Below are 57671 nucleotides of genomic sequence, written 5' to 3'. Positions count from 1 at the left end.
AGCGCTTCCAGGAGTCGGGCTGGGCTCCTCCGGAGTTTGCGGCTTTCGTGTCCTCGATCATCGAGGCTGGTGTCGATCCCAGTCAAATGGATGCGATCCGGGCACGCCTGCGGGAGCTTGGGCTGGAGCCCTATGACTGCCTCTCGCCAGCGTTGATGGACTACGTTGCTAGCTGGGTGGCGAAGAAGTCCGGAGCTCTGGCGGCCTGATTACAGAAGCACACTGGCTGTCGGACAAGCATCTGACCGGCAGCCAGTGATCACGGCTGTTACCATTATGCCTTCGATCCACGCAGGAACGGCGGAGTGCTGAGGCGCGAACCGGTGCCTTGGGGGAGTTGCGCGGCGTTCGTCTCGCCGACGCCTGAGCCGCTTAGCCCGAGCCGGGCGGCTTCCCGAGACTGCCGCGCGCGATTGGGCTGCAAAGGCGCTACCGGAATGGCGGTGAACGTGATATTTTAGAACATGTCGATCGAAAGGTGTGATCCCGTCGACTGTGCCGGACAGTCAGCTACCGGCGGGCGCTTCACACGCCGTGAAGCCTTGGCCCTGGGTCTCTGTCTGTGCTGTTTTCCCCGAGCCGGGTTCGGCATTCAATTTGGGAGATTGAAGGAACTCGGTAACGGTGTCTTCATCCGCGAGGCGCCCCATGAGGAAGTGTCGCCGGCCAACAAAGGCGGTATTGCCAATGTCGGGTTCATCGTTGGACGCGACAGCGTACTTGTCACCGATCCCGGCGGCAGTCTGGCGGATGGGGAGTGGCTCAAGGCGCGGGTCAGGGAGCGAACCAGCAAGCCGATCCAGCATGTGGTCCTGACACACGTCCATCCTGACCATTGCTTCGGCGCTGCTGCCTTTGCCGAGGAGCAGCCTCAGTTTGTCGGTCATCATGCCCTGAAGGCTGCCCTGGATGCGCGCGGAAGCTACTACCGGGAGCGCCTTGCGGATGTCCTCGGAGCGGAGAATGTCGGCGATATCATCTACCCGACGCTGGAGGTCGAGGATGTGGCGGAGATCGACCTCGGCGACCGCCGCCTGCAGATCAGGGCGCATCGGACGGCACATACCAATTGCGACCTGTCGATGCTCGACCTGTCGTCTGGTCTGCTCTTTCCGGCAGACCTGCTTTTCGTTGATCGTGTGCCTTCACTCGATGGCAGCCTGTCGGGATGGTTGGCGGAAGCGGAACGGTTGAAGGGGCTCGGCGCGGTTCGAGCCGTACCGGGCCACGGTCCGGCGATTGTGGAATTCGAGGCGGCCATGGACAGGCAGATCGGCTACCTGAGCACCCTCCACGGTGAAACACGAAAGGCCATCGAGGAGGGGCTATCGATAGACGAGGCCAGCCGAAGGGTCGCTGCGGGGGAAGGAGCCGGTTGGGCGCTGTTCAGCGACTATCATGCCCGCAACGTGATCCAGGCCTACAAGGAACTTGAATGGGAATAGTCTCACCTAACGCAGGGAGGAGAATATGATGCCGATGATGCGACGAACCTTTGCGACGGCTCTGCTGACGATGTTCTGTGTCGGTTCTGCGCCCGGCGTACATGCGTCCGAAGCCGACGCCGGGCGCGAAGAACGCTGGCAGCAGATCGCCGACTACATTTTTGAGGACCGCGAGGTGGTCCCGACGGACTCGCTGATCAAGATCGATGCCCCGAAGCGTGCGCAGGATGCGGCACTCGTGCCGATCACCCTCACGATGCCGGAGAAGGACAAGATCAAGTCGGTCTATCTGGTTATTGACGAGAACCCGATTCCCTTGGCCGCCCATGTCACCTTTGGCCCGGGCGCCGATGCCGGCGCGCTGCACCTGCGCGTGCGCGTCGACACCTATACCAACATTCACGCGGTTGCCGAGACGACGGAGGGAAAGCTGTTTTCCAACGCTGTCTTCGTGAAAGCGTCCGGTGGGTGCTCAGCCCCGTCCGGGCCGAGTGACGCCGAAGCGATGAAGGGCATGGGCGAGATGCGGATGAAGTTCGCGGAAAAAGTCCAGCAGGGGAAGTCCGCGGAAGCGACCCTGATGATCCGCCACCCGAACTTCAGCGGCATGCAGATGAACCAGCTGACCCGCCTCTACACGCCGCCGCGCTATGTGGAGAGGGTGACTGTTTCTCAGGGCGACCGGACCGTGATGGAAGTGACCGGGGACATTTCCCTCTCCACGAATCCAGCCATAGGTTTCAGCTTTGTGCCGGCAGACCAGGCGCCGATCCGGGTGGTTGCGTCCGACAACAAGGGTGGACAGTGGGAAGAGAGCTTCGACGTGCCGCTGGCAACCAACTAGGATCCGAAGACATGCGGGGAAGCTCACGGTTTTTCCTCTTACTTGCCGTCGCCGTGGCTCTGGCTGCCTCCGGTGGAGGCCGCATGTCCGCAGAGGTGATGGAGCCGGAAGGTTTGTGGTCGGGGCCAATGCGGAGCGAGACCCCCAGCACCCTGCAGGGCGCCGTGGTGATTGATATGGCCGGTCTCGAGGCCCTACTGCCAAGGGATCCGCTCCTGGTGGATGTTGGCCCGGCCGACAAGAAGCCTGAAGGGTTCTCGGAGGATCGGCTCTGGTTGCCCACTCATCGTTCCATTCCGAAGGCCGTCTGGCTTCCCGGCGCGGGAGCGGCAACCCTGGAGGCGGCACAGGAAGAGGCTTTCTTCCGGCGCGTGGAAGAACTGACCCAAGGCGACCACACCAGGCCGATCGTGGTCTTCTGCCAGCCGAGATGCTGGGGGAGCTGGAATGCCGGCAAGCGTTTGGTGACGAACGGCTATACCGGCGTCCACTGGTTCCCCGGCGGCGTCGACAGCTGGCAGGAGAAGCACGAGACGGTGGTCGTCGATGCCGATGAGGAGTGGCCGGTGGCGTCGGCGAAATGATTGGGGGGTTCTGACAAAAGGTGTTGTGGGTGGCCTCGCGCCATGCGTCGTTCCTGCCCGGAGGGGCCGGCTCCATCGGCATGCACTTCTCGATGAAGATCAGAGTGATGGGATCTCTGCCGATTTAGCAGCAACAATCTTCGTACATACTGTACTCGGTCGAAGCGCCACTGTCCGTCCCGATCGTCGCGCGCTCTTAAAGCCGCGTGTAACAGAGGGTCTGCGTGTAACGCGACTGCAAGTTCCGGTGCGGTCAGATTCCGCAACGGAGGGCAGCCGGAACGAATCTCCTGCTTCCAACGTCTTCCTTAACAACTTAAGGCATTCACTCTACTTCATAGGCCGCCATGGAGGATGTATGACAGACAGTTCAAGTGCGAAAGCAAAGACCGGGGTGGAGGGGTTGGACGACATTCTCTCTGGTGGGCTCTCCCGCGGTCACGTTTTTCTTCTCGAAGGGGCGCCAGGTTCGGGGAAGACGACGATCGCATTGCAGTTCCTGCTGGAAGGCGCCAGCATCGGCGAGCGCTGTCTCTACATCACCCTTTCGGAGACCGAGGAAGAACTGCGCGACAGTGCCCTCTCGCATGGTAAGGACATTGGCGATCAGGTCGAGATCTTCGAACTCGTCCCGCCGGAAAGCCTGCTCGATGCCGACCAGCAGCAGAGCCTCCTGTATTCTTCCGACCTGGAACTGGGCGAAACCACAAAACTGATCTTTGAAGCCTTCGAGCGCGTGAGGCCCCATCGGGTGGTGATTGACAGCCTCTCCGAAATCCGGCTGCTGGCGCAGAGCTCACTACGCTATCGCCGCCAGATCCTTGCAATGAAGCACTTCTTCTCGCGCTCCGATGCAACGGTGCTGTTGTTGGACGACATGACTTCCGAAGCGATGGACAAGACCGTCCACAGCGTCGTGCATGGGGTCATCCACCTGGAGCAGCTTGCCCCGGACTATGGCTCCGAGCGACGTCGGCTCCGGGTTCTCAAGTACCGCGGCCAAGCCTTTCGGGGTGGTTGCCATGACTTCATCATCAAGACCGGCGGCGTCGCCGTTTTCCCGCGGCTGCGCGCTGTCGAACACAGGTCGGGGTTCGAGCGCTCCTCGCTGGCGAGCGGCATTAGCGCATTCGACGCGCTTCTCGGCGGCGGCATCGCCCGCGGCTCCAGTACACTGCTCATCGGCCCGGCCGGTACCGGCAAAAGCCTTTTCGCATTACAGTTCGTCGAAGCCGCCATCCGGCGTGGTGAGCGGGCCGCGATCTTCATTTTCGACGAGGAACTGGGCCTGCTGTTTTCCCGCACGAAGGAGATGGGACTTGACCTTGAGGATTTGCGCGACAAGGGCCTGATCCACATCGAGCAGCTCGACGCTGCTGAACTTTCGCCCGGTGAGTTTGCCCAGCGCGTAAGGGACAGGGTAACGAGCTTCGACGCCAAGACGGTCGTGATCGACAGCATCAACGGCTATCAGGCTGCGATGCCCGAAGAGAACGCACTGATCCTGCATATGCACGAGCTGCTGCAATATTTGAACAGGCAGGGTGCGAACACCTTCATCACCGTCGCGCAGCACGGCCTCGTCGGCGACATGAAGTCTCCGGTGGACGTGACATACCTTGCAGACACGGTCATCCTGCTGCGCTACTTTGAGGCGGAGGGGCGCGTCCGCCGAGCCATCTCGGTGATCAAAAAGCGCACCGGGCAGCACGAAGATACGATCCGCGAGTACATGATCGGCAGTAACGGACTGACGCTGGGCGAGCCGCTTTCAGGCTTCCAGGGAATTCTGCGAGGCGTGCCCGTTCTGGTGGGAGACAGGCAGTCCTTGCTGCAAACACTTGATGAGGATGGCGCCAATTCCTGAGCGTGATGCCATTGGTCTGATCCACGCGCCCATGGGCCGCGATGCACAGATCGCGGTCGCTTTGCTAGAGGAAGCGGGGCTGCCCGGAAAGACTGCCCCGACTCTGGACGCGCTGGTGGCGGGGCTGAACGAGAACGTCGCCTTCGCCGTGATGACCGAAGAGGCGTTGCGGTCGGTCGACCTTCGTCCATTTGTCTCGTGGATCGAGACCCAGCCGAGCTGGTCCGATCTTCCGTTCATCATTCTGACGGCCCGCGGCGGTGGTCCTGAGCGCAACCCCGCCGCCGCCCGACTGTCGGAAGTCCTGGGCAATGTCAGTTTCGTCGAGCGGCCCTTCCACCCGACGACATTCATCAGTGTCGCCCGTTCCGCAATGCGGGCGCGACGGCGGCAATACGAGGCCAGTGCCCGCATGGAGGCGCTGGACGAAGGAGAGCGTCGTCTGCAGACGGCCTTGGACGCCGGCCGCCTCGGGGCGTGGGAACTCGATATTGCCACCAATGTCCTGACCACGTCGGCAACCTGCCGGGGCATCTTCGGCCGCGGCCCGGACGACAGCTTCACCTACGAGGATTTGCTGCAGTCGATCCACCCCGAGGACGTGGAGCGCATGCAGGAGGCGGTGCGCAAAACGCTTGAAACAGGCGTCGACTATGCCATCGCCTACCGGACCGTCTGGCCGGACGGCTCCATCCATGGCGCCGAAATCCGCGCCCAGCTTCACCGCGATCGCACCGGCCATCCGATCAAGCTCGTCGGCGTCTCGGCCGACATCACCGAACGCCTGCAGGCTGAAGAGCAGCAGCGTCGTCTCCACGAGATGCTCGAGGAACGCGTGGCGGAGCGGACTCGTGAGTTGCAGGAGGCGCACAGGCTTGTGCTGGCCGAGGTCAGCCAGCGGGAACGGGCGGAGGAACAGCTTCGCCAGGCCCAGAAGATGGAAGCGATCGGCCAGCTCACCGGCGGGGTGGCGCACGACTTCAACAACCTTCTCATGGCCGTGCTCGGCAACCTCGAGCTCCTGCGCAAGCATGTTGTCGGCGATGCGAAGGCAACGCGGCTGATCGACGGAGCCCTGCAGGGCGCCCAGCGCGGCGCGTCGCTTACCCAGCGGCTGCTGGCATTCGCCCGCAGGCAGGACCTGCAGGTGGGGCCGGTCAACCTTGCCGGGCTGGTGACGGAAATGGAGGATCTCCTTAAGCGGTCGGTTGGCTCCAGGATCGCCATAGAGGTGGCCGTCCCGGAACGCCTCCCGCCCGTCTCGGCGGATGCCAACCAGGTCGAGCTCGCGCTCCTCAACCTCGCGGTAAACGCCCGCGACGCGATGCCGGATGGCGGTACGATCCGGATCGAATTGAAGGAGGCTGAGCAGCCCGCTGTAGAGGATACGCTTGCACCTGGCCGCTATGTCGTCCTCTCCGTGATCGACGAGGGCCAGGGGATGGATGCTGAAACGCTGCAGAAGGCGGTCGAGCCGTTCTTTTCCACCAAGGCGCTCGGCAAGGGCACCGGTCTTGGCCTTTCCATGGTTCATGGGCTGGCGCTGCAGTTGGACGGTCGATTGAAGCTGCAAAGCGCCCCGGGTCAGGGAACCACGGCGGAACTCTGGATCCCTGTGTCGACCGCGGACGTTCAGGACCAGGCGCAGGATGTCGCGCCGGCGGGACCTCGCGATGATGCCGGGCCGAAGCGGATCCTTCTCGTCGACGATGATGTCCTGATCGCAATGAGTTCGGCTGACATGCTGAGCGATCTCGGCCACCAGGTCGTCGAAGCCCATTCCGGAAAGGAGGCGCTCGCCCTGATCGACGGCGGAGCCACCTTCGACCTGTTGATCACCGATTATTCCATGCCCGGCATGACGGGTGCGGAACTGGTCAAGGCTGCCCGCGACCGCGTGCCGGGACTCCCGATCCTGCTGGCCTCCGGCTATGCCGACCTGCCCTCGGGCGTGGAGTTGGACGTCGCCAGGCTGGCCAAGCCCTATTCCCAGGACCAGTTGGCGTCGGCGATCGACAAGATGTTGTAGCTTCTGACGGGGCGAGACCGCCAAGAGCTAAGAAGCCGAAACGAACGGTGTGCGCATCTTTTCCGAGTATCCGCATGGAGACGATTGGTCGGCATGCCCTGTCAGAGCTGTGCCAGTGTCCGCAGGTCCTCGATGGCCCCGGGACCGGCGGCCAGTACCGGCGCGCCCTTGGTCAGGCGTTCGCCTTCGACCGGGAAGGGCAGGAACCAGCCTCCGGCCTCGCGGACAAGGCAATATCCGGCGAGGCAATCCCAGGCATGCATGTAGGGTTCATAGTAGCCGACCAAGCGTCCGGCAGCGACGTATGCGAGCATGAGTGCGCCGGACCCGTTGCGGATGAAGGTGCCGCCTTGCGTCAACAATGCCTCCACGAAATCCGCGACGGTGCGAGGAGGAACGTGATGATTTGCGCCGACCCCGGTGACGGCATTGCGTATCGTTCGGGAGCCATCGATGCGGAGGGGGGTGCCGTTCAGTCGAGCGCCCAGTCCGTGAGCGGCCGAATACAATTCGTCCTGACAGGGAGCGGCAATCACGCCGACGACCGGCTCCCCTTGGTGCAGCAGTGCGATCGACACGCACCAGGTCGGCATCCCGTTGACGAAGGGGCTCGTGCCATCGATGGGATCGATTACCCAGGTGAAGCCGGAACTGCTCTCGATCAGCCCATACTCTTCTCCAAGCACGCCATCCATGGGATAGGCCTCGGCGATCTGCTCACGAATGAGCGTCTCCACGGCCCGATCGGCGATCGAGACGACGTCCTGCGGGTCCTTCTTGGCCTCGATGACAAGCGTCTCTCTGCGCAAGAAGTAGTCGAGCGCGAGGGCGCCCGCCTTGCGGGCCACGTCCTCGGCAAATCTCTGCCGGGCTTCATAGCCGGTTGTGGCATGGGAGGTCATGAGTTCCTCGTTTCGGGTTGTGCCGCTGGCGGTCAGCGGGTGATGATGGCAATGCCGCGGGACCTGAAGGCGACGGAGACGGGCGTGGACGCCGGCAGCATCCGGTCCACGGCCGGATCCACCACGAACAGACTGCCGCCTGAAGTCTCCACCTCATACTCGACATGGCCTCCCAGGTATGCCGCGTGGGTGATGACGCCGCCGAAGGGGGCATCATCGGCGGGTTCCAGAATGATGGCATTGGGTCTCACCGCGAGTCTCGCCTCGCCCGGTTGAGCAACGTCGCGTCTCGGCACCCGCTGCGTCAACGCTCCCAGGCGGATCAGCGCGTCGTCGCCTTCAATGCCGATGACATCGCATGACATGACGTTAGCCTCGCCCATGAAGTCGGCAATGAAGGAGGAAGCAGGCGCCTCATACAGGGTGCGCGGGGCACCTTCCTGTTCGACGCGACCGTCCTTCATGACGATGATGCGGTCGGAGACTGCAAGGGCCTCATCCTGATCGTGTGTGACATAGACTGCGGTGAAGCCCAGCCTTTGCTGCAGATCGCGGATTTCGGTCCTCACGCGACGGCGCAGGCGCGCGTCCAGGTTGGAGAGAGGTTCGTCGAGGAGCAGAACCTGTGGCTCAAGTACGAGCGCGCGGGCGACGGCAACCCGTTGCTGCTGGCCACCCGAGAGCTCGGCCGGTATACGATCGCCCATTCCGGCGAGACCGACGAGCGCCAGCCCCTCTTCGGCCCGCTCTCGCGCCTCGTTTGGCTTAACGCCCGATGATCCGAGGCCGTAGGCGACATTCTGGAGAGCCGTCATATGCGGGAAGAGCGCGTAGGACTGAAACACCATGGAGACGTCACGCTCGTTCGCCGGCAGCATCGTCACGTCTTTTCCGCCAATCAGGATGCGGCCGGCGCTGGGATGCTCCAGGCCCGCCAGCATGCGAAGCGTCGTGGTTTTGCCGCAGCCCGAGGGACCAAGCAGTGTCACCAGGGTGCCTGGCTCAATGGTGATCGACAGGTCGTGGATCGCGGTAAACGAACCGAAGCTCTTTTTGACGTTCTGGAATACTACCGAACCAGGCGTCTTCATGCTGTCTTCTCCTTCGCGACCGAAAGGGGCATCGAACCGGCGATGCGATTGGCACGGCGGAGGCGACGCTCGCCGACCAGGAGTTGGAAAACGGCGATGACGGCAATCATCACCACGATCAGGGCGGAGGAATAGGCGATGGCGACGCCGTACTCACCATTCTCCACCAGACCGACGATGTAGGACGTCGCCATGTTGTGCTCGGCACTCACGAGGAAGATGACGGCACTGATCGAGGTGATTGCGCGAACGAAGGAATAGACGAGCGCTGCCGTGATTGCCGGCCGCAGCAGCGGCAGGATCACCTTGCGCAGTGTGCGGAAGCTGTTGGCGCGCAAGGTCAGGGAGGCTTCGTCGAGGCTCTGGTCGAGCTGCTTCATGGCGGCCACTCCCCCGCGCACTCCGACCGGCATGTTGCGGAAGACGAAGCAGGCAATCAGGATTGTTGCCGTACCGGTCATCTCGAGCGGCGGGAGGTTGAACGCCATGATGTAGCTGATGCCGATCACGGTCCCCGGGATCGCGAAGCTCATCATCAGGGCGAACTCGAACAGTTCCCGTCCCGCGAACCGCTGGCGGACGATGAGATAGGCCGTCATCAAGCCGACTGCTGCCGTCAGGGGCGCGGAGATCAGGGCGATCCTCATGGTCGTCCAGAAGGAGTTCCATGCCACGCCGGTCCAGGCGATGCCATCCCCCGTGAAGCTGATGGAGAAGGCGCGGACATAGTGGTCGAGCGTAAAACTGTTGTCCAAGCCCCACGTCTTCATGAAGCCGCCGGCGATGATCATGCCGTAGACCACGATCGTGAACATGGCCCAGGGAATGACTATCGCGTGGACGCCGATCACAACTGAACGGGGCAGGGCGGCGTGAACACCATTGTCGCCCTTGCCCGTTACGGTGGCGAAGTTTCGTCTCCCGAGCCATAGACGTTGAGCCAGGAAGGCCGACAGCGTGAAGCAGAGCAGGATGATCGCAAGCACCGCTGCGCGCGACGGATCGTTCTGTGAGCCCACGACGGCGAAGAATATCTCGGTGGACAGCACGCCGTGACTGCCGCCCAGCACCAGAGGGTTCCCGAAGTCAGCCATGCTTTCGATGAAGCCGATGAGGAAGGCGTTCGCGAGGCCTGGCTTCATCAGTGGGAGCGAGATGTGCCAGAAGGTTCGCCAGCGGCCGGCCCGCAGCGTCTGCGAGGCTTCCTCCATAGAGGGAGACACGCCTTCCACGACCCCGATCAGAACCAGGAATGAAATCGGCGTGAAGGAGAGGACCTGCGCGATCCAGATGCCGGTCAGACCGTAGAGCCAGCGACTGGGCTCGATCCCGAACATGTCGGAGAGCCCAACGGTGACCAGCCCTGCGCGGCCGAACAGCAGCGTCAGCGCAAGGCCAACGACGAAGGGCGGCGTAATGATCGGCAGGATGGTGAGGAGCCGCAAGCCCTTCTTGAACCGGAACCCCGTCCGGGTTGCCACGAGAGCGAAGGCAAGACCGAGCAGCGTCGAGCCGGTCGCGGTCATGATGGCAAGGAAGAAGGTTCGCCACGCAACACCGCAGCGTCCTTCGCCGATCACGCAGTTCAGGCTCCAGATGGAGCGATCGACGATGTTGCCGAGAAACCCGTCGGGGTTGAAGGAACCGTCGAAGTCCTGGAAGGCTCCTACGAGCATGCTGGCGATCGGATAGAAAACGAAGACTGCGACGAGGAAGACCAGCAGCGTAATGGCGCTGACGACGAAGGCGTCGCCCTTCAACACTCCGCACTCTGCGCGGCCGAAAGAGAAAATTAGGATGAAGACGATCGAGACTGTGATCGCGCCGGCACCCATGGAGGGCTGTCCGGACGGAAGTGCCCCGAAGATCTTCTCGGTTATCGTCCAGGACCAACCCGAAAAGCTGATCGACAGGCCCTGCAGAGCAAGGAACAGGATGCCAAGTGCACCGATCCATGCCAGCTTTCGGCCACGTTGTTCCGATTGGCGGTAAAGGCTTCGAACCAGAACGGCGGCTGCGAGCAGAAGAAGCGCGATGGCGAGCCACCAGCGGCCGTGAAGAACGGCCTGAAGAAGGCCTGGGGCGACATCGGTGCCGCCGGGGAAGTCGGACAGCCATGACAACCCGAAAAAGCCGCCTTCGATCCGGTACCAGGGAAGGAGGAGAAGGGCGACGGTACCGAGACCCAGGGCCCAGTCCAGTCGACGATCACTAGTTGTCATGAGACTTCCTGCCGCGCCGATTTTTGCGAGAGTGCGTGCAGGTTGCCGGTTTCTCAGCCGGCAACCTGCGGTTCACGCCGATGAGGCGGTGGCGGTCAGTTCGCCTTGGCGCCGATCTCCCTGTCCCAGCGCTCAAGGAGCGCCTTGCGCCGTTCGGGCTCGCCATAGGTCTTGAAGTCGTAGTCGATCAGCTTGATGTCCTCGAAGCGCGGTGCCTCCTTGGGGATTTCCGCGCTCTTGTTGGACGGTAGCTGGAAGGATTTGGCATCCTTCATCCGGGACTGCACCGGCGCAGAAAGTGCCCAGTCATACCACTTCTTGGCGTTCTCGACGTTCTTGGCGCCCTTGACGATCGACATGGAGCCAATTTCGTAGCCTGTGCCTTCGCAAGGAGCGACGGACTTGACGGGGAAGCCCTCTGCTGTCTGGGCCACTGCGTCGTGCATGAAGACGATGCCGAGTCCGGTTTCCCCGCGCGCTGCCGCTTTCACCGGCGCGGAACCAGACTTGGTGTACTGGGAGATGTTGGCGTTCAGCTTCTCCATGTAGTCATACGCCTCGTCCTCCCCCATGATCTGCACGAGCGAGCCGAGAGCCGTATAGGCAGTTCCCGACGAATTGGGGTTCGCCATCTGGATCTCACCCTTCAGCGCGGGATCCAGCAGATCGGCCCAGCATTTCGGTTCCTTCCACCCCTTCGACGCGAAGATCTCGGTGTTGTATCCCCAGCCCAGCGCGCCGGCATAGATGCCCACCGTCTTGTAGTCCGCGCTTTCGGCCTGCTTGACAGCCCAGTCCTGCAATTCGCCCAGCATCGGCGACTTGTATTCCTCGGTCAGGTTCTCGGCCGCAGCCTGGAGATGGGGGTCTCCCGTGCCGCCCCACCAGATATCCGTCTTCGGATTGCGGGCTTCTGCCCGGATCTTGGCATAGGTCTCACCGGACGAGAGCCGGACCATGTTGACCGAAATCCCGGTTTCCTTCTGGAAATCCCCTTGCATCTGCTCGCAGATCACGACGTCTGCCGAGCAGATCAGATTGAGACTGCCTTCCGCCTTGGCGTTGAAGGCAATAAGCGATGCGCTCGCGGCAAGGCCTGCCGCGATCAACTTGATCGAGTTCATGTGGTCTCCTCCGGTGTACGGACGCCTCCACGTCCGCCGCTTTGCAAGCGTGTGCAAATGCTGCATGATATTTTGCCTGCTGTCAAACAGTAACGCTCCACAAATGAGGTTTGGCGTGCTAGGAGACGTGTGCACTCCCGTGCAAGAAGCAGATCGGAACGACGTTGAGCCGAAAAGTTTTCGTAAGTGCCCAGGAGGTGGCGGCCAAGGCTGGCGTTTCGCGATCGGCGGTGTCGCGTACATTTACGCCGGGGGCCAGCGTTTCGAAGGAAACGCGGCTACGGGTCCTGCAGGCGGCAGAGGAACTCGGATACCACGTAAATCACTTGGCTCGTGGGCTCACGCGTCGGGAAAGCGGCATTGTCTGCCTGATCGTTTCGGACCTCGCCACGCCCTATCGGTCGAGCCTGCTCCGCACCTTGACTGACCGACTTCAGAACTCCGGCCGGGTTGCCATGGTGATCAACACCGATCGCTCCGACGGAAGCGTCGACCGCGCACTCCAGCAGGCGATACGCTATCGGGCCGAAGCATCGATCATCCTATCCGGCATGCCTGACAGGTCCATCATCGACCTCTGCCTCAGGAACGGCCAGCGGCTCGTTCTCATCAATCGCGACGAAGAGCAGGAAGGCATCCTGCGCATCAATCTCGATGACGCCGTGGCGGCGCAGACCGCCGTCCAGGCATTCTGGAGGGCGAAATGCAGGCACCTCGGGTTCGCCAACTCTGCCGCAGGCACACCCAGCCTGATGGCGAGGGAAGCAGGGTTCGTGGCGGAGGCCGCGGCGCGGGGGCTTCCGGTTCTGGTGGAACGGCAGGGCGCTACCGGATACGAATGCGGGCGTGCGATCGCGCGAAGAATGATGACCGGACGCCAACGCCCTGACGCGGTCTTTTGCGCCACGGATCTGATAGCCTGCGGGTTCATGGATGGCGTTCGAGAGGAGTTCGGCCTCTCCATACCCGCTGATATCTGCATCGTCGGATTCGATGATATCGAGCAGGCCTCCTGGGGCTCCTATGAGTTGACGACCTTCGCCCAGCCGGTTGATCAGATTGCTCTCGAAACCGTCAGTTGGCTCGGCGCCCACGACAATCTGGCCTCCGGTGAGGGGTCCCTGCTGACACTGCACGCCGAAATGATCTGGCGCAAAACAGTTCGCGCCGGCTGAAGGGCTTTGCAGTCTCGACTCCGTTCCGGGCTCGGCCTTCACGTCGGAGAATGAATGCTGCTACTCCGGCAGGGGAGCACGGGAACGCCTAGCGCAATTCAGGCGTCCTGTTTCGCGATCCAGTCATGGGCCGGATGGTTCTGGAAGCGCCATTTGCGGAGAGGGCCGGCCATGACATTGAGATAGTACATGTCATAGCCGTAAGGCGCGGCGCAGGGGTGGTGGCCTTTCGGGACCAGCACGACATCGTGGTTGGAGACGCTCATCGTCTCGTCCAGCGTCCCGTCCTCGGTGAAGACACGTTGATGACCGTACCCCTGGTCGGGGTTCAGGCGGTGGTAATAGGTCTCTTCAAGGTAGGTCATCTCCGGAAACCGGTCCTCGTCATGGCGATGCGGTGGGTAGGATGACCAGTTGCCGGCCGGCGTAAACACTTCCGTCACTAGCAGGCTGTCGGCGACATCCGATTCCTCCATGGCGATCGGGAAAATGTAACGCGTATTGGCGCCCTTGCCGCGCGTCACGAGATCCGGCACGTCGAGCACCCGCGCCTCGTGGCTTCCCTTCCCAGGTGCGGTGCAAACGGCGAGCGTGCAGTCGGTCACGGCAGTCGCGGTCCAACTGCTGCCATTCGGTATGTAGGCACAGGCAGGCTTCTTGCGCTCGAAGACATTCATCCGCTCACCAAGGACGCCCAGGCTCGCGTCCGCTGCCGCGATCTCTGCCCTGCCTTCGACGAGCACGAGGATCACCTCCCTGTCACCCGTCACTTCCGCGGCGCGTTCCCCCGCCTTCAGGCGGTAGAGCCCGAAGCCGACATAGGACCAGTCCGGCGACTTTGCGGTTCTGGCCTTCTCGACCGTAATGTCGTGCAGTTTTCCGGTCGTGCCACGTGGCTTGATCAAGAGTTCCGACATTCGTTCTTCCTTCCATCTGGCCATGTCAGCACCGCTTCAGCGTGGTCGTGGCAAGTCTGCTCAATCGCGATCGGCAACCGTAAGGCCGGCCGTAGCGCAAACCGCAAGGATGTGCTCGTAGCCCATCTTCGAAAAGTCGTAAGGGGGCGCCTTGGCCGGATCCTGCTCAGCCTCCACAACGATCCAGCCGTGATAATTCATGCCGTTGAGCCGCTGTGCGACGTCAAGGAAGTCGATCGCTCCATCGCCAGGCACGGTGAAGGCGCCGGCAACAACGGCGTCGAGGAAGCTCAGGTTGTTCTCCCTGACGTTCCTGACGACGTCTGGGCGGATATCCTTGAAGTGGACATGATGGATGCGGTCGCCCCAGCGATCCATGGTCTTGGCAATGTCGCCGCCGCCAAAGACGAGATGGCCGGTATCGAAGCAGAGGGTCACTTCAGGCCCGGAGGATTCCATCAGCCAGTCGATGTCTTCCTGGTCCTCGATGAAGGCACCCATATGGTGGTGATAGGAAAGGGTGACGCCCTGGCCGGCCGTCCATTTGGCAAGTTCCGTCAGCTTTCGACCATAGGCATGCACCTCATCGCGGGAGAGCTTGGGCCGGTCGTTGACGGGCACCCCGATCTGGCCCTGCACCGTGTTGGAGCATTCGGCATAGACGATGCAGGGCGCCTGCAGCGCCGCGAACTGCTCGACCTGCTGGAAAATCCCCGCCCGTTCCGCGGCGACATCGGAGACGAGGAGATTGCCGGAACACCAGCCGCCGCAAAGGGCGATGTCGAACCGTTCGAGGAACAGCCTCAAGCCTTGCGTGTCCTGCGGCATGCGACGGCCACGCTCGACACCGGTATAGCCGATCTCGCGCGCCTCCTTGAGCGCCTGTTCCATCGTGTAGGCGGCGGTGAGATCCGGCAGGTCATCGTTCTGCCAGGCGATGGGGGAGATGCCGATCTTGACACTCATCTGCTTATCCTTTGCCGCGCGGGGCGGACATGTTGTTGTGCTTCATGTTCTCGGGAGATCGAGCCTCAGTTGACCCGCTGTCGCTTGAGGTTTTCCAGGTAGCGCTCCCGCGCCTTTCGTACGGGCTCGCGGGCCGAGACCTCCGGGACTGCGACGTCCCACCAGCTGCCGCCTGCTTCCGTCGACGGATAGGGATCGGTGTCGATGACGACCACGAAGGGTCCGGACGCCTCACGTGCTTCGACGAGCGCGGCCTCCAGTTCCGCGATCGTGGCGACCTTCCGAGTCTCGGCGCCCATGGAGGCCGCATGGGCCGCGAAGTCGATGCGCGAGGGGTTGACGTGCTGGGCGTGGTCGAGAAGGTTGTTGAACTCCGCACCGCCGGTGCTCATCTGCAGCCGGTTGATGCATCCGAAGCCGCGATTGTCGGTGACTACGAGCGTGATTTTGACGCCCATCATCACGGCGGTCGCTAGTTCGGAGTTCGCCATCATGTAGGACCCATCGCCGATCATGCAGATCACATCGCGATCCGGTTCCGCCATCTTTATCCCGATTGCCCCGGCGATCTCGTAGCCCATGCAGGAGTAGCCATATTCCATGTGATAGGACATCGGACGGCCGGCTTTCCAGAGCTTGTGCAGTTCTCCCGGCATGGTGCCGGCGGCGCACATCACTACGGTATCCGGACCTGCCGAACGCTGTACGGCGCCGATGACCTGCATGTCGGTCGGCAGTGCGTTTTCCTCCGGCTCCGGCGCGTCGGTGACCCTGTCCGCTGCCGCGAACCAGTCCGATTTGAGCGCAGGATCGGGTGCAGCGAAGCGAGCGTCACCGAGAGCCTTCGCAAGGGCAGAAAGCCCCGCCGCTGCGTCTGCGCACAGCGGCTCGGCACCGTGCTTCTCCGCATCATAGGCCTGGACGTTGAGGCTGATCAGCGTGCGGCTGGGATTATTGAAGAGGGCCCAGGAGCCGGTGGTGAAGTCCTGGAAGCGCGTTCCGACTCCCAGAACGACGTCAGCATCAGCGCAGATAGCATTGGCGCTGGACGCACCGGTCACGCCGACGGGGCCGAAATTGACCCGGTGATCCCAGGGAAGTGACGACTTGCCCGCCTGCGTTTCCACGACCGGAATGTCGAAGCGTTCGGCAAACGCCTGCAGGTCGGCATGTGCCTGCCCATAGTGCACGCCGCCGCCTGCAATGATGACCGGGTTCTGTGCCGCCTTGAGGATGGCGGCAACCTGCTGGACTTCGACGAGATCCGGCTGAGGGCGACGGATGCGCCACGTCTTCTGCGCGAAGAAGTCCTCCGGCCAGTCGTATGCCTCGGCCTGCACGTCCTGACAGAAGGCGAGGGTGACGGGCCCGCAGTCGGCAGGATCCGTCATCGTCCGGAAGGCCCGGGGCAGGGCCGTCAGCAATTGCTCCGGCCGCATGATCCGGTCGAAGTAGCGGCTCACAGGGCGGAAGCAGTCATTGGCTGAGACGGTGCCGTCATCGAAATCCTCGACCTGCTGCAGAACGGGATCCGGTCCGCGCCCGGCAAAGACGTCGCCTGGCATGAGAAGAACGGGAAGCCGATTGACATGCGCCAGTGCCGCCGCGGTCACCATGTTCGTGGCACCGGGGCCGATGGAGGACGTAACCATCATCGCCCGACGTCGTCCAAGCTGCTTGGCGTAGGCGATTGCAGTATGGGCCATGGTCTGCTCGTTGTGGCCCCGCCAGGTCTGGAGGCGTTCGCGCTCACTGTGCAGCGCCTCGCCGATGCCGGCCACGTTGCCGTGCCCGAAGATGGCCCAGCAGCCGGCGATGAAGGGCTCGCCGTCCTCGTTCAGTTGGTTCGCGATGTAGCGGATGGCGGCCTGTGCCGCAGTCAGTCGGATCGTCTTCATGCTGTCTCTCCGGCGTATGTGGCGCCTGTTTCCGTTGCTGCGGTCCGGGCCTCGTCCCAGATCCGGCAGAGGCGGCCGTAGCGCTCCTGCATCATGGCAATTGCTTCGGCGTCGCCGATCTCGCCCCACAGCCAGCGTCGCGCAGCATCGGCGAAGATCGTGCGCCCGACGGCAAAGCCCTTGACGAGGTCGAACTGTGCAGCCGCCCGGAAGCTTTGCTGTAGGTCCGCCTCCGGTGCATCAAGGCCCAGAATCACGATGCCGCGGATATGCGGGTCGTTTTCCTCGATAGCCTGGCAGGCGGCTCGCCATGCGGCGGGCGAACGCATCGGCTCCAGTTTCCACCAGTCGGGGTAAATCCCGATCTCATAGAAGCGGCGAATGAGATCGGCGGTCGTCTGATCGTCTACCGGACCGGCCTTGGAGGGGATGATCTCCAGCAGGAACTCCAGGTCGTTGCGTCGGGCGGCGGTGAAGAGCCGAAGCAGTGTCTCTTCCTGCTCCTGGCGCAGTTCCACTCTGTCGTCGGGATGGCAGAAGCACAGGACCTTCACCACGTGGTCCTTCGGCCAGTTGTCCAGCCCGCCGCAGTCCGGCCCGAGATCCGGTTCCAGCGTCAGCGGTCGGGATCCCGGCCATTCGGTCGGTCGGCCGATCCAGAGTCCGGTGCCAGTAGCTGCATGCAGCGCCTTGCGGCCTAGGCGGTCATCGCAAAGTATGCCGTAGCCATGGTGGCCACCTGCAACCTTCAAGGCAGATTGCAGGCAGAGGGTCTTGAACTGACCGATCCGGCTCATCTCCGCTCCCGCCTCCTTGGCGAGGGTTTCAAGTTGCATGCGGTGGTCGAAGGCGAAGATTCGCATCTCGGGCCAGTCGCCCTTGCGGTTGGTGGACCAGTGGACCTGCTCCAGTGCCGGATCGTTGCGCAGGTCCGGGCGCTTGACGCCTCGTTTCAGGAAGAACTGCAGCTCCTCCCATGAAGGATAGGCGGGCGTGCAGCCATGGCGGGAAACGGCAAACGCGCCGCAGGCATTGGCATAGGTGAGCGCAGTCTCCCACGGTTCGTCTCTCAGCCAGCCGCGCAGCAGGCCGGACATGAAGCCATCGCCGGCGCCCAGCACGTTGAAGACCTCGATCGGGAAGCCGGGGCCTGAGCGGCCCTCGTCCAGCCTGCTGCCGATCTCGGCCTCGAACGCGACGGCGCCCATGGGACCGCGCTTGCAGACGAGGGTCGCGGAGGAGACTTTTCGGACATTTCGTAGTGCTTCGATCGTGTCGGTTGAGCCTCCCGCGATGTGAAACTCCTCCTCGGTCCCGACGATAAGGTCGAAGAGGTGGAGCGTGGACTGCAGTTTTGCGGTCACCGCCCCGGATTCGATGAACCGGCTTTCGCCCGCCCCATGGCCGGCGAGGCCCCAGAGGTTGGGGCGGTAGTCGATGTCGAGCGCCGTTCTGGCGCCATGCTTGCGGGCGAGGTCGAGGGCCTTCAGGACCGCGGCTTCCGTGCGTGGATGGGAGAGATGCGTTCCGGTGGCGCAGACACAAGCTGCAGAGCCTATGAAGCCCTCGTCAATGTCGTCCTCGCAGAGCGCCATGTCGGCGCAGTTCTCACGGTAGAAGATCAACGGAAAACTGTGCTCGTCCCGGATACCCAGAAGCACCAGTGCCGTCAGCCGCTCCGGATCGGTCTTCACCCCCGTCACGTCGACGCCTTCCGCGACCAGCTGTTCGCGGATGAAGCGCCCCATGTGCTCGTCGCCGACGCGGGTGATCACCCCTGACTTCAGGCCAAGCCGCGCTGAACCGGCGGCGATGTTGGTGGGGCTGCCTCCGATATACTTGGAGAAGGAGCGCATGTCCTCGAGCCGTCCTCCAACCTGATCTCCGTAGAGATCGACCGAGGAGCGACCTATGGTGATGAGGTCGAGCCGCTTCGTGCTTTCCTTCCGCATGACGTCGGTTTCTCCCTCGGTTCTCATTGCATGTGCCGCCGCCGCTCGGCGATCGCCACGGGCAGGGCGGAAACGATCGCCATGGACGCGGCGATGGAGCGGAAGCCTGCGTAGTCGTTCTCGGCGATCTCGAGCCAGACCTTGGACAGCGGAGCGAGGGGCGAGAGCGGGGAGTCCGTCAGAGATACGATCGGCACACCACGGTCGTGCAGGCGGACCGCCAGGTCCACCGTGTCTGAGGCATAAGGCGCGAAGGAGCAGATGAAGGCCGCGTCGTCGGCCTGCGCCATGTCGGCGATCTCCTCATCTATCCCGTTCGTGGAGCCGACCATGATGGCGCGGATGCCAAGCTTGCCGAACGCATAGGCAAGATGTGCGGCGAGCGGATAGGAGCGCCGGCGGGCGATGAGATAGATGGTGCGAGCGCGTGCCAGCACCGTCACGACCTTGGCGAATTCCGCATCCGTCACCTGCGCGGAGAGCTTGTCCACGGAGTTTCGCGCCGCATCGATGAAGCCATGCATGACCGTGCCGTCGAACGTCCCGGGGGAGGCCTTCGCTTCAAGCCGGCTGAGGCGTTCCTCGTAGCTGGAGGCGCGCGCCATCAGCCGCTCCCGGAAGACCTGCTGCAGGTCGGAGAAGCCTTCGTACCCGAGATGGTGTGCAAGCCGCACCAGCGTCGACGGTTGTACCTGCGCCGCCTTGGCAATGGAGGCTGTCGTGCCGAGCGCAATCTCGTCGGGATTGGCCAAGACATAGCCTGCCGCCTCCGCCAGTCGTTTGGGCAGTGTGTCCTGCGCACCGACGATACGGTTGCGCAGGATCTCAAAACTGTTCTTGCCCTCGACCATCATATCCTCAAAGCCTGACCACAACGCCCTGCCTTGCCGAGCGGAGGGCCGCATCCGCGAGCTTGAGGGCGCGCAGGCCATCTTCGCCGCTCGGCGAGGGGGATGCCCCGTCCTTGACGACGGAAACGAAGGCGGCAATCTCCGACGCGTAGGCCTCCACGTAGCGGGTCATGAAGAAGTCGTGCAGCGGCGGGCGGGTGTAGCCGTCGCCGGTCGCAAGTTCGATCGTGACAGGCCGCTGGTTCTCCACCGAAATGCTGCCCTTCGAGCCGTGCACCTCCACCCGCTGGTCATAGCCGTAGGTGGCGCGTCGCGAGTTTGAGATCGTGCAGTGCTTGCCCGACGCCGTGGTCATGGTGACAGAGGCGCTGTCGTAATCGACGCCCTCGATCGCCTTGTCGGTCAGGACCGAACCGGTGGCGTAGACCGTCGCGGGTTCCTCGCCCAGGAGGAAGCGGGCCATGTCGAAGTCGTGGATGGTCATGTCGCGAAAGATGCCGCCGGAGGTCTTGATGTAGTCCATCGGCGGGGCGCCCGGGTCACGCGAGACGATCTGGATCATCTCGACTTCACCAATGCGTCCATCGGAGATGGCCTTCTTGACCGCCGCGAAGTGCGGATCGTAGCGGCGCTGGAAGCCGAGCATGAGCTTTGCGCCGGTGTCCCGAACGACCTTGAGGCAGGATTCGGCACGGGCGACATCGAGGTCCACCGGCTTCTCGCAGAAGATGGCCTTTCCGGCGCGTGCGAACATCTCGATCAGGTCCGCATGGGTGTTCGTCGGCGTGCATATGATGACGGCATCAACCGCGGGATCCGCGGCGATCTCGTCAATTGTCGAAACCCGGCAGCCGTATTGCTCGGATATCGCCCTCGCTGCGTCCGCGACGGGATCGGCAACGAAGGCGAGTTCTGCATCTGGATTGCCAGAAATGGCCCGCGCATGAACCTTGCCGATGCGACCAGCGCCGAGTAGGGCGAACTTGAGTGTCATGTTGTCCTCTTGTCTGGGAGATGAGCGGTTCACGCCGCCGTATCCTGAAATTCGGCGCCTGTCTTGGCGCCTGTGATGTATGCCACGACATCCTGACCGTCGGTCTCGTCCTTCTTCAGGTCGGCAACGATGCGCCCCCGCCGGAAGACGACGATACGATCGACAAGATCGAAAACCTGCCGCATGTTGTGGCTGATGAGGATCAGCGGTTCTCCCTGTTGCTTCAGGGTCCGGATGATGTTCTCCACCTGGGCGGTTTCCTGAACGCCCAGTGCTGCCGTCGGCTCGTCCATGATCGTCAACTTGGAATGAAAAGTCGCCGTGCGTGCGATGGCCACGCATTGCCGTTGGCCGCCCGACATGTTTCGGATCGTGTTCCTCAGATTGGGAATTTTCACCGCCGTCTTCTCCAGCGCCTCCAGGGTGCGCTGCCGCATGGCCTTGTAGTCAAGGATGGAGAAAGGCCCGAAACGGAAACGGACCAGTTCGCGGCCAAGGAAGAGGTTGTCGGGAACGTCCAGTTCGTCCGCAAGCGCAAGCGACTGGAAAACGGTTTCAATGCCCGCCTCGCGCGCCTCCATCGGATTCTCGAACGCCACAGGTTCGCCGTTGAAGATGATCTGGCCCCGGGTCGGCCGCTCGACACCGGTGATCTGCCTGACGAAGGTAGATTTGCCGGCACCATTGTCGCCCATGATGGCGACATGTTCGCCCGCGTGGATCCTGAAGTTGGCGCCCTCGAGCGCATGGACGCCGCCATAATGCTTCGTCAGGCCGACCGTTTCGAGGATGGTGTTGCTGCTGGTCATGACGTCCTCCCTCATGGACCCCAGGCGGCCCGGCGCTGGCGCCACTGGTCCAGCACGACTGCGGCGACGATGATCCCGCCCTTCACCATCTCCTGATAATAGGCGTCGAGCCTCAGGAAGGTGAAGCCGGAGATGATAACGCCGAAGATGAGTGCCCCGAGTACGGTGCCGAGGATCGAGCCGCGGCCGCCGGACAACGAGACGCCTCCGATAACGGCCATGGCGATGGCGTCCAGCTCGTACATCACCCCCATTCCCGCCTGGGCAGTCAGGTTCTTCGAGGACAGGACGATCGCTGCTACGCCGGCGAGCATTCCGGCGATGGTGTAGACGAGAACCTTGTGTCGGCCCACCTTGATACCTGACATGCGGGCGGCGTCTTCATTCGAGCCGATGGCGTAGGTGTGCTTCCCGTAAACGGTGTGGCGCAAGACCAGATGGAAGAGGATCGCGAGAGCCACGAATATGATAACAGGCATGAGCCCATCGCCGACGGCACGGTAACCTTCTGTCGGGAACGAGATCGGCCTGCCAGCGGTCCACCACTTGGCGATGCCGCGTGCCGTTACCATCATTCCCAATGTCGCGATGAAGGGCGGTATTCCGGTATAGGCGATCAGCGCGCCGTTGATGATCCCCGCAAGGAGGCCGAACAGGAGTGCAACTGCAATCGGGACAAGGACAGGAAGGTCCGTGGCCCATAGGCCCAGTGCCAGCGTCGGGTTAACGTTGCCGTTTACTTCCGCGATCTGTGCGAAGCTCATTGCGATCATGGCGGCGGCACCCACCACCGAACCGGACGACAGGTCGATACCGCCAGAGATGATGACCTGCGTCACGCCGATGGCGATGATGCCGACGATCGACACTTGAAGGATGATGATGCGCAGCCGTTGTTCATTGAAGATCGAGCTGCTCCGGCCCGAACTGTCGAACAGAAAGCTCTGACCCATCATCAGGTGGCCAAGCAACTCGAAGATGCCGATGATGAGGATGAGTGCGATCAGCACGTTCATCTCGTTTGGCCATCGCCGCTTCGAACTGTCGAAGGCAAGGCCGCCGACGCCGTGCAGGTTGGAAGTCGCCATCGCTCAGACTCCGAAGTTCAGCAGCAACAGATGTGGGGCTGGTCGTTGTGGCGAGGGCAGCCGAGACAACCCTCGCGAGTGGCGCAACACTCAGTTCTTTGACTTATATTCGGCGATGTTGTCGGGTGTGACCAACTGGAACGGGATGTAGACCTTCTGATCGACGTTTTCGCCCTTGGCGAGCTTCAGCGCGGCGTCGACTGCTCCCTTGCCTTGGCCGGCCGCATCCTGGAAGACGGTGACATCGAGGTCACCAGCTTCCATCGCAGCCAGTGCATCCTGGGTGGCATCGACCCCGCCGACGACGACATCTTCCATCGACACGTTTGCGGCCTTCATCGCCTGTATTGCGCCGAGCGCCATCTCGTCGTTGTTGGAGATTACCGCATCGAATGTCTCACTCGTGGAGAGCCAGTTGGTCATCAGGTCCTGCGCCTCATCGCGGGACCAGTTGGCGGTCTGCTCATCGATGATCTGCAGTTCAACCTGGCATTCGCCCGACTTCATCACATCCTTGATATCCTGCGTCCGCATAACCGCGGCCTGGTTGGAAAGCTCACCCATCATGATGTAGATGCGGGCGGGGTTCTTTCCCTTCTCGCTGAGCAGTCGGCAGACTTCCTTTGTCTCTAGCGTGCCCGACTCCTGTTCGTTGGAAGCGACAAAGGCCTGATTGTCCGGTAACGAGTCCACGTTGATCGGCTCGCGGTTAACATAAACCAGCGGCACACCAGCGGCTTCGGCCGCCTTGGTCATGGCTTCGGTCGCCGAGGTATCAACCGGATTGACAATGATGGCGTCGACACCTGAGGCAACGAAGTTGTTGATCTGGTCGAGCTGCTTTGCGACGTCATTCTGAGCGTCCTCGATTTGCAGCTCTACCCCGTCCAGTGTCTTGACGTAGTCACTCATGCCGTTGCGCAGGACGGTCAGGAAATTGTCGTCGAACAGGGCCATCGATACGCCGATGTTCTCGGCATGGGCAGCAGTCGACATGAGGGCGGCCGTTATAGCGCCCAGAACGAGCTTCTTCATGATTTTTCCTCCACTGCGGGTGCCGGTTCACCCGTGATAGCCCGGATTGGCGGTCCTTGGTGGCCGCGCCTAATCTTCCCACCTCCCCGTGGAAAGTTTAGTCCCTTGATGCTTCATGATGAAATAAGTATTCCATTTCTGCGCGGAGTCAACCCGTCTCTTCCAGCGTGGAAAGCATTCGGTGCGGTCTGTCGAGGGGCTTACATTCCTGGTTGAATTCCAGATCAGGAGTGGACGGCGCGTTGCGGTGCGTGCCTGCGGGCTCTCAATTCTGCTTGACCCCCAGCCACTCATTCAGCTCGGCTTCGGCGCGCTCCAGGGCGCTGTAATTGATCAGCTTGCGCAGCAAGGCTACGGCGACGGCCCGGCCGCGAAGATTATAGCGACCCTCTTCCATGTCTTCGCCGACGCGTTGATAGACATTGAGCTTCTCGTAGAGCTGTTGCAGCCGATTTTGCACGCTTCTGAGGGACAGATTGTGACGGCGGGCAATCATGCGGTCTGTCAAGCCGAGTGCTATGTCGATCAGGATCTCGTATTCGACATCGGTAAAGCCGTTGACGTGGCCAAGGCTCTTCTGCTGCATACCGCGGACTTCCCGGTCGATGACGCATTGCGCCTCCATGAAGATGCTGCGGAGCGCGAGCTTGAGCCGGTCATCGGAGGCCGACTTCAAGACATAGCCATAGGCCGCACCTTCGGGCACGATGCGTGACACGCCTCGTACATAGGCTTCATCGGCGTAGTTGGACCAGAAGAGGATGCGCGTATCCGGTCGCTCCTTCCAGATGGTCCGGGCCGCCTCGATGCCATTGCGCTCCGACATCTGCAGGTCCATGACGATGTGCGCCGAGCGGTGCTGCCGTGCAAGACCTTCCCCGACCCTGCCATTCTCGGCTTCCAGCACCAGATCACATTCGGGCAAGGCAGCGCGAACCGCGTCGTGCAGATATGAACGGTGAAGCGGATCGTCTTCGACGATGAGAACTTCCATCATGTCCTTCCTGTCGGTTGCTGCCTTGGGTGTCCCAGTGGAAGCCAGAGTTTCACCTGTGTACCAGAGCCATCCGGCCTGCAGCCTATCTCGAAACGGGCGCCGATAAGGCGGGCCCGGGTGCGCATGTTGTCGATGCCGTGACCGACCTGTTCCTGCGGATGTCCGATCCCGACGCCGTCGTCGTTCACGATCACCCAAAGACCGCTACCAACCTTCTGCAGGTTCACAACGATCTCCGAGGGCTGGCCGTGGCGGACCGCGTTGTTGATCGCTTCCTGCACGATGCGGAACAGGGCCGTCGCAACGGTCTGGTCGAGGCTCTCGAGACTTGTGCAGCTGTCGTCAACCACTTGGCAGCAGACTTGCCCTCCCGTCTCCCGCACCGAGCGCTCGAGATGATTTTCTATGGCCTCGGTCACTCCGAAGAGTTGCAGCACCGACGGCTTAGCCTCTTCGATGATCTGGCGCAGGTCGTGCATACAGTGCTGAAGGCTTCGAAAGACCGGTTCCAGCGTCTCACCCGGCACGTCCGGCAGATGCGTCAGGCGCTCCAGGCGCCTCGCGAGTCTTGTCAGGTCGGCAAGGGTCTGGTCGTGAAGATCCATGCCGATCCTCTGGCGTTCCGCTTCGAGCGCTTCGGTGAGCTTGAGGGCTCCGAGACGAAGGCCCTCCTCCCGTGCACGCGCTTCGGTCTCGACGACGGCGGATCGCTTCGCCTGATCCGCTGCACGCAAGGCGAAGAAGTAGGGCGCCAGAAGATCCGCTATCGAGCGGGCATTTTCCACGTCTTCCATCGTGTAGTGGTCGAGCCGGTGACTGGAGCAACTGAGAGCTCCGATGATGTCTCCCTGGACGCGCAAGGGAACGTGCAGCCGGCTGTGCAAGGAAAGGGCGATGATCGGGCTGGAGAAGGCGCCATCGAAATGAAAGCGCGGGTCGGTGCAGGCGTCGCCGGAGAGAAGATGGTCGACTTCGCCCGAGAGCAGGCTGCGGATCGGGCTTCCACTCAGCAGGGCCGGGGGATGCTGGCTCCAGGCTGTTTCGAGGCCGCTTTCGTAGGCGATATGGTACTTTCCGTCGATCATCTTGATACAGACGTCGAGATGGTCATGCGGAATGATGTGGCCGATCTCGACCGCGACCGCCTGGATGATCGAGTTGAAGTCGAGCTGTCCCGCCAGCAGCCGCGAGATACCAAGGTAGTGATCGAAGAGCGCGCTTCTCGTCGGGTTCAGCATTGGCGACGTCCTCCCCGTCGGCGTCGGCGCGGGCAAGGCGCCAGGTTCATTAAGCGCCGTCCGGCGACGCTTGTCTTGCGGGATCCCGCATATTTAACGCGATCCTCCGCATCAAGCTTGCTCGGATACGCCTTTGCAAGGCCGATCTTCTCCTTCATTCTTTTCAAACTGACGCCTGGGCGCCAGTAGAAAGATCAGTCGACGGGACCGTTGAGGAGCGGACCTGACAGATGAGCCCGCGGGGCACAGGGAGGAAATCATGACCATCAGGAAGATGCTTCTGGCATCGATCGCGCTTGCGGTTGTAGCCGTACCGGTCTCCGCTTCGGCCGAGACCGCCGACAAGAAGATTGCACTCTCCAACAACTACGCCGGCAATTCCTGGCGCCAGGCAATGTTGACGAGCTGGGACAAGATCACGAAGGAGGCCGTCAGCCAGGGCACTGTCGCCGCGGCGGATGCGTTCACCACAGCAGAAAACCAGGCAACGGAGCAGGCGGCGCAGATCCAGAACCTCATCCTTCAGGGATATGATGCGATCGTTCTGAATGCCGCATCTCCGACGGCCCTCAATGGCGCCGTCAAGGAAGCCTGTGATGCAGGGATCATCGTGGTCTCGTTCGATGGCATCGTCACCGAGCCGTGCGCATGGCGCATTGCGGTGGACTTCAAAGCGATGGGCGAAAGCCAGATCGAGTACCTCGCCGAGAAGATGCCCGACGGCGGAAACCTTCTCGAGATACGCGGTCTCGCCGGGGTCTCGGTCGACGACGAGATTCACGCGGGCATCCAGGCGGGCGTCGAGAAGAACCCGCAGTTCAAGATTGCGGGCTCCGTCAATGGCGACTGGGCGCAGGACGTCGCCCAGCGTGCAGTCGCCGGCATCCTGCCGAGCCTGCCGGAGATTGCCGCAGTCGTGACCCAGGGTGGTGACGGCTACGGCGCTGCACAGGCCTTTGCCGCGGCCAACCGGCCGATGCCGACCATCATCATGGGCAACCGCGAGGACGAGCTGCGCTGGTGGAAGGAACAGAAGGACGCGAACGGCTACGAGACGATGTCCGTTTCGATCGCGCCGGGCGTATCCACGCTGGCTTTCTGGGTCGCGCAGCAGATCCTCGATGGCAAGGACGTGAAGAAGGATCTCGTCGTGCCATTCCTGCGGATCGACCAGGACAATCTCGAGGAGAACCTCGAGAACACCGAGAAGGGCGGCGTCGCGAACGTCGAGTACTCGCTGGAAGATGCGCAGAAGGTAATCAGCGCAGAGATGTAGGAGCGGAGCTCCTCCTCCCGGACCGGATGCGGCTGATGATCAGCCGCATCCGGTACTTGTGTCGCGAACGGCTGGCAAGACAGCATCTCCATGGATAACGCAGTGCTCAATCAAGAGGTCGTAGCGGCTCGCGGGGTCAAGGTGGCCTTCGGTGCGGTGAAGGCGCTGGACGGCGCCGACCTAGTCATTCGAAACGGAGAGTGCGTCGGACTGGTGGGTCATAACGGGGCTGGCAAGTCCACCATCGTCAACGTGATCAATGGCGCGCTCTCGCCTCAGGAGGGGACGGTGGCCTACGGCGGAGAGACAGGTTCTCCGGGTATTTCCCGTGCCCGGGCGAATGGAGTGCGATGCGTATTCCAGGAGCTGTCGCTGTGCCCCAACCTGACGATCGCCGAGAATGCGCGGATCATGCACGGTGACCTGGGAGGCGGTCGCTGGCGACGCCGCGGAATCGATCTCGTCAGCAAGCAATTGTCCGACATCTTCCCGGACCACCGCATTGACTGTGCCAGCGTGATCGAGGACCTCAGCATTGCCGAGAGGCAGATGGTCGAGATTGCGATCAATTTCGCTGCCGTCTCTGCAGCGCCGAAGCTTGTCATCCTGGATGAACCTACGTCGTCGCTCGATGCTGCTCTTGCCGGGCAACTCATGGCCTACGTGCGCAGGTTCGTCGGCTCCGGGGGCTCCGTGCTGCTGATCTCACACATCCTAGGTGAAATTCTCTCAACCTCCGACCGGATCGTCGTGATGAAGGACGGCAAGGTGGTCGCCGACAGGGCTGCCCGGGAGTTCAATACGCGGCGTCTCGTCGAAACCATGGGGAGCGTCGTGCGGGAGCGCGCCGAAAGGCGCGTCTTCGGTCGCGAACGGCGAGCACCGATCCTGTCCGTTCCTGCGGCGTCTGCCTCCGACATGCGCTTCGAGGCGTTCGAGGGCGAGATCATCGGCCTGGCTGGCCTGGGTGGGCACGGACAGACCGAGGCACTCCTCGATCTCTATCTGTCGGCGAACAGCAACTGGCTGCCAGCGCGCGAGCCGAAGATGGCTTTCGTGGCAGGAGACCGCGGCCTGAACGGCACGTTCCCGCTCTGGAGCATATTGAAGAATCTCAGCGTTTCCTCCTTGAAGACGCTCTCGTCGCGCAATCTGATCGACGCTGAACAGGAGGGTCGGGTCAGCGAAGGCTGGAAAAAGCGGATCGAGATACGTACCCCGACCATGCACAATCCAATCCTGTCTCTGTCAGGCGGGAACCAGCAGAAGGTCCTCTTTGCCCGCGCCCTTGCAACCTCCGCCAAGGTGGTTCTCATGGACGACCCGATGCGCGGCGTCGACATCGGAACGAAGCAGGAGGTCTACGACATTCTTCGCGCGGAGGCCGAGAGCGGCCGGACCTTTATCTGGTACTCCACCGAAATGGACGAGATCTGCCTCTGTGATCGCGTCTATGTTTTCCGTGACGGAGCGATTGCGGCTCATCTCACCGGTGACGACGTCAGCGAGGAGAACGTGCTGGCAGCCTCCTTCGCAGGAGGTGAAGCGGCATGAAGCTCTCTTCGGGTGCCATAAGAACGATTCTGCCGGCAGTCTCGCTGGCCGTGCTGCTTGCCGCGGTCTTCTACATGCAGCCTAGGGCCATGAGCTACACGGGTCTGAACCTCCTGTTCAACCTGGCAGTCCCTATCGCGCTCGCGACCGTGGCTCAGATGCTCGTCATGGCGGTCAACGACCTTGACCTTTCCATGGGCGCGTTCGTCAGCTTCTGCGCCTGCGTAACCGCAACATTCCTGCAGGCCTCACCCGCTATCGGGATATTGATCCTGGCCGGTGCCATTGCTGTTTACGCCGCGCTCGGTGTGATCATCCACCTGCGGCAGCTACCTTCGATCGTGGTGACGCTGGGGATGAGCTTCGTCTGGGCAGGTCTGGCCGTGCTCATGCTGCCATCACCGGGAGGCGCGGCGCCGGACTGGGCTCGGGCGCTCATGACCGCGAAGCCGCCATACGTTCCTATGGCCATTGTCGCCAGTGTCGTGATTGCCGCGCTAACGCATATCCTCGTCATGCGCTCCACATTCGGCGTGTTGATCCGGGGCGTTGGCGGCAACATGCGCTCGGTGGAAAGGGCGGGGTGGTCGGTCATCGGCATCCGCGCGGGAGCCTATGCGCTTGCGGGCTTCTTCGCCGTGCTGGCGGGGATTGCGCTCGTGGGGCTCACCACGTCCGCCGACGCGAACATTGCGCTTCGCTATACGCTGCTGTCCATCGCCGGGGTAATCCTGGGCGGCGGCGAATTTGTTGGCGGGCGGGTATCCCCGGTAGGCGCGGTAATCGGGGCCCTGACGCTGACGCTTGCCGGATCCTTCCTGTCGTTCATGCGCATTTCTCCTGACTGGCAGATCGGCGCGCAGGGAGCGATCCTCATCATCGTGCTGGCGATGAGGCTTGCATTGAACCGGATGGAAAAGCGGGAGAAGGTGCGGTGATCATGAACAGCCTCTCCGGCAAGCCGTGGATCTGGTCTTTTGCTGCGACTGTCGTCGTTTGGGTCGTTACGGTCCTGTTCACGGGCGGCTCGAGCTCGCTGGGCCTGACGCAGGCCGCGCTGACCTTTGCCGCGTTTTCGATCGTGGTCGGGATCGGCCAGATGTTCGTGATCACGCTCGGGCCTGGCAACATCGACCTTTCGGTTCCCGCGACCATGACCCTGTCCGGCACCGTCGCTCTCAAGGTCATGGACGTCCAGGACAGCATGATCCTGCTTGGCCTGATCCTGGCGGTAGCCATCGGCGTTACGATCGGCGTCGCCAATTTTGCCCTCATCAAGCTGCTGCGGATCCCGCCGATCATTGCCACGCTGTCGATGAGTTTCATCGTGCAGTCTTCTGCAATCTGGACCAATCGCGGTTTGCGCATCAAGCCTCCGGAGGCGCTGGCGGATTTCAGCACCTCGTACACGCTCGGTGTTCCAAACGTGGCGATCGTTGCAGCAGCGCTGTCGGTCATCGCCTGGGTTCTGCTGGAGAAGACGATTTACGGCCGCTGGATTTCGGCGATCGGGCAGAGCCCGTTCGCAGCGAGGATGGCCGGCATTCCCGTCGATGGCACGCGCTTCGTCACCTATGTCCTTTGCGCCGTTCTCGCCTCGCTGTGCGGATACCTGCTGGCCAGTTTTTCGGGAGGGGCCGCCCTCAACATGGGTGCCGAGTATCTGCTGATGTCCATTGCTGTCGTGGTCATCGGTGGCACGGCAGTCGCTGGAGGCAATTCGAACGTGCCGGGGATCTGGGGAGCCTCTCTCTTCATGTTTCTGGTGGTGTCGATGCTCAACACATACGGCTTCGGGGCCGGCGTCCGCCTCATCCTCACAGGACTCATCATCATCGGCGTGATACTCGCCGCAGGCGGCAAGCCGGCGGCGCGGTAACTGCTTCATCAAACCAACGGACGATACGCATGGGAAAGCCAGAGTCGATCTACGAAATCCATGACGAGCGCTTCCGCCAGCTGATAGTTGGAAGCTCTGATCTGGATCAGCTTTACTCCGGTTGCAGGTGGGCGGAAGGACCTGTGTGGTTTGCGGACCTGCAGTGCCTCATCTTCAGCGATATCCCCAATCAGAGGATGCTGCGATGGGTGGAGGAGGGCGGCGTTTCCGTCTTCAGAGCGCCCTCCAATTTCGTCAACGGCAATACCCGTGACCGGCAGGGCCGGCTGGTTTCCTGCGAGCATGGTGGGCGTCGGGTGACCCGCACGGAGATCGACGGATCCTTGACCGTCCTTGCCGACCGGTACGGTGGTCGTCGGCTGAACTCGCCCAACGACGTTGTCGTGCGTTCCGATGATACGATCTGGTTCACCGATCCCACCTACGGCATTCTCTCCGACTATGAAGGCTTTCAGGCGGAGCCAGAGCAGGCCACCCGCAATGTCTACCGGCTGGACCCGAAGAGCGGCGAACTGACTGCGGTCGTGACAGACTTTGGCCAGCCGAACGGGCTCGCATTCTCTCCGGACGAGAGGATACTCTACGTCGCCGATTCCGCCTCAAGCCACGACCCGAACGCACCTCGACATATCAGGGCGTTCGATGTCGACGATAAGGGGGGGCTCTCCCACGAACGCGTCTTTTGTGAGATCGACAAGGGTTTGCCAGACGGGTTCCGCGTCGATGTCCAGGGCAATGTCTGGACGAGCGCGGGCGACGGAGTTCACTGCTTCTCTTCCGAAGGCGACCTGCTCGGAAAGATTCTCGTGCCGGAGACCGTGGCGAATGTCGCCTTCGGCGGGCCGCGCCGGAATCGCCTCTTCATCACCGCCAGCAAGAGCCTCTATGCCGTCTATCTCGCGGTACGTGGCAGCCCAACTACGCGACGTGAAGCGTGAGACGCAGGGCATTCCCTGTTTCTTCCACGAGGATGAGCATCTGGGGACATCCTGGACGACTTGGAGCCTGGGGCGCAGCCTGGCTACCGGCTATTTGCCGCCTCAAGGGCCTGGCCGAATTGCGGGGCGTTGCAGCGGCACTGGCTGATTTTGCGTCTTTCTCCCCGCCACCCCGCCCATCGTCCTCTTCGGGGTGTTGTCGCGTGACTTGCAGGTTAGGCTTTAACCCCAACGCCGACGCAGTTGCCCTGCCGTCCGCAGGCTGTTGTGCGGCCGATCGAAGCTACAAGGGACTGGTGGATGGAATGTATTAGAGTTTCCTTCAAATCCGGCCCAAGCTGCTTGTGATCTTGGCGCATCGGCAGTCAATGCCGTTGCGCCGAGTTCGTTATTCGGCCGCGACAACGACTGGAGTGGGGGCCGCGGTGACCTTCTGCTTCTTCCCGGCGGAAATCGCGCGAGGCGGTGGGGCGTCGCTGGCGCTGGTTTCCTTCAGGAGCCTGACCAGCCAATCGACGAAGACGCGGACGCGGTTGCCGAGGTGCCGGGTGCGAGGATAGACGATGTAGAGCGGCATCGAATCTCGCTGCCATTCCGTCATGACCTCCACCAGTTCGCCCCGTTCCACGGCCTCCCGAACCATGAATTGCGGCGCCTGTACCACGCCCATGCCGGACAGAGCGGCGGCGACGTAGCTGCGGCTGTCGTTGACCGAGACCGCATAGCGGGGCGTGATCTCCAGGGTCTCTTCCCCCCGCCGGAACTCCATCGGCAGAACCTTTCCGGCCTGGGCGTTGAGATATCCGACGGAGAAGAAGCGCGCTTCGAGATCCCTCGGATGTTCCGGCATGCCGAACATCTCGATGAAGCCGGGAGACGCATAGGTCTTGAGGCTCATCTCGCCAACCTTGCGGGCGATCAGCGACTGGTCGGTCGGCGTGCCTGCCCTCAATGCGCAGTCGACATTTTCGGCGATGTAGTCCACGAGCCGGTCGCCAACCCCGATATCGAGCGAGATCTGCGGATACCTGCAGTAGAAGTCGCACAGCGATGGAATGACAATCAGGTCGGCAAAGGCCCCGGCCATTTCCACGCGAAGTCGGCCGGATGGCTGTGCCTGGGAGGAGGAAATGCTACCGTCCAGTTCGTCGAGGTCGGCCAGGAACTGGGCCGCGCGCTCGTAATATAGCGCACCCTCCGTCGTCACGGCGACCTGACGGGTGGTGCGGTTCAGGAGCTTTGCCTTGAGGTGTCCCTCCAGGTTCTGCACCATGTTGGTCACGGTTGTCTTGGACATGTCGAGCGAGCGGGCGGCGCGGGTGAAGTTCCCGGTTTCGACGACACGAACGAAGGCACGCATAGCAGAAAGTTGATCCATGGCACGATCTCGTTGCGAGGCAACATTGTCCCGATATAGTGGATAGTGAAGTACGAACGGGAAACTTGTGCGGTTTCCACTGAACAATAATATCAGGTGGCATCAGGGAAACAAGAAGCTGCCTTGAGTAAAGAGCAGGCAGAGGTTTCGATGGAGATGCGATGGGAACAGGTCGAGTTGGGTTTGCCGGCCGCAACAACCATGCCGGTGCGTTTCTATGAGCCACCGGTAAAGGTAAAGGCTCCCCCGCTCGTCCTATACCTGCGCGGCGGTGCTTTCCAGCAGGAAGGGACTGCCGAACGTGAAACGCCCATCGCCAGAGCGCTTGCCAATGGCGGCGCGATTGTTGTCGAGGCGGACTACGGAAGCATCTCGCAGAACATGTTTCCCGGCGCCGTCGAATGCGGTCTTGCAGCGTTGCGCAGCCTAGCCGCACGGCGACGCAAACTGGGCAGTGCCCGGTCTCCGATTCTGATTGCAGGCGAGGAGGCCGGTGGAAATGTGGCGGCAGGCATTGCTCTCAAGGCTCGGGACCAGATGCCGGGAGTCCTTGCAGGGCAGGTGCTCCTGTCGCCGCTGATCGACCCGACGATGAGTTCGGTGTCGATCCGCAGGGCGGATGCGATCGGCATGCGGGAGCGCTGGTCCGATGGCTGGATGCATTATCTCGGCGGATTTTGCGGGTTCACGCATCCTTATGCCGCGCCTTGCATGTGTTCGCGCTTGGCCGCCGTTGCGCCTGCGCTGGTGGTGACGGCGGAGGACGATCCGCTGAGGGACGAGACGCTCGGATACGCCGACCGTCTGTCCGAAGCAGGTGTGAAAGTGCGCCGGCATGTCTTTCCTGCGGGAAGCGGCTGGTCGGGAATTTATAACGAGGAGGACGGGGCGTGGCTGTCGGAATTGAGCGCCCAGTTTCGTCTTTTCGTTCAGGAGTTGCGTCGGTAACGGCTTGATTTGAGAAGGTGGCGGCCCGCCTCAGGGGGCCGCAAGGAGATTGATATGACGAAGAAGCTAAGCTGGGCCCTCGCGGGCGCCGGAGCGATACTGGCCGTCTCGTTGTCAGGAGCTGCGGTCCATTTCGATTTTGACGGTTTCGATTTTGCACGTGATGCCGAGGCGACCCAGGCCGAGGCAGCACCAGCGCCCGCTATCCCGGTGACGGTGGCTGCCGTGGAGCCGCGCAGCATCACCACCTGGCAGGAATTCTCCGGCCGGCTCGAAGCTGTGGACCGCGTCCAGCTGCGGCCACGGGTGGCGGGAACCATTCAGGCGGTCCATTTTCGGGAGGGTGGATTGGTCTCCGCCGGGGACCGGTTGATCACCATCGATCCTGCTCCCTATGCCGCGGCCGTGGCGCAGGCGGAAGGGCAGGTTGCCTCCGCGAAGGCCCGTCTTGACCTTGCGGCTACGGAACTGCAGCGGGGCAAGACCCTGCTTGAGAAGAAAACGATCTCTCAGAGCGAACTCGCCCAGCGGCATGGTGCGGAACGGGAAGCCGCGGCGAGCCTGCGCTCCGCGGAAGCGGCTCTCGAACTCGCACAGATCAACCTCGGCTATACCGAGATCAAGGCGCCAATTTCGGGTCGAGTCGGTAGGCTAGAGATAACCGAAGGCAACCTCGTCGGTGCCGGAGATGCTGCCCAGGTTCTGACGACGCTCGTCTCCGTCGATCCGATCTATGCAAGTTTCGACGCCGGCGAGGATATCGTTGCCCGGATACTGGCCGAATTGCCGTCGCAAGGCGGCGTTCGTGCGCTCGAACAGGTCCCGGTGGAGATCCAGACGCTTGGCGGCGAGGAAGCGGTTCGCGGAAGGCTGCAACTAATCGACAACGAGGTGAGCGCCACAAGCGGCACGATCCGCCTGCGGGCGATCTTCGACAATCCGGACGGTCGGTTGATACCGGGCCAGTTCGTGCGGGTCCGCCTCGGCCAGCCAAAGGAGAAGGAGCACCTGCTCGTCAGCGAGACGGCGGTAGGGTCTGACCAGGACAAGAAGTTCGTCTTCGTCGTGGATCAGGCCAATACGGTCGCCTACCGCCAGATCAAGCTCGGTGCTGCAGTCGAGGGTGAGAGAATCGTGGAAAGCGGCCTGCAGCCGGGCGACCGGGTGGTCGTCAATGGCCTGCAGCGCATTCGTCCGGGCGCGGTCGTCGAACCGCAGACTGCAGCGGAAGTCGCCAAAAAATAAAGCCGGCGAACGCCGCACTCTGAACCTGAAACGCACCTGATGCTCGCGACACTTCCTGTCGCGGGCACGGCTTTCCCATGCCTTGTTATCAGCCCTGGAGAGAGGGTACCGACATGAATATTTCCAGATTTTTTGTGGATCGCCCCGTCTTCGCGGCCGTCCTGTCAATCCTGATCGTGGTGGCGGGCCTGATCGGCCTGCGCGCCCTGCCGATCTCGGAGTACCCGGAGGTCGTGCCGCCATCCATCGTCGTGCGGGCCACTTATCCCGGCGCCAACCCTACGGTCATTGCCGAGACGGTCGCAACACCTCTCGAAGAGCAGATCAACGGCGTCGAGGACATGCTCTACATGTCCAGCCAGGCGACGTCGGATGGTGTCCTCACCGTTACCGTGACATTCAAGCTCGGCACTGATCCGGACAAGGCCCAGCAGCTTGTCCAGAACCGGGTGGCGCAGGCCGAACCGCGCCTGCCGGCCGAGGTGCGGGCACTGGGCCTCACCACGGTGAAGAGTTCGCCGGACTTCATCATGGTCGTCAACCTGGTCTCGGAGGATAACGGCTACGACATCACCTATCTCCGCAACTATGCGACCCTCAACATCAAGGATCGCCTCGCCCGCATCGAGGGCGTCGGCCAGGTCCAGGTCTTTGGGGCCGGCGACTATTCGATGCGCGTCTGGATCGACCCGCAGAAGGCGGCGGAGCATGGGCTTGCCGCCAGCGACATCAGCAATGCCATCCGGGCGCAGAATGTCCAGGCGGCGGCAGGCATAATCGGCGCATCGCCTAGCGTTCCCGAAACCGGCCTCCAACTGAACGTCAATGCGCAGGGACGTCTCGAAACGCCGGAAGAGTTCGGTGCCGTCATCGTCAAGAGCGGCGAGAATGGCGAGATTACCCGGCTGCGCGACGTCGCGCGGATCGAGTTGGGAGCTGCCGATTACACGCTGCGCTCGCTGCTGGACGGACAGCCCGCCGTCGCCGTCGCCGTCCTGCAGGCACCGGGTTCGAACGCCATCGAGATTGCCGACAACGTCACGGCGACGATGGACCAGTTGCAGCTCGCAATGCCCGAAGGCGTGAAGTACGAGATCGTCTACGACACCACCAAGTTCGTTCGCGCGTCGATCGAAAAGGTGGTGGAGACGCTTCTCGAGGCGGTGGCGCTGGTTGTCCTGGTGGTCATCCTCTTCCTGCAGACCTGGCGCGCCTCGATTATCCCGCTGATCGCTGTCCCGGTCTCCATCATCGGCACCTTCGCCGTTATGTATGCCTTCGGCTTCTCCATCAACGCGCTGACACTCTTCGGCCTTGTGCTCGCGATCGGCATCGTCGTCGACGACGCGATCGTCGTTGTCGAGAATGTCGAGCGAAACATCGAGAACGGCCTCTCGCCCCGCGATGCCACCTATCGGGCGATGCGGGAAGTGTCGGGACCGATCATCGCGATCGCCCTGGTGCTCGTCGCGGTCTTCGTTCCGCTCGCCTTCATTACCGGCCTGTCAGGTCAGTTCTACCGGCAGTTTGCGCTGACGATCGCGATCTCGACCGTGATCTCGGCCATCAATTCGCTGACGCTGTCGCCGGCGCTGGCAGCCCTGCTTCTGAAGGACCATCATGCGCCGAAGGACTGGCTGACGCGTTTGATGGACCGGCTGTTCGGCTGGTTCTTCCGAGGCTTCAACCGCGCCTTCGGCGCCGCGTCGAGCGGCTATGGCCGCACCGTTGGCGGACTGCTGTCCCGCAAGAGCCTGGTCATGATCGTCTATCTGGCGCTGGTCGGTGCCACTTACAGCGTGTTCACGACAGTCCCTGGCGGTTTCGTGCCGGCACAGGACAAGCAGTACCTGATCGGCTTCGCCCAGCTCCCGGATGGCGCCACGCTCGACCGGACGGAAGAGGTCATCCGCAAGATGAGCGACATCGCGCTGGAGCAGCCGGGTGTGACGCATGCCATCGCCTTCCCCGGATTGTCCATCAACGGCTTCACCATCGGTTCGAATGCGGGCATCGTCTTCGCGGCGCTCGATGATTTCGAAAACCGGAAGACACCCGAGCTTTCGGGCGGCGCCATCGCCATGGCGCTGAACCAGAAGTATGCCGGAATTCAGGAAGCCTTCATCGCCATGTTCCCGCCTCCGCCGGTCAACGGGCTTGGCCAGACGGGCGGCTTTAAGTTGCAGATCGAAGATCGCGCCGGCTATGGCAACCAAGTCCTGGATGAAGCCACCAAGGCCGTGCTTGCTAAGGCCTATCAGACACCGGAACTGGCCGGCATATTCTCAAGCTTCCAGATCAACGTGCCGCAACTTTTCGCGGATGTGGACCGAGCAAAGGCCGAACAGCTGGGTGTGGCGGTGACAGATGTCTTCGAAACGCTGCAGATCTACCTCGGCTCCCTCTATGTCAACGACTTCAACGCCTTCGGCCGTACCTACAGCGTTCGGGTTCAGGCGGACGCGAAGTTCCGCGCGGAGGCGGAGGACATCGGTGAGCTGAAGGTGCGTTCGCGCTCGGGAGAGATGATCCCGCTTTCGGCGCTCCTTAAGGTGGAGGAGACGACGGGACCGGAGCGGACGACCCGCTACAACGGCTTCCTCTCGGCTGACATCAACGGCGGCCCGGCGCCGGGCTATTCGTCGGGGCAGGCGCAGGCAGCGATCGAGAAGATCGTCCGGGAGACGGTGCCGCAGGGGATCGACTTCGAATGGACGGATCTCACCTACCAGGAGATCCTTGCCGGCAATTCCTCGATCGTCGTCTTCCCGCTGGCGCTTCTCCTCGTCTACCTCGTGCTCGCGGCGCAGTACGAGAGCCTGACGCTGCCGCTGTCGATCATCATGATCGTGCCCATGGGCGTCCTGGCGGCACTGACAGGCGTGTGGCTGACGGGCGGCGACAACAACATCTTCACCCAGATCGGTCTCGTGGTGCTGGTGGGATTGTCGGCGAAGAACGCAATCCTGATCGTCGAGTTCGCCCGCGAACTGGAGCTTGAAGGGCGCACTCCGTTCGACGCTGCAGTTGAAGCAAGTCGCCTGCGTCTGCGTCCGATCCTGATGACGTCGATGGCCTTCATCATGGGCGTCGTGCCGCTCGTGATCTCCACCGGAGCGGGAGCGGAGATGCGTTCGGCAATGGGCATTGCCGTGTTTTCCGGCATGATCGGTGTGACCTTCTTCGGCATCTTCATGACGCCGGTCTTCTACCTGCTGGTGCGCATCCTCACGGGTCGCCGTCCCCTGCGGCGGTCCGGTATGCAGGAGGTCCCCGCTCTCTCTCCAGCGGAGTAGCGCCTCCTGTGCCGCGCGGGCCCGGCCATCGGGCCTGCGCGGCTTCCGATCAAGCGATACGGGCAGGAAGAGCGCGGCAAGCAGCCCGCGGCTCAAGAGGTTCAGCGTGTCGCAGCCTTGGGCAGACTACATCGAATAAAGAACCTGCGCGGCCTTCACGGCTGCCGATGCGCGGTTCTCGACGCCGAGCTTTACGTAGATCTGCTCCAGGTGCTTGTTCACCGTTCGCGCGGAAAGGCCAAGAATCTCCCCGATGTCACGGTTTGACTTGCCCTTGGCGATCCATTCCAGCACCTCCGACTCCCGTGTAGTGAGGACGAAATGCTGGCGCAGTATGTTCGACCCTGATCGGCCGCCGGAGCCGCTGAGGCGGAACAGGAATTCATCGGCGCCGATTGCTCCGAGAAAAGTAAAGTTCAGGCTGGTTTCGCTGTCAGGCGCAAACGAGAAGGAAGCGTCTCGCGGGCCACCTCCATGGGCCTGTTCGGAGAGCCAGCCAGCGAGGCGAACTGCCACTGCCTCCAGACCGGTGTCGCTACCCGTTGCGGCGTCGACCAAGCGCATGGCTTGCGGCGTCGACCAGTGGATGCTGCCGTTGCGGTGGATTGCGAGCAGGTGGCGGCCGGCCGCGTCGAGTGCCACGCGCGCGCTCTGGGCCGAGCGTGCGTTTGCGAGATGGACACGTATGCGTGCCCGCAATTCGTCGATATCGATAGGCTTGCTCAGGTAATCAACTCCGCCGGAATCGAGCGCATGCACAATGTGCTCCGTCTCCGTCAGCCCGGTCATGAAGATCACCGGGACCTGCGAGACAGAGGGATTGGCCTTCAGCCTTTGGCAGGTGGCGAAGCCATCCATGGCCGGCATCACGGCGTCGAGCAGGATCAGGTCGGGCGTGATGCGATCGACGATATTGAGCGCCGCCAGGCCGGACGTCGCGATCAGCACGGAGAACCCAGATTGCTCCAGGGCTTCGGTGAGGAAACCAAGGGCTTCGGGACTGTCGTCCACCAGGAGCACGATGTCGCGGGGATGGGCGGCGTCAGTCATCTGTCGTGGTTTCTCCGATGAAGCGGTTCAGGAAGGTCATGTAGCCGTCGAAGTCGAAGGCCTGGACATAGGTGCCCAGTTCGGCCGCGAAGGGCCGGTATTCCTCCGTATGCGCCAGATCGGCAAGCTTTGTCTCGATCCCCCGCACGTATCCGATCTCGCCGAGCCGCAACAGGTCATGGAGATGATTTTCTCCTGGGCTCACCAGTTTTGCCGGCGAGGGTAGGGCGATGGCAGCTTGATCGCTTTCGTAGATCCAGGTCAGGCCGAGATGAACGGCCAGGCGGTCGCTCAGCTGGCGCATGTCGACTGGCTTGCCGATAGCATCATTGTGGCCTTCGGCGGTGGCGACCGAGCCATCGCCGATATTGGCAGAGAGCATGACGATCGGTGCCGTCTGCCCACCGTCGCGCAGCTTCGTCACCAGATCCCAGCCACTCATGCCCGGCATGGAAATATCCACGAGGAAGAGGTCCGGTCGCACACCCTCGATCAGTGTCAGGCAGTCCGGCCCGCTTGCCGCCGTGAGAACCACAAAGTCCATCGGCACGAGCAGTTCCCGCATCAGGTCGCGATGATCCTCGTTGTCGTCGACCACGACGATTGTGCGTCGCAGACCGCTGTAGGAAACGATGCGGCGCTCCGGGGCGGGCGCGGTGCTGGGGCGATCTACGGCCGCGAGCATCAGCCGCACCCTGAAGGTCGAGCCCTCGCCCTCTGTGCTGGCGACAGAGATCTCGCCGCCCAGGGTGTTTGTGAGCAGCCGCGTGATGGTCAGGCCGAGACCAAGTCCCGGCATCGGTTTCACCGTGTCGGCTTCGCCGCGCTGAAAAGGCTCGTAGATGCGCGTCTGGTCCTTCTCAGGAATACCGCGTCCGGTGTCGCTGACGGTGAAGGTTGCCACCTGGCTCCTATAGGCAATCTCGAAGCGGACGGCTCCGGCATCGGTGAACTTGATCGCGTTGGAGAGCAGGTTGACGAGGATCTGGCGTAGCCGCTTCTCGTCGGTGCGTACGTAGAGCGGCAGGCCGCGGGCGCGCTCGTGCTCGAACTTGAGGCCCTTCGCCTGCGCCTGCAGCGAAAACATCTCAACGATCTGGTCGAGGAAGTCCTGAATGTTGATCTCGTTGGAGTAGACCTGCAGTCGGCCTGCCTCGATCTTGGAGATGTCGAGCAAGCCGTCAATCAGACCCGACAGGTGATCTGCGGAGCGCTTGATGACCTTAATCGCCGACTGCCGAGGCGCGGGGATGGTTTCGTCCCGCTCGAGGATCTGCGCATAGCCCAAGACGGCGTTGAGCGGCGTGCGCAATTCGTGGGAGAGGCCGACGACGTAGCGGCTCTTCGCCCTGTTGGCCGCCTCCGCCGTCTCCTTTGCCTGCTGCAGGGCGGCATCCGTTTTCTTGTGCGCGGCGATCTCGCGCAGGAGCAGGGTGTTCTGGCGCGAAGATTCTTCTTCGGCCACGACCCGGCTGTCATGGGCGAGCACGTAGAACCAGGAGACGACACCGGCGATGATGGCGAAGACGAAGAAGACGATGATGATCGTGCTGTAGATGACCTCGGCATTGGCCGGTGCCGCGAGCCCCACCTGATACGCGATCATGGCGAGGATGGCGCCAATCACCGAGATGGAGAGTGTCGCCGCCAGGGCGTAGCGGCCGAGACGCGTGGTTAGCTTCGCGACGACGGTCTGCGGCAGCACCGCTTTCGCCACCGCGCCCACCTGCGCATGGAGCCGCGCGTTCGGCTTGCACATGTCGTGGCAGCGGCTGTCGAGCGAGCAGCAGAGCGAGCAGATCGGCGCCGCATAGGCCGGGCACCAAGCCATGTCCTCGGGCTCGAAGGGGTGCTCGCAAATGGAGCACGTAATGGAGCCGAGGCGCTTCCAGCTGTGACGGGGCTTGCGAGCGAGGTAGAACTTGCCGTTGGTCGCATAGGCGATGGCCGGCGACAGCAGGAAGGCGATGAGCGTCAGATAAGTGGAGAGCGACGCCATTACCGGCCCGAACAGGCCCAGATGGGCGGCAAGCGCAATGGCAGCCGACCCGCCCATGGCGCCAAGGCCGACCGGGTTGATGTCGTAGAGATGCGCCCGCTTGAACTCTATGCCGGGTGGAGACAGGCCGATCGGCTTGTTGATGAAGAGGTCGGCAGAGATGGTGCAGAGCCAGGACATGGCGATGATGGAGAAGATGCCAAGCGTTGCTTCGAGCAGCCTGTAGATGCCGAGTTCCATCAGGAGAAGGGCGATCGCCACGTTGAAGATCAGCCAGACCACACGGCCGGGGTGGCTGTGTGTCAGGCGCGAGAAGAAGTTCGACCAGGCAAGCGAACCCGCATAGGCGTTCATCACGTTGATCTTCAGCTGTGAGACGACCACGAATGCCGCCATCAGCAGGAGCGCGGCAGTGTCGTTCGGGATCATGTAGCCGAAGGCCGCCAGGTACATATGCGCCGGGTCCGCCGCTTCCTGAGCCGGAACGCCGGTGGAGAGCGTGAGCACGGCGAGAAAGGAGCCGGCCAGAAGCTTCGGCACGCCGACCACCACCCAGCCGGGTCCAGCCAGGAAGACTGCAAGCCGGTGCCACCATTTCCGCTGGCCCCCGGCCGGCAGGAAGCGCAGGAAATCCACCTGTTCGCCGATCTGCGGCATCAGCGCCAGGATAACGGCGGACGCGGCCCCGAATTCCAGGAGGTTGAAGGGGGCTGCACCTGCGACCTCGCCGTTGGAGTGATCGATACCGGCAAAGGACCGCCACAGGTCGAACTTCTCCCAGTCAAGGAAGGCGATGAAGACGAAAGGCAGGATGTTGAGCACGATCCAGAAAGGTTGGGTCACCAATTGGAATCGCGAGATCAGCCGAACCCCGTAGATGACCAGAGGGATCACCACAACGGCGCTGATGATGTAGCCGATCCAGGACGGGATGCCGAAAGCCAGCTTCAGTGCGCCGGTCATGATCGACGCTTCGATCGCAAACAGCATGAAGGTGAAGCTCGCATAGATGAGCGATGTCACCGTCGAGCCGATATAACCGAAGCTTGCGCCACGGGTCAGCAGGTCGATGTCAACCCCGTGGCGGATCGCATAACGGCTGATTGGAAGGCTGACCCCCAGCATGGCGACGGCGGCGGCGATGATGGCAAAGAAGGCATTTGTGGTGCCGTAGGAGAGGGTAATCGTGCCGCCGATTGCCTCCAGCGCCAGAAAGGAGATAGCACCGATTGCCGTGTGAGAAATCCGGGTTGCGGAAAAGCGCCGGGCGCTCTTGGCAGTAAAACGTAGAGCATAGTCTTCCAGCGTCTGGTCCGCGACCCAGCGGTTATACTCCCGGCGAACCGGAACGATGCGTTGCCGTGCGGCCATGCCTAATAACTAGCGCCTTCATGAATTTGACTTCCTATTAGGCACCTTCATGTGCGGCAACGGGTTTGGCAAGCCCCATGGAAGCAGGATTACAAGTGTTTGACGGCGAGCCTGCCGCCCCATTTGCCGTTCAGGTATTCGCAGACCAGCGTACGGTGGCAGTGGTGTGGCTTGTCTTCCGAGCAGAGAAGGCAGGCGTCGCCGAAAGCCTCAGCCCGGAACTGGCTCTCGATCTTCCGTTCGGCCATCAGCCGAAGAAAGGACTCCCGGAAGACGGTCCAGTCGCCCTTCAGCTTCTTGAAGGACGTCATGATCTCCTCGGTCGGCGCCAACAGCGGCTCGTGTGCGTAGTCTGCGCCGCAAAGCTCTCGCAGGAAGAACGGCAGGTCATCGGCCTTGGCAAAGCCCGCAAGTTGCGAACTGTTGTGCAGGCGAACGTCGATCACCTTCTTGACTCCTGCAGCCTTGATCCGGCCAAAGAAGTTCTCGGCGCTCGTCTTTGTGAAGCCGATTGTCATGACGTTCATCTGATCCTCCCGCTGCGATCCATTTCAGACGCCGAATGCCTGCTGTCAACGGGATGGGTTCAGCCGCTCCAGTCGACCTTTCCCTCTTCTCCCCCTCCGGTACGTCATTCTACGTATACGGGTTTGCGCTGCAGCATCGGATAGTACCTCCAGCAACGGCGAAAGCGTCCTGCTTCCGGTTGCGAACGAACAAGAAGAGGGGTTCGATCATGAAGATTTCAGCAAAGCTTGGAGGCGCGCTGCTAGCCGCTGCGCTCTCCACCACAGCCTTCCACGGTGCGCTTGCCCAGGAAGACACGATCAAGATTGGCGTACTGCATTCCCTGTCGGGCACGATGGCGATCTCGGAAACGACTCTGAAGGACGCCATGCTGATGCTCGTCGAGGAGCAGAACAAGAAGGGCGGCGTGCTCGGCAAGAAGCTCGAAGCCGTCGTCGTCGATCCGGCATCTGATTGGCCGCTGTTTGCCGAGAAGGCTCGCCAGCTGATTTCGCAGGACAAGGTCGCGGCTGTCTTCGGTTGCTGGACATCATCGTCGCGCAAGTCCGTCCTGCCGGTATTCGAGGAACTGAACTCGATCCTCTTCTACCCGGTCCAGTACGAGGGTGAGGAATCGTCGCGCAACATCTTCTACACGGGTGCTACGCCGAACCAGCAGGCCATCCCCGCCGTCGATTACCTGGCAGAGACTGAAGGTGTCGAGCGCTGGGTGCTCGCCGGTACGGACTACGTCTACCCGCAGACCACGAACAAGATCCTCAAGGCCTACCTGATGTCGAAGGGCGTCGCCGAGGAAGACATCATGATCAACTACACGCCCTTCGGTCATTCCGACTGGCAGACGATCGTGACGGACATCAAGAACTTCGGATCTGCCGGGAAAAAGACCGCCGTGGTCTCGACCATCAACGGCGACGCCAACGTGCCCTTCTATAAGGAACTCGCCAACCAGGGCATAAAGGCGGAAGACATTCCGGTCGTTGCCTTCTCCGTCGGCGAGGAAGAACTGGCCGGTCTCGACACCGGGCCCCTGGTCGGCCATCTGGCTGCCTGGAACTACTTCCAGTCCGTTGAAAGCGAGGCAAATGCCGAGTTCATCGAGACCTGGCATGCCTTCACCAAGAACGACAAGCGCGTGACCAACGACCCGATGGAAGCCGCCTATATCGGCTTCAATGCCTGGGTGAAGGCTGTCGAAGCGGCCGGCACAACCGATACCGACGCAGTTCTCGATTCGATCATCGGCGTTGCGGTGCCGAACCTGTCGGGAGGTTATTCTACGGTGATGCCGAACCACCACATCACCAAGCCCGTGCTGATCGGTGAGATCCAGGCGGACGGCCAGTTCGAGGTTGTCCAGGAAACTCCTTCCGTCGTCGGGGACGAATGGTCCGACTACCTGCCAGATTCCAAGGACCTGATTGCAGATTGGCGCAAGCCGATGGAGTGCGGCAATTTCAACGTCGCCACCGGCAAGTGCGGCGGCAAGGGCAGCTGATTAAGCAGGCAAGGTAAGCAAGCCCCTCGACTAGGCCTCTGTCCCACGCGGGGCAGAGGGACGAGCCAGGGCGGACTTCCGCGGAGCCAGAGAGGACGCGGGAAACTTCTTTCTCCCCCCAACGGGGAGAAAGTGCCGGCAGGTGGATGAAGGGCAGCAGCTTCATGCACCATCTGATCACTGCGGGGGTGAAGCATGTTTATCCGTTATCTCGGTACGATCTTCCTGATCTTCTCTTTAGCCGCCTCCGCCTTCGCGCAGAGTGCTGATCCAAAGCCGCTGCTCGACCAGCTGAGCAAGGCGAATTTCAAGCAGGCGGAAGAGCTGATTGCGCAGATCGCCGCGACGGGTGATGCGCGGGTCGTACCGGCACTGGAAGCCTTTGCCGAGGGCGATCTCTACGCCCGCAAGTCCGATGGCGTCGTGTTCATGACCAGGGCTGCCGGCTCAAAGCTGGAGCTGCTGGATCCGTTGACCGGAGAGAGCGCCGGCGAGGTTCCGAAAACCGCCGTCAGCAAGGTCAAGGTCAACAACAATCTGCGCCGCTCCATCCGGACCGCACTCAGCAGCCTGACGCTGATGAGCCCGAACCCAGAAGCCCGGCTGCAGGCGGCCAACACCATGCTTGCCGCGCCAAGTGAAGATAATCTCGAGCTTATCGAAACCGCTCTTGCCAAGGAAACCGATGGGGAGGTGCGGGCCAGGATGGAGGAGGCGCGGGCCGTATCGCTGCTCAACTCCGGCCGCTCCATAGAGGCTAAGCGCGACGCTATCGAGACGATCCGCAATCACGGCGGGCGCGATGCAATCGGTGTGCTACGCGGTGCCTACGGCTCCGTCGACGCCAGCCTTCAGCCGGACATCGACAGGGCGATCGGCGCGATCGAGAGCGAGATCGTACTTTGGGATATGGCACAAAACGTCTGGTACGGGCTGTCGCTTGGCTCGGTGCTGCTGCTCGCGGCAATCGGGCTCGCCATCACCTTTGGGGTGATGGGCATTATCAACATGGCGCATGGTGAGATGGTGATGCTCGGCGCCTATTCCACTTTCGTCGTCCAGGACATCATTCGTTCCAGCACACCGCAGCTCTTCGACTGGTCGCTTGCCATTGCGCTGCCTGTGGCCTTCCTGGTGACGGCGGCGGTCGGACTGGCGATCGAGCGTGGTGTGATCCGCTTCCTTTACGGGCGTCCATTGGAAACCCTGCTCGCCACTTGGGGAATCTCACTCATCCTGCAGCAGGCGATCCGGTCGATCTTCGGGCCGACGAACCAGGAGGTCGGCAACCCTTCCTGGATGTCCGGCTCCTTTCCGCTTGGCGGCATGACGGTCACCTGGAACCGCATGTGGATCATCCTTTTCTCGCTTTCGATCTTCGTTGCGCTGCTGGTGCTGATGAAGAAGTCGTCCTTCGGGCTGCAGATGCGGGCGGTGACGCAGAACCGGCGTATGGCTTCGTCCATGGGCATCCGCACACCTTGGGTTGATGCCTTCACCTTTGCGCTTGGTTCCGGCATTGCCGGTATCGCTGGCGTGGCGCTCAGCCAGATCGATAATGTCTCGCCGAACCTCGGCCAGAGCTACATCATCGACAGCTTCATGGTCGTCGTGTTCGGCGGCGTCGGAAACCTCTGGGGTACCTTGGTCGGCGCTCTGTCGCTTGGGGTCCTCAACAAGTTCCTGGAGCCTTGGGCCGGCGCCGTGCTCGGCAAGATCCTCGTGCTGGTGCTGATCATCCTCTTCATTCAGAAGCGACCGCGCGGCCTCTTCGCGCTCAAGGGAAGGGCGGTGGAAGCATGATCACCGGTTTTGTTCTTCGCGCGCTGGACGGCAAGATCGTCGTCGCCATCGGCATCCTGCTTGCGATTGCTCTGCTTGTGCCGGCGTTGAACCTCCTGGTGCCGCCCGAAAGTGCCTTCCACGTTCCGACTTACGCGGTGTCGCTGTTCGGCAAGTATCTCTGCTACGCACTGCTGGCGCTCGCACTGGATCTCGTCTGGGGCTATTGCGGCATCCTCTCGCTCGGCCACGGCGCCTTCTTCGCGCTCGGGGGTTATGCCATGGGCATGTACCTCATGCGCCAGATCGGTAGCCGCGGCGTCTATGGCGATCCGGTCCTGCCGGATTTCATGGTCTTCCTCAACTGGCAGGAACTGCCGTGGTTCTGGTACGGTTTCGACATGTTCCCCTTCGCCATGCTGATGGTGCTTGTGGTGCCGGGGCTGCTTGCCTTCCTGTTCGGCTGGTTCGCCTTCCGCAGCCGCGTCAACGGCGTGTATCTGTCGATCATCACGCAGGCGATGACCTACGCGCTGATGCTTGCCTTCTTCCGCAACGACATGGGCTTCGGCGGCAATAACGGACTGACGGACTATAAGGAGATCCTTGGCTTCCCGGTCCAGGCCGCCGGCACGCGCAACGTGCTGTTTGCGATGTCGGCCATCATGCTGGCGCTCTGCCTGCTGATTGCGTCGGCCATCGTTCGCTCGAAGTTCGGCAAGGTGCTGGTCGGGGTGCGCGATGCCGAAAGCCGTGTACGCTTCCTCGGCTTCCGGGTGGAGAACATCAAGCTCTTCACCTTTGTCGTCTCGGCCATGATGGCGGGCATTGCGGGTGCGCTCTTCGTGCCGCAGGTCGGCATCATCAATCCGGGCGAGTTCGCGCCGGCCAATTCCATCGAGGTCGTCGTCTGGACGGCCGTCGGCGGGCGCGGGACGCTGATCGGCCCAATCATCGGTGCGGTCCTCGTCAATGCCGGCAAGAGCTTCTTCACCGGCGCCTTTCCCGAGTTCTGGCTCTATGCGCTGGGCGGCCTGTTCATCGCGGTCACCCTGTTCCTTCCCAAGGGTATCGTCGGCACGATCCAGCAGGGCTGGAACGCCCGCAGGCAACTGAGGGCGGCGGCGGAACGAGAAAAGGGCAGGGATGCCGATCTCCTGCCGCAAGCGGCGGAGTAGGGCATGACAACGGTTGCCGAAACACGCGCGAAGAGCCTGCTTTATCTCGACAACGTGTCTGTATCCTTCGACGGCTTTAAGGCGTTGAACGCGCTTTCCTTCGTGGTCGAGCCGGGTGAGCTTCGGGCCATCATCGGCCCCAACGGCGCCGGCAAGACGACGATGATGGACATCATCACCGGCAAGACCCGCCCCGACAGCGGTACGGTACTGTTCGAGGACACGATCGATCTCACCAAGCGGGATGAAGCAGATATCGCCCAACTCGGCATCGGCCGCAAGTTCCAGAAGCCGACGGTGTTCGAGAGCCATAGCGTCTGGGATAATCTGGAGCTCGCACTTAATCGTTCCCGCGGCGTCTTCGCCACGCTGTTCTATACGCTCACGGCCGAGGATCGCGCCCGCATCGAGGAGATCCTCGAGACGATCCGCCTGACGCATCGCAGGGACGAGCTCGCCGCCAACCTCTCGCATGGCCAGAAGCAGTGGCTGGAGATTGGCATGCTACTGGCGCAGGAGCCGAAGCTTCTGTTGGTTGACGAGCCGGTGGCCGGCATGACCGACGCCGAGACTGCCGAGACGGCCATCCTTTTGCGCGACATCGCCAAGACACGCTCGGTGGTCGTGGTCGAGCACGACATGGGCTTCATCCGCGACCTCGGCGTGAAGGTGACGTGCCTTGCGGAGGGCTCAGTGCTGGCCGAAGGATCGATCGACTTCGTCTCGAGCGATCCGAAGGTCATCGAGAATTATCTGGGGCGTTAATCATGCTGACGGTAGACAACATCAACCTGCACTACGGCGCCGCCCAGGCTCTTCGCGGCGTTTCGCTCAAGGCGGAGATGGGAAAAATAACTTGCGTGCTGGGGCGCAACGGCGTCGGCAAGAGCTCGCTCCTGCGCGCCATCACCGGACAGCACCCGGTGAGCGCCGGAACGATCCGCTTCAACGAGGCGCCGCTGAACGGGCTGGCACCTTATGCACGGGCGAAGCACGGCGTCGGCTACGTGCCGCAGGGGCGGGAAATCTTTCCGCTGCTGACCGTTCAGGAGAACCTGGAAAGCGGCTTCGCACCGCTGCAGCGCAAGGAACGCTTCATCCCGGAGGAGATTTTCAGCCTGTTTCCCGTCCTCGGCAGCATGCTGTCACGGCGTGGCGGGGACCTCTCCGGCGGGCAGCAGCAACAGCTAGCGATCGGCCGCGCCATGGTCATGCGGCCGAAGATCCTCGTACTCGACGAGCCGACGGAAGGTATCCAACCGTCGATCATCAAGGATATCGGCCGCGCCATCCGCTACCTGAGGGATTCGACCGGCATGGCGATCCTGCTGGTCGAACAATACCTGGATTTCTGCCGCGAACTCGCGGACCAGGTCTACATCATGGACCGCGGCGAGATAGTCCACGAGGGTAGAGCCGAGTCTCTGGATACGGAAGAAGCTCGTCGGCATCTAACAGTATGAATTCTGACGTGAATGAACTATTTTTCATCAACTATATGGTGCGCATATTTTTTAGACAATGATGCTTGCCAGAATTGCTGCGCTGCGGCATCGTTAGCAGATGTCGCAGGCCGAACTCACCATCCTCGTGATCGATGAAAATGCCATTCGCGCCTCCATCATTGAGGAGGGACTGCGGGAGGCCGGGCATGATCGCGTCAACGTGATCCATGAGGTGAACGGGGTTGCGCGGACGATCGAAACGCTGCAGCCCGACGTCATCATCATCGACATCGAGAATCCGAACCGGGACATGATGGAGCACCTGTTCCAACTTACCCGAACCGTCGGGCGTCCGATTGCGATGTTCGTCGATCGGTCGGATACGGCGTCCATAGAGGCGGCTGTCGATGCCGGCGTCTCCGCCTATATCGTCGACGGGCTCAAGAAGGAGCGGGTGAAGTCGATACTCGACATGGCGGTCAGTCGCTTCAACGCCTTCAGCCGCCTGCAGCGTGAGCTGGCGGAGGCACGCTCGGCCCTGGAGGAGCGGAAGGTGGTTGAGCGTGCGAAGGGGATTCTCATGAAGATGCGGGGTCTGTCGGAGGAGGAGGCATTCGCCCTCCTGCGCCAGTCCGCGATGAACGAAAAGAAGAAGATGGCGGACATCGCCCAGAGCATCGTAACGGCGGCACGACTACTCCTTTGACTGCTATCCAGACGAGGAGGCCTTGAGGAAACTGGAATGAACATGGTGACCAGACGCAACCGCACTGGACCTAGCCTGCCTGCTCCCGCAATCGTGCCTTCGGAAGGGACGCGTGTCCTCCGAGCCGGCTTTATACCGCTTGTCGATGCATCCGTGCTGATTGCCGCATCCGTCTTTGGCTTCGCGGAGCGGGAAGGCCTCAGGCTCGAGCTTGTCCGGGATGTTTCCTGGGCCAATGTTCGGGACCGTCTGGCTTTCCGTCAGTTCGACATCGCCCACATGCTGTCGCCCATGCCAGTGGCATCCATGCTTGGTCTCGGCTCAAATCCGTCGCCCACGATCACGCCTTTCTCGCTCGGACGCGGCGGCAACGCTATCACACTCTCGGCGAGGCTATTTGCCCGCATGCAAGACACTGCCGACATTGGCGATAACGCCAGCGCGCTTGACCATGCACGTGCTCTTGCCCTGGTGGTCCGAACCATGAAAGCGGCGGGAGAGCAGCCGCCGACGCTGGGCATGACCTATCCTTTCTCTTCCCACAATTACGAGTTCCGTTATTGGCTGGCGGCCGGGGGGATTGATCCCGACGTGGACGTCAGGCTGGTTGTCGTGCCACCGCCGATGACCTCCGATGCGCTTGCGGCGGGCGCGATCGATGGCTTCTGCGTCGGCGCACCGTGGAACATGGTTGCCTCCCAGCGGGGCGTCGGCCGCATCGTGGCTGCCAAGCAGGACATCTGGCCGTCCGCGCCGGAGAAGGTGCTCGGCATGCGGCCGGACTGGGCCGAAAGCAACGCCGATACCGTCATGCGCCTGCTCGTGGCGCTCAATGCCGCAGCACAGTGGTGCGATCAGTCGGAAAACCATGATGCTCTGGCAGAAGCGCTGGCGGACCCGCGCCATGTTGGCGCTTCGGTCGAGATCATTCGGCATGTGCTTTCGGGGGAATTCAATCTGGACGCGCAGGGCACCCGCCGCGTCATCCCGAACTATTTCTCGTTCCACGCCCAACATGCCAGCTATCCGCGCCCGAGCCAGGCTCTGTGGATCTATAGCCAGATGATCCGCTGGGGTCAGGCCACCTATTCCGAAAAGGGAATGGCGGCTGCCGTGGCCTCTTTCCGGCCCGACATCTTCCGTTCGGCGCTCGGCGATGCTGCAGCCCCTGACGAGGACGACCTGCGGATGGAAGGGGATCGGTCAGGAGACAGGTTCATGGACGGGTATGTCTTCGATCCTCGAAGACTTCACGACTATGTTCGACACTTTCCCATCGCGCGTCGCGACCTTGGTGGACGGGCCGACGAGCAGGAAATGTAGACCAGCGCGCCGATGTAATGACGCCTTGTTTGCGGCGTTCATGTCATAGCTGCTTATTCAACCGGCATCAGAAACCAGCAGCTTCGCCCAAAAGTTCAGCACGGGGGTTCAGTGCGCCTCACGGCTGCGGCAAGTGCTTCAAGAAATATCAAGGTTTTCAAGCACGTTAGCCCCATATTTCCGATCTGGCACAGGCTTTGCTTTGCATAGAGCAGGCCGATCAATGGAGATCGGACTTCAGGGCGCAACAGCCGCGCCCGCCAAAGACATCGACGTCGCAAGGATTTTGCAGCACGGGCCCGTCCCGCAAGCGCGATCTCCGAGCGGCGTTTTTTCGTTTTCGACCCTCCACCAAGGAGAGCCCATGACTACCACGACCGAGAAGCTCGTCATCATCGGCAACGGAATGGCCCCCGGACGGATGCTGGAGCATCTCTTCGAGCAGGCGCCCGGCCGATACGACGTGACCATCTTCAACGCAGAACCCCGTGTGAACTACGATCGCATCATGCTCTCGCCGGTACTGTCTGGAGAGAAGAGCTATGAGCAGATCGTCATTCATGGCGACGGCTGGTACATCGACAACGGCATCACCCTCTACAAGGGGCATCGGATCGTCGCGATTGATCGGGGCGCCAAAACCGTCACTTCCGATCACGGCGTTACCGAGCCCTACGACAAGCTGGTGGTAGCAACCGGTTCCGTTCCATTCATCATCCCTGTGCCCGGAAACGATCTGCCAGGCGTCATTACCTACCGCGACCTCGACGACGTCAACGCCATGCTGCTTGCGGCGCAGTCGCGCGAGAAGGCGGTGGTGATCGGTGGCGGACTGCTCGGACTGGAAGCCGCAGCGGGTCTTGCTCAGCGCGGCATGGATGTCACCGTCCTCCATGTCATGCCGACCCTGATGGAGCGACAACTCGATCAGGCCGCGGGTTATCTCCTGCAGAAGGCGGTCGAGGAGCGGGGCATCAAGGTCATCTGCAGGGCGAATACCAAGGCGATCGTCGGCGACGGCAGGGTTGAAGGCGTCGCGCTGGACGACGGCCGGGTCATCGACGCCTCGCTGGTTGTGATGGCGGTCGGCATCCGGCCGAACGTGGCGCTCGCCCGAGGCGCAGGGCTTGCCGTCAACCGAGGCATAGTCGTCGATGCGGGCATGCAGACGTCCGACGGCAACATCCTCGCAGTCGGGGAATGTGCAGAAGTGGCAGGGCAAGTCTACGGCCTCGTGGCCCCTCTCTACGAGATGGCAAGGATCGCCGCCTCCCGCCTCGCCGGCGACCGTGGCCCAGCCTTCGTCCATTCCGACACGCCGACCAAGCTGAAGGTCACCGGGATCGATCTCTATTCCCTCGGCGATTTCGCCGAGGGAGACGGCCGCGAGGAAATCGTCCTGCGAGATGCCACCGCCGGTGTCTACAAGCGGATCGTGCTGAAGGACAACCGCATCATCGGCACGGTCCTCTACGGGGACACGGCCGACGGCGCCTGGTTCAACGACCTGAAGAAGAAGGGCACCGACATCTCCGCGATGCGGGACACACTGATCTTCGGCCAGGCATACCAGAGCGGCTCGCCGCTCGATCCCCTGGCTGCGGTCGCCGCCCTTCCGGACGATGCGGAAATCTGCGGTTGCAACGGCGTGTGCAAGGGGAAAATCGCCGGGGCAATCGCCAGCAGGGGCCTGACGACGCTTGAGGAGGTTCGCGCCCACACGAAGGCATCGGCCTCCTGCGGCACCTGCACGGGCTTGGTCGAGCAGTTGATGACGCTGACGCTTGGCGATCGCTACAATCCCGCCGCCGTCACGCCGATGTGCCCCTGCACTGACCTTGGTCACGACGACGTCCGCCGGCTGATCAAGGCGAAGGGCCTGAAGACCATCCCGGCCGTCATGCAGGAACTGGAGTGGAAGACCTCCTGCGGCTGCGCCAAGTGTCGACCGGCGCTGAACTACTACCTCGTCTGCGACTGGCCGGACGAGTATGCCGACGACTACCAGTCGCGCTTCATCAACGAGCGCGTCCACGCCAACATCCAGAAGGACGGCACCTATTCCGTCGTCCCCCGCATGTGGGGCGGAATGACGTCCTCGAAGGAATTGCGGGCGATCGCCGATGTCGTCGACAAGTTCGAAATTCCGGCGGTGAAGGTGACCGGCGGTCAGCGCATCGACCTGCTCGGGATCGAGAAGGAAGACCTGCCGGCCGTATGGGCGGATCTCGGCAAGGCCGGCTTCGTCTCCGGCCAGGCCTACGCCAAGGGGCTGAGGACCGTGAAGACTTGCGTCGGGTCTGACTGGTGTCGTTTCGGCACCCAGGATTCCACTGGGCTCGGCATCCGCATCGAGAAGTTCATGTGGGGATCCTGGACACCCGCCAAGCTCAAGATGGCCGTCTCCGGCTGCCCGCGCAACTGCGCGGAGGCGACCTGCAAGGATATCGGCATCATCTGCGTCGATTCCGGCTTCGAGATCCATTTCGCGGGTGCGGCCGGACTGGACATCAAGGGAACCGAGGTACTTGGTCTGGTCAGGACCGAGGACGAGGCGCTCCAGCACATCGTTGCTTTGACCCAGATGTACCGGGAGCAGGGTCGGTATCTCGAGCGTATCTACAAGTGGGCCAAGCGCATCGGCATTGACGAGATCCGCCGGCAGATCATGGAGGATGGCGACAAGCGCCAAGCCTACTACGAACGCTTCGTGTTCAGCCAGAAGTTCGCCCAGCTCGACCCGTGGTCGGAGCGCGTCTCCGGCAAGGACAAGCACGAATTCAACCCGATGGCCGTCATCCAGAAGGAGGCAGCGGAATGAACGCGCATATCACTTTCGCAAAGACGGCGTGGGTTCTCATCGGAACGATCGACGACATTCCGCGCCAGGGATCCCGGCGCATCCAGGATGGTGCAAGACGGATCGCGGTCTTCAGGACCGCCGATGACCGCGTCTTCGCACTGGAAGACAAGTGCCCGCACAAGAACGGGCCGCTCAGCGAGGGGATCGTGCATGACGGCTGCGTCACATGCCCGCTCCACAACTGGGTGATTTCGCTTGAAACCGGGGAGGCCCAAGGCGCCGACGACGGAAGGACATCAACCTTCCCCGTACGGATCGAAGGTCGCAACGTCTACCTCAACCTCACTGCAACCAACGCGGCTTGCTAAGCCGTCTCCTGCATCGCGAAAGGAAACTCGATGTCCTATGTAGCACCCCAGGAATTCGCCACGAAAATGATCGATGCGGGCGAGTCCAAAGTCTTCATGTCCACAAAGGATACCCTCATAAGGGCCTATATGGCCGGTGCCATATTGGCGCTCGCAGCAGCATTCGCAGTCACCGTCACCGTCAATACCGGCAACCCTCTCATTGGTGCGCTGTTGTTTCCTGTCGGCTTCTGCATGCTCTACCTGATGGGGTTTGACCTGCTGACCGGCGTCTTCACACTTGCTCCGCTGGCGCTGATTGCCAAGCGGCCCGGTGTCACGGTGGGCGGCATCCTTCGCAACTGGGGTCTGGTCTTCATCGGCAATTTTGCCGGTGCGATGACGACCGCGGTTTTCATGGCGATTATCTTCACCATGGGCTTTTCGGAGGCCCCGAACGCGGTCGGACAGAAGATCGGGGTGATCGGTGAATCGCGGACGCTCGGTTACGCCGCCGCCGGCGCCTCGGGGATGCTGACGCTCTTCATCCGCGCGGTCATGTGCAACTGGATGGTCTCGACCGGCGTCATCGCCGCGATGATGTCGACCTCGGTGTCCGGCAAGGTCATTGCGATGTGGATGCCGATCCTCATCTTCTTCTACCTCGGCTTCGAGCACTCGATCGTCAACATGTTCCTCTTCCCCTCGGGCATCATGCTGGGCGGCCAGTTCACCTGGGCGGACTACTTCATCTGGAACGAAATCCCCACGGTCATCGGCAATCTCGTCGGGGGACTGACCTTCGTAGGCGGGATGATCTACGCCACCCACTACCGCACATCGCCCAGCCGCAAGGTGACCGAAAAGCCTGCGGCGCGCCTCGTCGCAGCAGAATAACAGAGAGAGAACGAGGATCGGTCCTGCCGGGGGCGGGACCGATCCTATCTGGATCCCTTGATGCTCAACATTCGCGACACCGCTGCGCTGCGCGTCAGCATCGGGCAATACTCGTCGGCCGGGCGCAAGCCGATGAACCAGGATTTTCATGGTGCCATCGTGCCGTCCGGCGTGGCGCTGACCATGAAGGGCGTAGCACTTGCGATCGCCGACGGTATCTCTACCAGCCCCGTGGGGCATGTCGCGGCCGAGACGGCGGTGAAAAGCTTTCTGACCGACTATTACTGCACATCCGATGCGTGGACCGTGAAGACGTCGGCGAGCCGCGTCATCGACGCCACCAACTCCTGGCTGCATGCGCAAAGCCGACATGTGGAAGATCGCGACCGTGCCCATGTCGCAACCTTTTCCGCGCTGGTGCTCAAGGGCGAGCGCGCCCACATCTTTCATGTCGGCGATAGTCGCATCACGCGGGTTTCGGGCAGCGAGGTCGAGCCGCTGACGCGCGAACATCGCCTTGTCCTATCCGGGTCGGACACCCAAATCGCCAAAGCCCTCGGCCTGCTTCCGTCCCTTGAGATTGATTATCGGCACATCCCCTTGCAGGTAGGCGACGTCTTCGTCCTCACCACCGACGGTGTTCACGATCACCTGAGGCCGCGGCAGATTGCAGGGGAGATCGCGGCGAACCCGGATCTGGATCGGGCGGCTGGCGAAATTGCCGCACGGGCGCTCGAAAACGGCAGCGACGACAACCTCACCATCCAGATCGTCCGCATCGATCAACTGCCGGAGCCGGGCTTCGAGCCTCTCCTCGACAGGATGGAGATACTGCCGCCCGCCCCGCTACCGTCAGCCCCCAGCGACTTCGAGGGCTACCGCATCCACCGGCAGATCCATGCCAGCAGCCGCAGCCATGTTTTTCGTGCCAGCGATCCGCAAACCGGGGATGCGGTGGTGCTGAAGTTCCCGTCGGCGGACCTGCAGCAGGATGAGGCGTATCTGCGCCGGTTCGCGATGGAGGAATGGGTGGCGCGCCGGGTTTCCAGCGTCCACGTCGTGAAGTGCAGGGATACGATCCTTCCGCGCCGGTCTCTGTATCTCGTCATGGAGCATCTTGCTGGTGAAACGCTCTCGCAATGGATGAAGGATCATCCTCAAGCCGACCTGGCTTCGATGCGCGCGATCATCTCGCAGATCGCTGAAGGGCTCCGGGCCCTGCATCGCAAGGAGGTCATCCATCAGGACCTCAGGCCGGACAATGTGCTGATCGACAGCAATGGGACCGCCAAGATCATCGACCTCGGATCAGCCCGGGTCGAGGGGCTGGTCGAGGCGAAACATACGCCGGATGCGGAAGATATCCTCGGCACGTTCCAGTACACCGCGCCCGAATACTTCCTGGGAGAACGTGGAAACGAGCAGTCGGATCTGTTCTCGCTTGGGGTGATTGCCTACCAGATCTTGACAGGACGTCTCCCCTATGGAGCCGCTGTTGCAAGAACCGGCAATGCACGACAGCAAGCCCGGCTGCGATATGCTTCCATCCGTGAGTACCGGCCAGATGTACCGCAATGGGTCGATGACGCTGTTCGCAAAGCCGTCCATCCTGACCCAGGGCGGCGCTATGAAGCCATTTCCGAATTCCTGTATGACCTTTCCCATCCGAAGCAGCACATCCTAAGAACGGCAAGAATGCCGCTGACGCAGCGCAATCCGCTGCTGTTCTGGCAGGTGCTGTCGCTGATACTGGCGCTGCTGCTGGTGCTTCTGCTGCTGTGGCAGCAGCCGTATGCCTAATTTTTGGACTGGCATAAAGAAAGATCATATCTTGTGCAGCCAGATCAAGTCTGGCACTATGACATCAACGGCGTAGGCCGTTTCACGCCGCGCGGCTGCAATGGCGCAGCCGGCGGCAGCCACAAATCAGGCACCAGCATCGACGCTGTGGACATCATCGCTGTCACTTGAGGGCAGGGTGGGGACGCAGCGTTTTTTTGTGCCTGGCGAAGCGTTGGCCACGAACACAGGAGCATGACAGCATGTTGACCAAGCAGGACGTCACGGATCTAATCTATGAGCGCAAGCGCGCGAGCGGGCTCACCTGGGCCAGGATCGCCGAAGACATCGGTATGAGCGAGGTCTTTGTGACGTCCGCCTGCCTCGGCATGAACACGCTGC

47 protein-coding genes (2 of these 47 running past the window's edge) are annotated in these 57671 nt (G+C 62.0%); 28 read left to right on the top strand and 19 right to left on the bottom strand.

The window, feature by feature from the left end; translation table 11 throughout:
• The 6 genes from gfa to NT26_RS15520 all read left to right on the top strand — a co-directional run.
• On the top strand, nt 1-209 hold the end of the coding sequence (gfa, locus tag NT26_RS15545) for an S-(hydroxymethyl)glutathione synthase (RefSeq protein ID WP_052640081.1). Its footprint begins 367 nt before the window's first position; only the last 209 of its 576 coding nucleotides appear in the window; the start codon falls outside the window, past its left edge; its stop codon occupies nt 207-209.
• 396 nt (nt 210-605) lie between these two features.
• Nucleotides 606-1445: a quinoprotein relay system zinc metallohydrolase 2 gene (locus NT26_RS15540; RefSeq protein ID WP_244467625.1), complete on the top strand. Its 840-nt coding sequence runs from the start codon at nt 606-608 to the stop codon at nt 1443-1445.
• 25 nt (nt 1446-1470) lie between these two features.
• A complete protein-coding gene (locus NT26_RS15535) occupies nt 1471-2289 on the top strand; it encodes a quinoprotein dehydrogenase-associated SoxYZ-like carrier (protein WP_052640079.1) in 819 nt (272 codons plus the stop codon).
• An 11-nt stretch (nt 2290-2300) separates the two neighbouring features.
• Nucleotides 2301-2873, top strand: coding sequence for a rhodanese-like domain-containing protein (locus tag NT26_RS15530; RefSeq protein WP_052640077.1), 573 nt, complete (start codon nt 2301-2303; stop codon nt 2871-2873).
• A gap of 358 nt (nt 2874-3231) precedes the next feature.
• On the top strand, nt 3232-4740 hold the full coding sequence (locus NT26_RS15525) for an ATPase domain-containing protein (RefSeq protein ID WP_052640075.1): 1509 nt from the start codon (nt 3232-3234) through the stop codon (nt 4738-4740).
• Entirely contained in the window at nt 4724-6769 is a 2046-nt protein-coding gene (locus NT26_RS15520) for an ATP-binding protein (RefSeq protein WP_052640073.1), read from the top strand. The genes NT26_RS15525 and NT26_RS15520 overlap by 17 nt, the downstream gene beginning before the upstream one ends.
• Nucleotides 6770-6870: 101 nt before the next feature.
• On the opposite strand, the gene NT26_RS15515 is transcribed toward NT26_RS15520, so the two are convergent.
• The 4 genes from NT26_RS15515 to NT26_RS15500 all read right to left on the bottom strand — a co-directional run bounded on the left by NT26_RS15515 (nt 6871) and on the right by NT26_RS15500 (nt 12108).
• Complete coding sequence (locus NT26_RS15515; protein ID WP_052640071.1) at nt 6871-7671, bottom strand: inositol monophosphatase family protein; 801 nt, start codon at nt 7669-7671, stop codon at nt 6871-6873.
• Nucleotides 7672-7703: 32 nt separating this feature from the next.
• Nucleotides 7704-8762, bottom strand: coding sequence for an ABC transporter ATP-binding protein (locus NT26_RS15510; RefSeq protein WP_052640069.1), 1059 nt, complete (start codon nt 8760-8762; stop codon nt 7704-7706).
• Complete coding sequence (locus NT26_RS15505; RefSeq protein ID WP_052640066.1) at nt 8759-10984, bottom strand: ABC transporter permease; 2226 nt, start codon at nt 10982-10984, stop codon at nt 8759-8761. Before NT26_RS15505 ends, NT26_RS15510 begins: the two co-directional genes overlap by 4 nt.
• A gap of 95 nt (nt 10985-11079) precedes the next feature.
• Nucleotides 11080-12108 carry an ABC transporter substrate-binding protein gene (locus NT26_RS15500; protein WP_052640064.1) on the bottom strand — a complete coding sequence of 343 codons (1029 nt, stop codon included), beginning with the start codon at nt 12106-12108 and terminating at the stop codon, nt 11080-11082.
• A 164-nt stretch (nt 12109-12272) separates the two neighbouring features.
• Here NT26_RS15500 and NT26_RS15495 point away from each other — a divergent pair, with 164 nt between their 5' ends.
• Nucleotides 12273-13283 carry a LacI family DNA-binding transcriptional regulator gene (locus tag NT26_RS15495; RefSeq protein ID WP_052640062.1) on the top strand — a complete coding sequence of 337 codons (1011 nt, stop codon included), beginning with the start codon at nt 12273-12275 and terminating at the stop codon, nt 13281-13283.
• Between the two features lie 98 nt (nt 13284-13381).
• Here the strand turns inward: NT26_RS15495 and iolB are convergent, their stop codons facing one another.
• The 11 genes from iolB to NT26_RS15440 all read right to left on the bottom strand — a co-directional run bounded on the left by iolB (nt 13382) and on the right by NT26_RS15440 (nt 26028).
• On the bottom strand, nt 13382-14200 hold the full coding sequence (gene iolB / locus NT26_RS15490) for a 5-deoxy-glucuronate isomerase (RefSeq protein WP_052640060.1): 819 nt from the start codon (nt 14198-14200) through the stop codon (nt 13382-13384).
• 60 nt (nt 14201-14260) lie between these two features.
• Nucleotides 14261-15166, bottom strand: a complete 906-nt coding sequence (iolE, locus tag NT26_RS15485) for a myo-inosose-2 dehydratase (RefSeq protein ID WP_052640058.1) — start codon at nt 15164-15166, stop codon at nt 14261-14263.
• Nucleotides 15167-15231: 65 nt separating this feature from the next.
• A complete protein-coding gene (iolD, locus tag NT26_RS15480; RefSeq protein ID WP_052640056.1) occupies nt 15232-17064 on the bottom strand; it encodes a 3D-(3,5/4)-trihydroxycyclohexane-1,2-dione acylhydrolase (decyclizing) in 1833 nt (610 codons plus the stop codon).
• A complete protein-coding gene (locus NT26_RS15475; RefSeq protein WP_052642242.1) occupies nt 17061-19016 on the bottom strand; it encodes a bifunctional 5-dehydro-2-deoxygluconokinase/5-dehydro-2-deoxyphosphogluconate aldolase in 1956 nt (651 codons plus the stop codon). The genes iolD and NT26_RS15475 overlap by 4 nt, the downstream gene beginning before the upstream one ends.
• Before the next feature lie 23 nt (nt 19017-19039).
• Nucleotides 19040-19870: a MurR/RpiR family transcriptional regulator gene (locus tag NT26_RS15470; RefSeq protein WP_052640054.1), complete on the bottom strand. Its 831-nt coding sequence runs from the start codon at nt 19868-19870 to the stop codon at nt 19040-19042.
• A gap of 4 nt (nt 19871-19874) precedes the next feature.
• Nucleotides 19875-20861: an inositol 2-dehydrogenase gene (gene iolG, locus NT26_RS15465; protein ID WP_052640052.1), complete on the bottom strand. Its 987-nt coding sequence runs from the start codon at nt 20859-20861 to the stop codon at nt 19875-19877.
• Nucleotides 20862-20890: 29 nt separating this feature from the next.
• The gene (locus NT26_RS15460; RefSeq protein ID WP_052640050.1) at nt 20891-21670 is read right to left on the bottom strand and encodes an ATP-binding cassette domain-containing protein; all 780 of its coding nucleotides are present in this window, start codon (nt 21668-21670) and stop codon (nt 20891-20893) included.
• Between the two features lie 11 nt (nt 21671-21681).
• A complete protein-coding gene (locus NT26_RS15455) occupies nt 21682-22758 on the bottom strand; it encodes an ABC transporter permease (RefSeq protein WP_052640048.1) in 1077 nt (358 codons plus the stop codon).
• 90 nt (nt 22759-22848) lie between these two features.
• The gene (locus NT26_RS15450) at nt 22849-23793 is read right to left on the bottom strand and encodes a sugar ABC transporter substrate-binding protein (protein ID WP_052640046.1); all 945 of its coding nucleotides are present in this window, start codon (nt 23791-23793) and stop codon (nt 22849-22851) included.
• Nucleotides 23794-24058: 265 nt separating this feature from the next.
• The gene (locus NT26_RS15445) at nt 24059-24787 is read right to left on the bottom strand and encodes a response regulator transcription factor (RefSeq protein ID WP_052640044.1); all 729 of its coding nucleotides are present in this window, start codon (nt 24785-24787) and stop codon (nt 24059-24061) included.
• Nucleotides 24787-26028: a GAF domain-containing sensor histidine kinase gene (locus NT26_RS15440; protein ID WP_052640042.1), complete on the bottom strand. Its 1242-nt coding sequence runs from the start codon at nt 26026-26028 to the stop codon at nt 24787-24789. The genes NT26_RS15445 and NT26_RS15440 overlap by 1 nt, the downstream gene beginning before the upstream one ends.
• A 259-nt stretch (nt 26029-26287) precedes the next feature.
• Between NT26_RS15440 and NT26_RS15435 the strand changes: the two genes are divergently transcribed.
• The 5 genes from NT26_RS15435 to NT26_RS15415 all read left to right on the top strand — a co-directional run bounded on the left by NT26_RS15435 (nt 26288) and on the right by NT26_RS15415 (nt 31696).
• On the top strand, nt 26288-27304 hold the full coding sequence (locus NT26_RS15435; protein ID WP_052640040.1) for an ABC transporter substrate-binding protein: 1017 nt from the start codon (nt 26288-26290) through the stop codon (nt 27302-27304).
• Between the two features lie 90 nt (nt 27305-27394).
• The gene (locus tag NT26_RS15430; protein WP_052640037.1) at nt 27395-28858 is read left to right on the top strand and encodes an ATP-binding cassette domain-containing protein; all 1464 of its coding nucleotides are present in this window, start codon (nt 27395-27397) and stop codon (nt 28856-28858) included.
• Nucleotides 28855-29796, top strand: a complete 942-nt coding sequence (locus NT26_RS15425) for an ABC transporter permease (RefSeq protein ID WP_052640035.1) — start codon at nt 28855-28857, stop codon at nt 29794-29796. Before NT26_RS15430 ends, NT26_RS15425 begins: the two co-directional genes overlap by 4 nt.
• A gap of 2 nt (nt 29797-29798) precedes the next feature.
• Nucleotides 29799-30737: an ABC transporter permease gene (locus NT26_RS15420; protein WP_052640033.1), complete on the top strand. Its 939-nt coding sequence runs from the start codon at nt 29799-29801 to the stop codon at nt 30735-30737.
• A gap of 29 nt (nt 30738-30766) precedes the next feature.
• Nucleotides 30767-31696 (top strand): SMP-30/gluconolactonase/LRE family protein, encoded by a 930-nt coding sequence (locus NT26_RS15415; RefSeq protein ID WP_052640031.1) that lies wholly within the window; start codon nt 30767-30769, stop codon nt 31694-31696.
• A 388-nt stretch (nt 31697-32084) separates the two neighbouring features.
• On the opposite strand, the gene NT26_RS15410 is transcribed toward NT26_RS15415, so the two are convergent.
• On the bottom strand, nt 32085-33074 hold the full coding sequence (locus tag NT26_RS15410) for a LysR family transcriptional regulator (RefSeq protein ID WP_082077721.1): 990 nt from the start codon (nt 33072-33074) through the stop codon (nt 32085-32087).
• Between the two features lie 150 nt (nt 33075-33224).
• Between NT26_RS15410 and NT26_RS15405 the strand changes: the two genes are divergently transcribed.
• From NT26_RS15405 to NT26_RS15395, 3 genes are all read left to right on the top strand, one after another.
• The gene (locus NT26_RS15405) at nt 33225-34022 is read left to right on the top strand and encodes an alpha/beta hydrolase fold domain-containing protein (protein ID WP_052640029.1); all 798 of its coding nucleotides are present in this window, start codon (nt 33225-33227) and stop codon (nt 34020-34022) included.
• A gap of 54 nt (nt 34023-34076) precedes the next feature.
• Entirely contained in the window at nt 34077-35267 is a 1191-nt protein-coding gene (locus tag NT26_RS15400) for an efflux RND transporter periplasmic adaptor subunit (protein WP_052640026.1), read from the top strand.
• Nucleotides 35268-35380: 113 nt separating this feature from the next.
• The gene (locus NT26_RS15395) at nt 35381-38563 is read left to right on the top strand and encodes an efflux RND transporter permease subunit (protein WP_052640023.1); all 3183 of its coding nucleotides are present in this window, start codon (nt 35381-35383) and stop codon (nt 38561-38563) included.
• Nucleotides 38564-38689: 126 nt separating this feature from the next.
• On the opposite strand, the gene NT26_RS15390 is transcribed toward NT26_RS15395, so the two are convergent.
• From NT26_RS15390 to NT26_RS15380, 3 genes are all read right to left on the bottom strand, one after another.
• A complete protein-coding gene (locus tag NT26_RS15390) occupies nt 38690-39613 on the bottom strand; it encodes a response regulator transcription factor (RefSeq protein WP_052640021.1) in 924 nt (307 codons plus the stop codon).
• Nucleotides 39606-42983: a hybrid sensor histidine kinase/response regulator gene (locus tag NT26_RS15385; RefSeq protein WP_052640018.1), complete on the bottom strand. Its 3378-nt coding sequence runs from the start codon at nt 42981-42983 to the stop codon at nt 39606-39608. Before NT26_RS15385 ends, NT26_RS15390 begins: the two co-directional genes overlap by 8 nt.
• 89 nt (nt 42984-43072) lie before the next feature.
• Nucleotides 43073-43510: a DUF488 domain-containing protein gene (locus NT26_RS15380; protein WP_052640016.1), complete on the bottom strand. Its 438-nt coding sequence runs from the start codon at nt 43508-43510 to the stop codon at nt 43073-43075.
• Between the two features lie 209 nt (nt 43511-43719).
• Between NT26_RS15380 and urtA the strand changes: the two genes are divergently transcribed.
• The 13 genes from urtA to cynS form a co-directional block, all read left to right on the top strand.
• On the top strand, nt 43720-45009 hold the full coding sequence (gene urtA / locus NT26_RS15375) for an urea ABC transporter substrate-binding protein (protein WP_052640014.1): 1290 nt from the start codon (nt 43720-43722) through the stop codon (nt 45007-45009).
• Nucleotides 45010-45204: 195 nt separating this feature from the next.
• The gene (gene urtB, locus NT26_RS15370; RefSeq protein ID WP_052640012.1) at nt 45205-46812 is read left to right on the top strand and encodes an urea ABC transporter permease subunit UrtB; all 1608 of its coding nucleotides are present in this window, start codon (nt 45205-45207) and stop codon (nt 46810-46812) included.
• Entirely contained in the window at nt 46809-47969 is a 1161-nt protein-coding gene (gene urtC, locus NT26_RS15365; RefSeq protein WP_052640010.1) for an urea ABC transporter permease subunit UrtC, read from the top strand. Before urtB ends, urtC begins: the two co-directional genes overlap by 4 nt.
• 3 nt (nt 47970-47972) lie before the next feature.
• Nucleotides 47973-48734 (top strand): urea ABC transporter ATP-binding protein UrtD, encoded by a 762-nt coding sequence (urtD, locus tag NT26_RS15360; RefSeq protein ID WP_052640008.1) that lies wholly within the window; start codon nt 47973-47975, stop codon nt 48732-48734.
• A gap of 2 nt (nt 48735-48736) precedes the next feature.
• The gene (gene urtE / locus NT26_RS15355) at nt 48737-49432 is read left to right on the top strand and encodes an urea ABC transporter ATP-binding subunit UrtE (protein ID WP_052640006.1); all 696 of its coding nucleotides are present in this window, start codon (nt 48737-48739) and stop codon (nt 49430-49432) included.
• A 100-nt stretch (nt 49433-49532) separates the two neighbouring features.
• Nucleotides 49533-50120, top strand: a complete 588-nt coding sequence (locus NT26_RS15350; protein ID WP_052640003.1) for an ANTAR domain-containing response regulator — start codon at nt 49533-49535, stop codon at nt 50118-50120.
• Between the two features lie 36 nt (nt 50121-50156).
• Nucleotides 50157-51443 carry a CmpA/NrtA family ABC transporter substrate-binding protein gene (locus NT26_RS15345; protein WP_052640001.1) on the top strand — a complete coding sequence of 429 codons (1287 nt, stop codon included), beginning with the start codon at nt 50157-50159 and terminating at the stop codon, nt 51441-51443.
• A gap of 364 nt (nt 51444-51807) precedes the next feature.
• Nucleotides 51808-54264, top strand: a complete 2457-nt coding sequence (nirB, locus tag NT26_RS15340) for a nitrite reductase large subunit NirB (RefSeq protein WP_052639999.1) — start codon at nt 51808-51810, stop codon at nt 54262-54264.
• Nucleotides 54261-54614 carry a nitrite reductase small subunit NirD gene (nirD, locus tag NT26_RS15335; RefSeq protein ID WP_052639997.1) on the top strand — a complete coding sequence of 118 codons (354 nt, stop codon included), beginning with the start codon at nt 54261-54263 and terminating at the stop codon, nt 54612-54614. The genes nirB and nirD overlap by 4 nt, the downstream gene beginning before the upstream one ends.
• Before the next feature lie 30 nt (nt 54615-54644).
• Nucleotides 54645-55490, top strand: coding sequence for a formate/nitrite transporter family protein (locus NT26_RS15330; protein ID WP_052639994.1), 846 nt, complete (start codon nt 54645-54647; stop codon nt 55488-55490).
• Between the two features lie 60 nt (nt 55491-55550).
• A complete protein-coding gene (locus NT26_RS15325; RefSeq protein WP_052639991.1) occupies nt 55551-57290 on the top strand; it encodes a bifunctional protein-serine/threonine kinase/phosphatase in 1740 nt (579 codons plus the stop codon).
• A 33-nt stretch (nt 57291-57323) separates the two neighbouring features.
• Nucleotides 57324-57461: a hypothetical protein gene (locus NT26_RS22810; protein WP_156157145.1), complete on the top strand. Its 138-nt coding sequence runs from the start codon at nt 57324-57326 to the stop codon at nt 57459-57461.
• Nucleotides 57462-57535: 74 nt separating this feature from the next.
• Nucleotides 57536-57671, top strand: partial view of a cyanase gene (gene cynS, locus NT26_RS15320; RefSeq protein ID WP_197570709.1) — the 5' portion only. 305 nt of this gene lie beyond the right edge of the window; only the first 136 of its 441 coding nucleotides appear in the window; its start codon is at nt 57536-57538; the stop codon falls past the right edge of the window.

The organism is Pseudorhizobium banfieldiae (assembly GCF_000967425.1).
Classification (GTDB): domain Bacteria; phylum Pseudomonadota; class Alphaproteobacteria; order Rhizobiales; family Rhizobiaceae; genus Neorhizobium; species Neorhizobium banfieldiae.
The sequence above is the reverse complement of the archived record's forward strand: the minus strand, read 5'-3'. Positions and strand labels throughout refer to the sequence as shown.

Coding starts and splice junctions, on each gene's coding strand:
- NT26_RS15535 (WP_052640079.1), top strand. CDS start 1,471: ATGATGCCGATGATGCGACGAACCTTTGCGACGGCTCTGCTGACGATG.
- NT26_RS15530 (WP_052640077.1), top strand. CDS start 2,301: ATGCGGGGAAGCTCACGGTTTTTCCTCTTACTTGCCGTCGCCGTGGCT.
- NT26_RS15525 (WP_052640075.1), top strand. CDS start 3,232: ATGACAGACAGTTCAAGTGCGAAAGCAAAGACCGGGGTGGAGGGGTTG.
- NT26_RS15520 (WP_052640073.1), top strand. CDS start 4,724: ATGGCGCCAATTCCTGAGCGTGATGCCATTGGTCTGATCCACGCGCCC.
- NT26_RS15515 (WP_052640071.1), bottom strand. CDS start 7,671: ATGACCTCCCATGCCACAACCGGCTATGAAGCCCGGCAGAGATTTGCC.
- NT26_RS15510 (WP_052640069.1), bottom strand. CDS start 8,762: ATGAAGACGCCTGGTTCGGTAGTATTCCAGAACGTCAAAAAGAGCTTC.
- NT26_RS15505 (WP_052640066.1), bottom strand. CDS start 10,984: ATGACAACTAGTGATCGTCGACTGGACTGGGCCCTGGGTCTCGGTACC.
- NT26_RS15500 (WP_052640064.1), bottom strand. CDS start 12,108: ATGAACTCGATCAAGTTGATCGCGGCAGGCCTTGCCGCGAGCGCATCG.
- iolB (WP_052640060.1), bottom strand. CDS start 14,200: ATGTCGGAACTCTTGATCAAGCCACGTGGCACGACCGGAAAACTGCAC.
- iolE (WP_052640058.1), bottom strand. CDS start 15,166: ATGAGTGTCAAGATCGGCATCTCCCCCATCGCCTGGCAGAACGATGAC.
- iolD (WP_052640056.1), bottom strand. CDS start 17,064: ATGAAGACGATCCGACTGACTGCGGCACAGGCCGCCATCCGCTACATC.
- NT26_RS15475 (WP_052642242.1), bottom strand. CDS start 19,016: ATGCGGAAGGAAAGCACGAAGCGGCTCGACCTCATCACCATAGGTCGC.
- NT26_RS15470 (WP_052640054.1), bottom strand. CDS start 19,870: ATGATGGTCGAGGGCAAGAACAGTTTTGAGATCCTGCGCAACCGTATC.
- iolG (WP_052640052.1), bottom strand. CDS start 20,861: ATGACACTCAAGTTCGCCCTACTCGGCGCTGGTCGCATCGGCAAGGTT.
- NT26_RS15460 (WP_052640050.1), bottom strand. CDS start 21,670: ATGACCAGCAGCAACACCATCCTCGAAACGGTCGGCCTGACGAAGCAT.
- NT26_RS15455 (WP_052640048.1), bottom strand. CDS start 22,758: ATGGCGACTTCCAACCTGCACGGCGTCGGCGGCCTTGCCTTCGACAGT.
- NT26_RS15450 (WP_052640046.1), bottom strand. CDS start 23,793: ATGAAGAAGCTCGTTCTGGGCGCTATAACGGCCGCCCTCATGTCGACT.
- NT26_RS15445 (WP_052640044.1), bottom strand. CDS start 24,787: ATGGAAGTTCTCATCGTCGAAGACGATCCGCTTCACCGTTCATATCTG.
- NT26_RS15440 (WP_052640042.1), bottom strand. CDS start 26,028: ATGCTGAACCCGACGAGAAGCGCGCTCTTCGATCACTACCTTGGTATC.
- NT26_RS15435 (WP_052640040.1), top strand. CDS start 26,288: ATGACCATCAGGAAGATGCTTCTGGCATCGATCGCGCTTGCGGTTGTA.
- NT26_RS15430 (WP_052640037.1), top strand. CDS start 27,395: ATGGATAACGCAGTGCTCAATCAAGAGGTCGTAGCGGCTCGCGGGGTC.
- NT26_RS15425 (WP_052640035.1), top strand. CDS start 28,855: ATGAAGCTCTCTTCGGGTGCCATAAGAACGATTCTGCCGGCAGTCTCG.
- NT26_RS15420 (WP_052640033.1), top strand. CDS start 29,799: ATGAACAGCCTCTCCGGCAAGCCGTGGATCTGGTCTTTTGCTGCGACT.
- NT26_RS15415 (WP_052640031.1), top strand. CDS start 30,767: ATGGGAAAGCCAGAGTCGATCTACGAAATCCATGACGAGCGCTTCCGC.
- NT26_RS15410 (WP_082077721.1), bottom strand. CDS start 33,074: ATGGATCAACTTTCTGCTATGCGTGCCTTCGTTCGTGTCGTCGAAACC.
- NT26_RS15405 (WP_052640029.1), top strand. CDS start 33,225: ATGGAGATGCGATGGGAACAGGTCGAGTTGGGTTTGCCGGCCGCAACA.
- NT26_RS15400 (WP_052640026.1), top strand. CDS start 34,077: ATGACGAAGAAGCTAAGCTGGGCCCTCGCGGGCGCCGGAGCGATACTG.
- NT26_RS15395 (WP_052640023.1), top strand. CDS start 35,381: ATGAATATTTCCAGATTTTTTGTGGATCGCCCCGTCTTCGCGGCCGTC.
- NT26_RS15390 (WP_052640021.1), bottom strand. CDS start 39,613: ATGACTGACGCCGCCCATCCCCGCGACATCGTGCTCCTGGTGGACGAC.
- NT26_RS15385 (WP_052640018.1), bottom strand. CDS start 42,983: ATGGCCGCACGGCAACGCATCGTTCCGGTTCGCCGGGAGTATAACCGC.
- NT26_RS15380 (WP_052640016.1), bottom strand. CDS start 43,510: ATGAACGTCATGACAATCGGCTTCACAAAGACGAGCGCCGAGAACTTC.
- urtA (WP_052640014.1), top strand. CDS start 43,720: ATGAAGATTTCAGCAAAGCTTGGAGGCGCGCTGCTAGCCGCTGCGCTC.
- urtB (WP_052640012.1), top strand. CDS start 45,205: ATGTTTATCCGTTATCTCGGTACGATCTTCCTGATCTTCTCTTTAGCC.
- urtC (WP_052640010.1), top strand. CDS start 46,809: ATGATCACCGGTTTTGTTCTTCGCGCGCTGGACGGCAAGATCGTCGTC.
- urtD (WP_052640008.1), top strand. CDS start 47,973: ATGACAACGGTTGCCGAAACACGCGCGAAGAGCCTGCTTTATCTCGAC.
- urtE (WP_052640006.1), top strand. CDS start 48,737: ATGCTGACGGTAGACAACATCAACCTGCACTACGGCGCCGCCCAGGCT.
- NT26_RS15350 (WP_052640003.1), top strand. CDS start 49,533: ATGTCGCAGGCCGAACTCACCATCCTCGTGATCGATGAAAATGCCATT.
- NT26_RS15345 (WP_052640001.1), top strand. CDS start 50,157: ATGAACATGGTGACCAGACGCAACCGCACTGGACCTAGCCTGCCTGCT.
- nirB (WP_052639999.1), top strand. CDS start 51,808: ATGACTACCACGACCGAGAAGCTCGTCATCATCGGCAACGGAATGGCC.
- nirD (WP_052639997.1), top strand. CDS start 54,261: ATGAACGCGCATATCACTTTCGCAAAGACGGCGTGGGTTCTCATCGGA.
- NT26_RS15330 (WP_052639994.1), top strand. CDS start 54,645: ATGTCCTATGTAGCACCCCAGGAATTCGCCACGAAAATGATCGATGCG.
- NT26_RS15325 (WP_052639991.1), top strand. CDS start 55,551: ATGCTCAACATTCGCGACACCGCTGCGCTGCGCGTCAGCATCGGGCAA.